Below are 43,669 nucleotides of genomic sequence, written 5' to 3'. Positions count from 1 at the left end.
TGTGGGCAATGCATGGCTAATGTGGGAGCTGGCTTGCCTGCGAAAGCGGTGGTTCAGTTGAAAACTCAGTGACTGACACGCCGCCTTCGCGGGCAAGCCCGCTCCCACAGGGGATCTGTGCCAGGCGCTGATCCTGTGGGCAATGCATGGCTAATGTGGGAGCTGGCTTGCCTGCGAAAGCGGTGGTTCAGTTGAAAACTCAGTGACTGACACGCCGCCTTCGCGGGCAAGCCCGCTCCCACAGGGGATCTGTGCCAGGCGTTGATTTTGTGGGCAATACATTGCCAATGTGGGAGCTGGCTTGCCTGCGAAAGCGGTGGTTCAGTTGAAAGCTCAGTGACTGACACGCCGCCTTCGCGGGCAAGCCCGCTCCCACAGGGGATCTGTGCCAGGCGTTGATTTTGTGGGCAATACATTGCCAATGTGGGAGCTGGCTTGCCTGCGAAGGCGGGAGTGCAGTCACAGATGCATCAACTGACCCACCGCCTGCGGGCAAACCAATCAGAAGTAATACGGGAATTTCAGGCTGAACGTAAAGTCCGGTGCATCATCGGTCATGCCAATCGCAAGGTTCGGCACGATGGTCAGGTTATCCGAAGCGGCAATCGTCATACCCACGTTAAAGTAGCCCGCGTTGGCATCGCTGGACACCACCGATTGCCAGTCGCCGCCATCCGGCTTGAGTTTGCTCTTGCGCTGCACCAGGTCGGAAACCGAGAACGACATGCTCATCTTCTCGTTCAGGGCAAAGGCGACGCCGACCCCGAACTGGAAGCTGTCGCCCAGGCGCACCTTGCCTCCCACCTTCTGATTGACTTGACTGCTGATGTCATCGAACGAGTCTTCAAAGTTATGGGTGTACGACAACGAACCGAACAACACGGCCGGGTCGAAGGTCTTGACCAGGGAAATGCCCGGTGTGACCGACCAGACCCCGTTGCCCGTGGGCAGGCTTTCGGGCACGTAGAGGTTGTCGTTGTTCGGTTGCTGGACCAGTTTGATGCCAAAAGGCTCCTTGCCCGTCGGTGCCTTGACGCGCACGGATACCACCGCGTCCGGCAAGGTCGAGGTTTCGTCGAGGAACTTGTACGCCACGCCAAAGTTGACATCGCCGATGGTCGGGTCACGAGTCACGGAACCTTCGGAGGTGGCGGTGGCGTCGTTGCCGGCGCCGCCCGACTGGTAGGTGGACTCGCGGTACACCACCGGCACGTTCAGGTCGAACTGCCAGCGGTTGTCGACGTTGTAGCGCCCGGTAAGGTCCAGGGTCCAACTGTCGGACTTGATCCGGTCCAGGTTGATGTTGCCGAGGAAAATCGAGTCCAGCGCCAGGAAACCATTGAGCGTCAACTGGCGCGCGTCATAACGGGCATAGGTGATGCCGGTTTCCACGCTGAACTTGCCATTGCCGAAAAAGCCGCTGGCTTCGTTGTACAGGTTGCTCACACTTTGCGCAGGGGCCGAGTCGTCCTTGAGGGCCTGGCCGTAGGAGCTGCCACCCCCGCCAGCGCCACCGGATGCCGCGGCTGCGCCCGTACCGCTAGCCGCGACAGTGTTAGCGCCGTTCTTGAAGTCTGCCGGTGATTTGGCCAGACGCCTGGGGGCGGGCGTTGCCGGTTGGTCCTCGACCTGGCGCACACGCTGCTCCAGCACGGCCAAGGCTTTTTGCTGCACGTCGTAGCGTTGCTTGAGTTCCAGGAGTTCCTTCTTCAGGGTTTCGATGTCAGCGTCTGGCGCGGCATACAGCACGGATGCGGGCAAGAGCGTACTCAAACAAACCACCGCACGTAGCGATAACGATCGATGCATGAAATAAGCCGTCCTTTTCTAATGCGTGAGTGTCGAGGGTCAGCGTAGTTCAATAACCGAGCGTGCGTAGGCCTTTGAGTTGATCCAGGTTGCAGTTCAACGCGGCGTTATTCAGCCCGCTATTGTTCATCACGACATTGATCTGGGTGATGTTTCTGACAAGGTTGCTATCGCCGGTCAATACCGTGCCCTGAAGCACATTCCCCGCGCCGATCTGTTGCAGGCTGTTGCCCTGGTTGTGATTGGCCTGGATGGCCATCTGCACGCCGCCACTGTTGGCCGATACGCTGACACGGCCCGCGGCGCTGTCCCCGGTCACTGTGCCGCCCGCCACCAGCACCTGGCCGGACTGCAGGTTATTGGCGGGGGTAACCCCATTTTCGACGTTGATGCCCACATTGTTGTAGGCGGCGTTGCCATCGCCGGCGGCGCGTACACTTTGGGTCACGCCCTGGCCGCTGCCGAGGCCGGCACCACCGACCACATTTCCGGTGCCGGTGTTGGGGCGCGTGCCGGTACCGGTCGAGCCGGTGGTTTGCACGTAGAACTGTGGAGTAATGGTGGTCTTGTCGATGTGCATGTTGGCCGTGCCGGTGATGTTGTCACCGACGGCATTGGTCCAGGTGCTGCTCATGACAATGCCAAAGCTGATGATGCGCCCCGGCATCACGTAACGGCCACGCAGCTCGGCCATTTCGGCGTCCTTGAGTTCGATGGGCTTGAACCCCGAGGACGCATAAGCAGGCATTGAGGCGGCCAGACACAAGACCGTCAGCCAACGGGAAGTGTTCATTTGCTGCTCCTGGGGCGTCCTGCCCCTTATTGCGCTTCTAGAAGAAGTCGCTCTGGATAAAACCGAAATCCATCAGCTCGGCATCGCCCACAGGCCGGAACTCATTCATCTGGCTCTTGGCGGTCAGCGGCAGGGGCGGGTCGAGCAAGACGTTGGCCTTGTCGTAACCCTCGCCCAGTACGGCGAAGACAATGCCATTCCAGCCTTTGACGAAATCGTCATGGGAATAGCGCTTGTGGCCCAATACGGGGTCACCGATGTACACCCAGTCCTTGTCGGCCCGTTGCAACACCACGAAGTGCTTGTAGCCGCGGATTTCCAGCAGCACCACCACGGGGATTTTCACGGTCAGCAGGGTCTCGGGCGCGATCTTGTAGCCCCGGGCGCGCATGCCGATGCTTTCGAGGTAGCGCTTCATATCCAGCATGGAAAAGCCCTGGGTTCGTACCAGGTCCTGGTCGGCAGTGACCAGCATGCCTTTGATGATGTGTGCTTCGTCGACGTCCAGCCAATAGGCCTGGCGCAGGATGGTGGCGAGTGCCGCGGCACCGCAGCTGAAATCGGTTTTCTGTTCCACCAGGTTGGCGAACCGGCGCTCGCGAATGCTCTCCACCTTCTTGAAAATCACCGCACCGCCGGGCATGGCGGAGATTGCCATGGTGCCTGCCCAGGTCGTGCCGGTGAGTAACATCAGGAGGGTGAGGGTCGCGATACGCATGATCGAATGACCTGTTGGACACTGGAATAAAAAAGGGCCTTGTCGCCAAGGCCCCGTTGGATCAGAAGCGCACGCCGCTGGCGCAGACGCTGCAACCTTGGCCGATCGACAGGCTGTTGCTGCCTTGGTTGCCCGCACCGGATTGCAGGTTCACGCCTACGTTGCCGGAGTTGCGGTTAACCGAGTTTTCGAGGCTTGCGTTGTTGGACACGTACTGAGGCTTGCCATAACCATGGCTGCTGGCGGCCGTGTTCAGGTAGCTGTTGTTGAGCGAGTTCTGCTCGGTGTTGGAAGCCGCTGCGATGTTCTTGCCGTCAGCGGTGGTGATGGCCAGGTTGTTTTTACCCTGGTTGCCCTGGCCGGCCTGGCCGTTGTAACCCACGTTGCCGGAGTTGCCGGTGATGGAGTCGTCAAGAGAGGCGTTGTTTTGCGTGCCTTTGTTGACGAAGTTGTTATGCGAGCTGCCTTGGTCGACATCAATCACGGCAAACACGGTGGCGAAGTCGCCTTTGGCACTGGAGATGGCGCCGGCGTTGTCAGCCTGGTTGCCGGAACCTGATTGTACGTTGGCCCCGACATTACCGCTGTTGCTATTTACCGAATTTTCAGCTGATGCATTGTTATCGGTGTTGGTGTCGTCGAATTTGTTGTGTTCGCTTTTTTGTACGTCAGTGACCACAGCGGCCACGGTACCGGTGGGTTGTGGGGTTGGATGCCAGCCACCCGCTTGAGCAGCAGCAGCCATGAGTGCGGCGAGAGCGAAAACCATTGGTTTCAGAGCCATTTGAGGTTTCATGGTGTTTCTCCTTGCTTCTAATTAGTTGGTTAAGTGTTGGTACGGTCTAACGCACGTCTACCAAGCGGTTACTTGATAGTGATGCCCAGGGTGTTAGCCACTCGGTTCCCCACCCCGGCACTCTGGTTCACCTGTGTCACTCCTCGGCTGCCGGTGAAGGCCTGGTCGCTGGTCACGACCTGGCGGCTGCCAGTGGTGGGGGTGAGCCCTGAGTCGGTTGCCAGCGTCGTCGTGTTCTGTTGCAACAGGACGCTGTCATCGATGCTCTGCGGGCCAGGGTTGAGGCTGATCCGCACAGCGTTGATGGATTGGTTATTGGCCCCGGCAGACTGGTTGATGCCCAGCACACCGTTGCCACTGCTGAATGAGTTGCCCTGGATCGCGGCCTTGGCGTTCAGGGACGGGTCGACCTTGCCGTTGACGCGCTGGATGTCGACGTTGGTGGCCTGGCCGCCGAGCGCGATGGCGCGGCTGTTGGACATTTGCTGCCCCGTGCCGGCGGCCTGGTTGATCGACAGCACACCGTCATACTGCTGGCCGCTGTGGTTGATCACGGCGCTGTTGTCGGCCATTGCCGAGGCGCTGCTCAGCAGGGCGAATATCAACAGGGCGCGCTTCATCACTTGCCCCCCATCATGCTGCCGAGATTGTTGAGCGGCGCCATGCCACGCTGGACCGAGTCGCTGATCTGCCCGCCCATGCTGCCGCCGCTGCCCGCACCGTGGCCGGCCGCTGCGCCAGCGCCAAGTGTCGACATGCTGTTTTGGGTGGCACCCAGGCCCGACAAGCTGCCATTGGGCTGAAGGGTGCGGGCGAGGCTGGAACCACTGCTGATGCCGCCGATGTCCCTGTCACTGAGTTCGCCGGTCAGGGCGCTGTTGATCTCTTTGCTGGGGTTGGCGTTGGCGGTATTGGGGTAGGGGTCGGGCAGGGAGGTGCGCCCGTACATGTGGCCCTGCACCGTACGCCCGGTCACGATCACACCGTCACCCGCCTGGCTCGTCAGGCTGACACCTGCACTGAGCACGCAACTGATCAGCAGTACGTTTATCGACGAGGCGTGTGTGAGTGTGTTCACGGCGGCAGTCCTTATTCTTAACGCTGACCCTAAACAGCGTTGTCAGGGAAAGAGCAGAAGGCGTGCCGCTTTTTATTAAATGTTGATATTCAAGGGGTTGGGCTAAAGTCGAGGCAAAGTGATGGCACCCCCGTTTCAGGTTTGAAACAGTCCTGAGCGCTTGAGGCATACCTGTGCTCGCCTCACGCTGTCTCAGCCATGTAACACTGCCTGTGACAGAACTATGAATCCGCACACGGCGGGCGATGCAGGTGAGGGAGGTGTTTCAAAAACGGACACCCGCGGCCCAAACGTACCGCTTCGTGCGAGCGGGCTCAGCCCTTGGGGGTTTTACGCGGAATGGAATTGAGCACGGGGTTGCCGTCCTGGTTTTGGGTCAGGTAGACCGGCAACACCTTGGGCAGGGAGGGCACGAGGTTGTTGACCTCGTTGATGTTATAGATACCGCCGACGCGAATCGCACCGGTACTGGCGTCTGCAAGCATCACCGGCTTTTTCAGGTAGCGGTTGATCAGGGGCAAGGCGTCCGTGAGGGTCAGGTTGTCGAGCACCAGCTTGCCCTGGCGCCATGCCAGCGCGGTGTCATCGGGATTGATAGCGGCGACCTGCGGGGTGGCGTCACCCTGGCGGAAACTGGCTTGCATGCCTGGGCTAAGCGGCACACTGGCATGCTCGCCGTCGCTGGAGATCTGCACCGAGCCCTCCAGTAACATCACCCGCACCTGATCTTCATATTCCCAGACATTGAATTGCGTGCCGGTCACTCGCACCTGGCCTTCGCCGGCCCGCACGATAAACGGGTGGTTGCTGTCGTGCGTGACGTTGAAGAACGCTTCGCCCTTTTTCAGGGTGACACGGCGCTGATCCTTGTAATGGCTGTAGACCAACTCGGTACCCAGGTTCAACTCCACTTGGCTGCCATCGCCCAGGGTGACTTTTTTCAAGCCATTGGCTGCTTCGAACCGTTCATATGAGCTGGGCAACCAGCCCGCTTCCCAGCCGGTGAAGGCGGCAAGCGGCAATGCCGCCAGGCACACCGCTGCGGCCACCGCGTAGGTGCGCAAGCGGCGGGGCGGCTTCTTGATTGTGACCACCACCGCCTCAGGCTTGTCGCGGGGCAGATGGTCGGCCACGTCCCAGATTTCGAGCATGGCTGCATATTCGAAGGCGTGCAGCGGATGGCCATCGTGCCACTGGGTAAAAGCCTGACGTTCGTCCGCCGTGCAATCTGCAGCATGCAGGCGCATGCACCAATGCGCGGCGGCGTCGGTGATGGCGTCATATTCGGTTTCTGAAAGGGGCTTTTCGCTCATTAACTCATCCTGATTTCCCACATTCTAACCTCCCAAGGTAGACGGCGAGAACCGCATCATGGCGATTGCACATCAATTGGAACTTATTCTTGTTTGTGTGCGCCTAAAAAATCAGGAATTAACCTGTCGTCCACTATGGAGTACGAAAATGTTGAAGAAAACCTTGATCGCCCTGTGTGCTACTTCCGCGCTGTTGAGCGCTGGCGCCGCCATGGCCGACAAGCCGGGTGCAGGCTGGATCACCATTGAGAAAGCCATCGAGGTGGCGAAAACCAAGGCCGGTTACATTGAGGTCTACGCCGCTGAAGCGGATGACAATGGCTATTGGGAAGTCAAAGGTCGCAAGTCCGATGGCATCGTGTATGAGGCGCGCATCGACGGCGCTTCCGGTAACGTGCTGCGTGACCAGAAAGACTGATGCACTCGCCGGGGGCCGTTCAGGCCCCCGGCTCCAACTGGCGGCCAAGATGGGTGATCAGGTACGTCACCGAGTCGGCGTTGGCCAGGATGGTGTCAATACGCTTATCAGGGACTGACATGAAAATGATCCTCGCGTCCTGCAGGGTCTTGGCGCCAGTGGCCTTGAAAATTTTCTTTTCAATTGCAGAACCAGGCTTAAAGTCTTCCCACAATTCGGTGAGGCTGTCTTGAGTCTTGAACAGCATCGTTGCAGGCGTCATCGTCGATAACGCGGTGCTGCGCAAATCTTCCAGGGTGGTTTTAAGCACTTCGGCGCCGGGCCTTGCGATATTGATCAAGTCTGGGAAGGGTCGCATGCTGTCCAGGTAGGCAATGTCCACGGTGTCGAGCTTCAAGTGCGATAATTCGTGAATCAGCGTGCTGGCCCTGGCGTGCGTCGATATGTTGAACGCCACATTCTCCAGCAGACGGTTCTGGTAGACGTCCAGATTGGGGTCGAAGAATCGGCTCAGCAGATACAGCTTGCGTTCTCTGTCGGCGGGAATCATGAATGCATAATCCGACGCCGGATCCTGTCGGCTGGTGCCCGCGACAAAGCGCATGGAGTTCGGACCGGTCAAGCTGGGGTCGGTGAGTTCATCGATGATCTCGTCGATTATTTTTGTGACTCTCAAGACCTGGTCCGGGGTCAGTGTGACGACACCAAACATTTCCCCTAAAAATCGCCCAACCCGGCTGTCAGGGTCGCGTTGTACAGCAAAACGCGCAACGTTGCGGCGGCAGTTCAGCGCGTAATAAGTCGCAAAGTTCAACGCTTCAGTGATGGCTTGGGCTTTCCAATAGGTCAACGCGCCAATATCGCGGATGCCGACCGCTTCAATGTTGATATCCCGTACTTCATTGCGCCACGTCTTGAGGTACGACTGGGCCCTGCCGAAGCGCGGCTCCTGGCCGCCCAGCTCCAGTACCCATATGCCCTGCGCATTACGGCCGATGTACGGCCCCACCTGCTCGTCGTTGGCGAGGCGCCAGTGTTGTGCGGCTTTCTTGACGCTATACACCTTGCCGGCCAGCGGCACGTAGTATTTCGAGTTTTCCTGGTCTTCATACACCTGGCTGAGCGTGCTCTTTTTCAGGTCTTGCAACGCCACGTCCTGTGCCTCGAACGGCTGCAGCCGGGTGCGCGAAGGGCAGGTGATATGCCAGGTGGCGAGGGTGGTGGCTGCGGGCAGTGACTCATCTGTCAGCTCGGCCAGCGAGCGCTCCTTTTCAGTGGGTGGGGCAATGGCGGTGCCGTCCAGCGCACTGCGCAGGGCGGCCATTTGCGCCACGCCCCTGACGAAATCCTTGAATGCAGCCTTCCACTGGTGTAGCTGCAAGGCTTCGGCCGAGCGCTTGAACAAGGTGTAGCTGCGCCATACCACCAGCGGGTAGGCGAGTTTGCCGGCCATGAACTGCACCGCCGTCGGGATTTGCGTGCCGAACAAGCGGGTCGCATGGTCCCACAAGGTCTTGGCGCCTTCTTCGAATTGGCTGCCCAGCACCTTGAGCAACATCAATGTGTTTTCGCTGAACAGGTAATGCAGCACATTGCCCGTCACTGCCGAAGCGGCCAGGCGGATATCGGACGGGCTATGCCGGTTGTTTTTCAGCAAGTGGCGGTAAGTGGCCTGGTGCGGATCTTCCAGGTGCATAAGCACCCAGTCCTGCAGGGCGCCTGGCCCTTGTATCTCATCCAGCAAGGCCGTTTCATCCGCGTATTCCTTGAACACATGCTGTTCGCTGTAGGGCGCGTAGAGCACCCATGGACCCTCGCCGGGAAACTGCGGGCCGATCAGGTACACACCCAGCACCTTGGCGGTACTGGCGCCTTCGGTGGCGATCAGCTCCAGCGGTCGAATCGTCGCCGTGGCCCCGCTGAGTGAAGCTCGGGCCACGGCGTCCGGCATATCGAAAATCTGCTGGACCAGGCTCAAGGCTCGGGTGGAAAGCCGCTCCTGCAGACTTTGCTCGTGGGCGTGTTGCAGCGCTTGCCACGGCAACTGACGGCAAAACAGACGCCTGCGTTGGCGTGCATCATCGGTTTGCGCCTCAAGGTGGCTTCGCACCTGTTGCTGATAAGCGCTTTTGAGATCCAGCTGTCGCACCATTTGTATCACGGCACTTGCGTCCAGGGCTTGTGGTAATGGCTTTGCGGTGCGTGAACGCGGGCGGATGTGTTGAACGGTCAGATTTGGCCAGTGCCGCAACGCAAAGTCGGTCAGGTTGTCGACATTCACATCGAGCACTGCATCGGTGGGGATCAGGATGTGATCGGGGTTGAGCGCCTGGCCGGGAAAGCGCGCCTCAAGCAGCGCCATCAGCGTGGTGAAGGCATAAGCACGCAGGGGTTGGATGTCATGCAGGTAGTCATGTTCATCGTCGGCGTTGTTGCAATATTGCTCCAGAAGCTCGGCCTGGTGGATTTGGTCCTGGGGCGGCGCCATCCCCAGCCACAGTGGCAGTGCCTGCTGGTTGACCATGGCATCGGCCAGTGTGATTGCCCTGCCAAGGTTGGTGGGCGGAGGCTGTTCGATGACGGCGTCCAACCGGTCCTGCAATGCGCGGGCGCGCAGGCCCATGGATTGCAGGTGATCCACGCCTTCCATGACCGCGTCGTTGTAGCTGTCTACTCGGTCATTCAACAGGTCCTGATCAATACGTTGCAGCGGGCCCTGGCGAAATGCCTGATGGGGCTCGCGCAAGCAGAACGGCAGATTCTCCAGCAGGCTCAAGCTGTTGAGTGGGTGCGCCAGGCGCTGGGTGATTTCATCGCGCAGGGCGTTGATCGAGGCAAAGACTTCGTAGCCCAGGCGCGGGGTCCAGAGCAGCGCCTGGCCCGAGCGCTGCGGGTCGATACCGCCGCGCTCAGTGATCACGAACGTATTGGCCAGCGGTTGTGGCGTATCCACGGCGTTCAAGTCCAACGTCAAGCCATAGGCATCCGGCAAAAATTCGTTAAGGCCATGGCGTGTCAAGCGCGAAAGACTGTCGGGCTGAAGTAGCGTGTCGAGAATGGCCTGGCTTGTGGGCGCCAGGGTTTTATCCAGCGACCTCAGCTCGGCTTCGCTGCGTAACCCCACCAGCATCGAGTGGGCGTGTTTGGCGTGAGTCTTGACGAGAAATTCATGGGGTTGCTGGCGCATGGCGTGCTTGGAAAACAGCAGCAGGACGCGCTCGATGACGGTGTTGAACGTCTTGAGCGTCATGCTTGGCACTTGCATGAAGACATTGCCTTCGCCCCGTGTATAGAACTTCGTCCTGGACGAGAAGGGCACCGCAGGCGCCTCTTGGGCCAGGCGTTCAATGAAGTGCTCAAGCATGCTCAATGACCGCACTGCCGGACGCTCTTCACGCTCCTGGGCACGCGTAGCGTAGGTATTGATATACACGTCGTCGGCTTTGACTGGCTGTTGCTGCAGTTGCAGTTCAGCGTTGAGCGTGTCAGCGACGATGCTACGTAAGGTCGGGTGTTGCGCGCGCTCCATCGCCAGCGCACGCTCAATCGCCCGCAGGTTTTGAAGCTGCAGCCGGGCGCGCTCGGCCTTGACGGTCGAAGGGCGGCCATTACCATGGGTGACCGGATGCAAGGTCCAGCGCCCGTTGGTCTCCAGTGTGGCCAGTTGATTGTCGAGCAAGGCACGTACGTCCAGGGCACTGTCGAGCAGGGCCGCGAGGTCCACTTGGCCATCGCTGCGCCGGTAGATTTCCAGGGCGTGGTTAAGGTTGCCCGTTTGCTTGCGCGCAATGTCTTGTACCAAGGTCACGAACACATTGCCGGGTATAGGGTTTGCCGCGATGGCGATCGGGTCCAGGCCGAGCAGCGTGTCGCGCTCATCCAATGAGAGGAAGTTGAGCCATTCGTCCTCGTAGCCTTCGGCCTTGAGCATGCTCAGTAACCGGTCTTTGAGGTCGTCGAGGTTTTCCAGCACCTGTAACCCGCGCGATTGGGTGTAGAGGTACGCGTGGTGCTCGGTGATCATCAAGGTGCTCGCCGGTTCAACGTAATGTTGATGGGGGGCATAAAGGCGCACCTTTTCCACGCTGAGGTTTTCGGCATGGGCGCTGCGGGCGCTTTGGTTGCTGAGGAGCAGGGCCTGAAATGCGTGGCTTTCCTCTGCGGTAATAATCTCACCCTGGCGCTTGAGCAATACATCGAGGCGAAACTTCTGCGCCACGACCTGGGCAAAAAAATCCACGCGCGAGGTGCCGCTGTCGATATCTTCATTCCAGTAGGTCTGCAGCAGGCTTTCCAACAGCTTCGAGAAAGTACTGGAGCTTTGTTCGATCAAGGCTTCCCAACGCTGGTGATCTTCTTCCCGTTCGGAGGCAGTGAAGCCAGTGGTGTCATGTTTTGGGTTCGAGTATTCGCGTGTCTGCCCTTTGTGCCACCCATGGCGCACATAAAATTGCAGCAGCGCTTCGCTCAAGGTCAGCGAGTTGACCCAACGTGGCGTTGCTTGCTCAGCTTCGCGGGTGAAGACATTGACCCGTGTGTCCCGTTGATCCAGGTGTTTGAAATGGGGGCGGGCCATGACGCTCAGCAGCGTGTCGAGCATGTCAGGCAAGGTCGGGGTTTTTTGCAGGTGGTCGAGCATGGCCTTGACGTTATCCAGCTGGCAGGCCTGGAGCATGCGTGCTTGCTCCGGCATGACTTCACCCTCGATGAGTTGAGTGGTCAACACCATGGGCGAGTCAGCGCCCAGCGCATTGCGTTGGTCCATCGACAGGTAGCTCAGCAAAGGGGCGCTCTGCAGTGGGTCTTCCAATTGCTCGATCAACTCGCTCAGCAGGGCGGCGTGGCTGTCATAGACCTGTATGCCGTTATCCGGGGTGTAGAGCAACGCCTTGGCGGCGTCGGGTGTGGGGCTGATCGCGAACGCGCCGGCAAGGGGGATGGGGGGCTTGCCGGAAATGTTGATCAGGACCTTTTCAACGCGCATGGGGTGATCATGCCGGCTTGTGTCCTGCCGAGACTCGTCGGTAGCCAGGTAAAGGTTGTACAGCCAATCAAGGTCTTTGGCGGTGAGGCCCAGCGTGCGTTCACGAGCGGTGGGCGAGGCTTTGCCTTGGGGTTTGAGAAACTCAGGGAAGAAATACGGGGGGGTTAAGCGAACCACAGCCTGTCTCCGGCGTGCCAGGAAAAGCACAGGGTAGGCAGGCGCCCGTGGTGCAAGGCGTTAAATATTCAGCGCTGCACACGTTGACAACGCAGAGAGTGCGTGGTGTTTAATCGAGGGTCTGGATGTCCCATTCGTCGCCCCTTCCAATCATAAAAACGGAGCTTCAAATGTCTGCGCAGTCGACAGTTGCCACCGCTTGTGCCTCGATCCGCTTCGCTGAACTGGTGGAGTTACTTCAACAGGTCTTCGTCCGGCACGGCACATCGCCGCAGGTTGCTGCGATTCTTGCGCACAACTGCGCAAGTGCCGAGCGTGACGGTGCCCACAGTCACGGTATTTTTCGCATCCCCGGTTACCTTTCGACGCTGGCCAGTGGATGGGTCAACGGCACCGCCGTCCCCAGCGTGACCGATGTGGCCTCAGGCTTTTTGCGCGTCGACGCGGGCAATGGTTTTGCCCAGCCGGCCCTGGCAGCGGCGCGCCCGTTGCTGGTGGAGAAGGCACGCAGCGCCGGCATCGCGTTGCTGGCGATCCATAACTCCCATCACTTTGCTGCGCTGTGGCCGGACGTCGAGCCGTTTGCCGAGGAGGGGCTGGTGGCACTCAGCGTGGTCAACAGCATGACCTGTGTGGTGCCCCACGGCGCGGATCGCCCGTTGTTCGGCACCAACCCTATCGCGTTTGCGGCACCACGGGCCGACGGTGCGCCGATTGTGTTTGACCTGGCCACCAGCGCCATGGCCCATGGCGACGTGCAAATCGCCGCACGCAAAGGCGAGCGGTTGCCACCGGGCATGGGCGTCGATAGCCTCGGTCAGCCGACCCAGGACCCTAAAGCCATTTTGGAAGGCGGCGCACTGTTGCCATTTGGCGGGCACAAGGGGTCGGCACTGTCGATGATGGTCGAGTTGCTGGCGGCAGCGTTGACGGGCGGCAACTTCTCTTTTGAATTCGATTGGACGGACCACCCAGGCGCGCGTACGCCGTGGACAGGCCAGCTTCTTATCGTGATCGACCCGAGTAAAACCGCAGGGCAAAGCTTCGCCCAACGCAGCCAGGAGCTGGTGCGGCAGATGCATGCGGCGGGGCTGCGTCGATTGCCGGGGGACCGACGCCATCGTACGCGGGCGAAGTCGCAGGAAACCGGAATCGAACTGGACGCGCAGGCGTTGCGCGAGTTGAGGGCCTTGGCGGCGGGATGAAACAGGCTGCGCGATGCGCAGCCTGAATGGATCAGTTACGGCGACCCAGCAACAGGCCGACCACCAGGCCAAAGCCAGCGGAAATGGCCACGGTCTGCCATGGGTGCCCACCGATGTAAGTCTCGGTGGCATCCACAACCGGCTTGCTGCGTTCACGCACGTTGGACACCGATTCCAGGGCTTGCTTGAGTTTGATGGCAACCTGCTCGCGCAGGGTTTCACCTTCCTCGCCCACCAGGGATGCGCTGCTTTTGAGCAGTTTGTCCGACTCTTCGATCAATGTGCTCAGTTCGCTGAACGCTTGGTCCTTGATTTGATCTTCGACAGCTTGGGCGGCGGTTTTGCGGGCCATTGAGTGACTCCTTGCAGGTGGATGTGGCAGTGAACAATGGAGTATCGGGCGGTGGCAAAAGTTGCAGTTTTTTTGCCAGCGCGCTCATCCGAGGCAAAATCCGGATCGGGAACTTTGGGCCTACAGTGTAAGATGTCACCTATTTGTGCAGCAGGTAATTCAACATGAGCTTCAATCTCGCCAACAAGACCCTCGCCGAACGCGCCGAGCTGGAAGATGAAAAGTCGCGCCTCTACGACCTGTGGCAAACCAACCTGGGCAAGGCCAAAGGCGAAGCCGCGCGCTTGTTCGGTGAGCGCGCCAAACGCAAGGGCAAGTGGGCCGAATGGGTACGTGCCGAACTCGATGGCATGTCGCCGCCGGAGTTTTCCAACATGGTGCGCAGTGAAGTCAACAAGCTGATGGCGGCGGCAAAGTAAAGCACGCCACAATCGCTTCGCGCACCTTGAGCAACAGCGGGTCCAACTGAGCCTGGGTGCGCCAGCCCAACTCCACCGGGTAATGCGGTAGCGCCAGCGGGCAGGGCAGCACGCGCAGGCCGGTCATTTGCGCAATGGCGTGGGCCGCATGCCCGGGAATGGTTGCTACTGCGGTGCTGCCTTTGAGCAGATACGGCAGCGCGGCAAAGTGGCTGGTGGACGCGCACACGTGGCGGCGCAGCCCGTGCGCCGCCAAGCCTTCATCGGTAATGCCGATAAACCCGCCTGACGACACCAATACATGTTCCCGTGTGACAAACCCTTGCAGGTCGATAGTCTCCTCGCCCGGCGCCAGGCTATGGGGGTCTACCAGGCAACGATAGTCACCTTCCCCCAGCACCTGTCGGCTCAGCCTGCGCTCGGTAAAACCGCCGGCGGTAATGGCCAGGTCCAGCGTGCGGTCGAGCAGAGCGGCGGCGACGATCTGGCTGTAGGTCTGGCGAAAGATCACCCGTAGCTTGGGCAGGCGCAGTGCGATGGCCTCCATCAGGCTTCGGGCATAGGCAATCTCGAAGTCATCCGACAGCCCCAGCACCACCGAGCGGCCCTCGTAGTGCAGGTTTTGCGGGCTGATCATCGCCAGGCTCTGGCGGCAGCGATCCAATGCCTCACTGATCACCGGTTTCAACTGGTTGGCACGCAATGTGGGCGCCAGGCCGCGTCCGGTGCGCACGAACAAAGGGTCACCATACAGCTCGCGCAAACGCCGCAAGCCCGCGCTGATCGCCGACTGCGTCACGCCCAAACGCAGCGCCGCACGGCTGGCACTGGACTCGTCGTGCAGGGCTTCGAAGGTTTTGAGCAGGTTCAGGTCAACCTGGGCGATATTCATTTGGGTCATATCATTTAGCACTGAGGTGGGCTTTATTCATGATCGAGTCTGGCCGGAGAATGGGCAACCCCTATCTATCGGAGTGAGCCTGATGCCCGTATCGACTGTCGCAGCCCTGCAAATCGGCGCCTTGCCTGGCGGCAAGGCTGAAACCCTGGCGCAGATCCTGGCCTATGAGGATCAAATCCAGCGCAGTGGCGCGCACTTGGTGGTCATGCCCGAGGCGTTGCTGGGCGGCTATCCCAAGGGCGAAAGCTTTGGCACGCAATTGGGTTATCGCCTGCCCGAGGGCCGGGAAGCCTTTGCACGGTATTTTGCCAATGCCATCGACGTACCGGGGCCAGAAACCGAGGCGCTGGCCGGGATGTCGGCGCGTACCGGTGCCAGCCTGGTGCTGGGCGTGATCGAACGCAGTGGCAGCACGCTGTACTGCACGGTGTTGTATTTCGAACCGTCGGGCGGCCTGGTGGCCAAGCACCGCAAGCTGATGCCGACCGGCACCGAGCGGCTTATCTGGGGCAAGGGCGACGGCTCGACCCTGCCGGTGATCGACACCGCGGTGGGGCGAATCGGCGGCGCGGTGTGCTGGGAAAACATGATGCCGTTGCTGCGCACCGCGATGTACGCCAAGGGCGTTCAGGTGTGGTGTGCACCCACCGTGGACGAGCGCGACATGTGGCAGGTGAGCATGCGCCATATTGCCCATGAAGGGCGTTGCTTTGTGGTCAGCGCCTGCCAGGTGCAGGCATCGCCCGAAGCCTTGGGTGTGGAGGTTGCCAATTGGCCGGATGACCGTCCGTTGATTGCCGGCGGCAGCGTGATCGTTGGGCCCATGGGCGACATTTTGGCGGGGCCGTTGGTGGGCGAGGCGGGGTTGTTGACGGCGCAGATCGATACTGATCAGTTGGTGCGGGCCCGCTACGACTACGACGTAGTGGGGCATTACGCCCGGCCGGATATTTTTGAATTGGTGGTGGACGAGCGCGCCAAGCCAGGCGTTCGCTATATCACTGACTGAACGCAATCAACCTGTGGGAGCTGGCTTGCCTGCGATGGCGGCGCGTCAGTAACAGATGAATTGAATGACACGCCGCTATCGCAGGCAAGCCAGCTCCCACATTTGGTTTTCAGCCACTTACCAGGTGGCGGTGCTCGGCAAGTCCAGGGTGCCACGCTCTACAAAGCGCATGGTGCCAAACAGGCCTCCCGCCAGTTTGCCGCGCAGCACGTAGGGCAGGTTGTTCAGGCTTTGGGTCTGGCTCAGGCCCAGGGTCTGGCGCAACACCGAAAATGCAGAAACGCTGACCGGCACCATCAGTACGGTTTCAGAAAAGCGTGGGATGCTGCCCGCCTGATCGCTGACGCCAGAAGCGAGTGGCCGGCCATTGACCTCCAGGTCCAGGGCCACGCCGTTGTAGTCGATTGCCGCTTCATTGGGGTTTTGCACCCGCAGCTTCACGGCAAAGCGCACTTCCAGGTCCTGGCTTTGCAGCGGCTCGATACCCACCACATTGATGTTCACCGGGTCGCGGTTGGGGAACAGTGCGCAGGCGCTCAAGGTCAGCAGCAACAGCGATAGAACCATGAGCTTGCGCATAAATAAATGCTCCTACTTTTGGGTGACGTCCGGGTCCTGCATGACCTTGAGGGTAGAGGACTCCGGCTCGAATTCATCTTCTTCCAGCTCTATGAACTCTTCGGGCAGGAAAATGTTCAGCAGGATTGCACAGAATGCACCCACGGTGATCGGTGATTCGAAGATGTTGTGCAGCGCCTTGGGCAGCTCGCGCAGCACTTCCGGCACCGCGGCGACGCCCAGGCCCATGCCTAGGGAAATTGCCACGATTAGCACATTACGCCGATGCAGGCCCGCTTCGGCGAGGATCTTGATCCCGGCCACGGCCACGGTGCCGAACATGATCAGGGTCGCGCCGCCCAATACGGGCTTGGGCATCAGTTGCAGCACCGCGCCGATCATCGGAAACAACCCCAGCAGCACCAGCAGGCCAGCAATGAAGTACGCCACGTAGCGGCTGGCCACGCCGGTCAATTGGATCACGCCGTTGTTCTGGGCAAAGGTCACCATCGGCAGGCTGTTGAAGGTGGCGGCCATCGCGGAGTTGAGGCCGTCGGCCAGCAGGCCGGACTTGATGCGCTTGATATACAGCGGGCCCTTGACCGGTTGCTGGGAAATCATCGAGTTGGCGGTCAGGTCACCGGCGGCTTCCAGGGGCGAAATCAGGAAGATCACCGCCACCGGGATAAACGCCACCCAGTCGAACGAGAAACCGTACTTGAACGGTACCGGCACGCTGATCAGCGGCACCTGGGGTAGGGCGGCCATGTCGACGCGGCCCAGCAGCCACGCCACTACGAAGCCCAGGGTCAGGCCGATCACGATCGAACCCAGGCGCAGGAACGGGTTGTTGAAGCGGTTGAGTACCACTATGGTCAGCAGCACCAAGGCCGCCAGGCCCATGTTGCCTGCGGCGCCCAGGTCGCTGGCGCCATAGCCGCCAGCCATGTCGGTGACTGCCACCTTGATCAGTGACAAGCCCATCAAGGTGATGATGGTGCCGGTCACCACCGGGGTGATCAGTTTGCGCAGTTTGCCGATGAACTGGCTGAGCACCACTTCGATAAACGCCGCGAAAAAGCAGATGCCAAAGATCGTCGAGAGGATTTCATCGGTGCCGCCGCCCCGGGCCTTGACCATGAACCCGGCGCTCAAAATCACGCTGATAAAGGAAAAACTGGTGCCTTGCAGGCACAACAGCCCCGAACCCACCGGCCCGAAAGTGCGCGCCTGCACAAAGGTGCCAAGCCCCGAGACAAACAGCGCCATGCTCACCAGGTACGGCACTTCGCTTTCCAGCCCCAGTACGCCGCCGACGATCAGGGTGGGCGTGATGATGCCGACAAAACTCGCCAACACATGCTGCAACGCGGCAAAAATCGCGGCGGTGAAGTGCGGGCGGTCTTCGAGGCCGTACATGAGGTCGGATTTATAGCGCGGGCCGGGGGCTTGAGCGTCAGACAAAATGATGGCTCGGGTCAGAAAATGGAGGCGCAGGATGCCAGAAAGTGCCAGGCGCCTGAAGTGTAAAAAAATATTTATGAAAACCCTGCGCTAAAGCCGTGGCCCAGCCGATATCAAGCATAGGCCCACACTACAACGACAACAGTGGTGACCAAGGTCTGGGCAGCGCGTTGACGCTGACGGATCGTTTCGCGGCAAGGACGCTCGCAAACACTACTTCTGAGAGCAGCCCTATGTCCCTCCGTCACCTGAATATTGCCCCTCGCGCGTTTATCGGTTTTGCCTTCATTGCGGTTCTAGTGGTGCTGTTGGGCGTGTTTGCAGTCAACCGCATGACGCAGATGCGCCAATCCTCCCAGGACATGAGCGCGAACCAGCTGCCCAGCATGACTCACCTGGGTACCATCACCGAAAACGTGCTGCGCATGCGCATCCTGTCGTTTCGCGTGCTGGTCAACCGCGAACCTGCCGCCCTGCAGGAAGCCGAGACCCGCATCGGCGTGTTGGCTGACAAGGTCAAGACCGCCCAGACCAAATACGCCACGCTGCCTGCCGGCCCGGAGGAGGCTGCGCTGTACAAGGCCTTTGGCGTCACCCTGGAGAACTACCTCAAAGCCCAGGCCGAGATGGTGGCATTGTCCAAGCAAGGCAAGGTCGATGAGATGCGCGCCCTGATCAACAGCCGTATCAAGGACGGCACTGACCAGATGGGCGAGCAACTGAACAAGCTGATCGCCATCAATGCGGCCGACGCCAAGCAGGCCGACGAGGATGCCGGGCAAAGCTACGAAGGAGCGATCACCGGTGTGGTGGCGGTCTCCGTGGTGGCGGCATTGCTCACCGTGCTGCTGGCCTGGTTGCTGACCCGCAGCATCGTGACCCCGCTGCGCAAGGCCGTGGAAGTGGCCGAGACCATCGCCGCCGGCAACCTGAGCAAAACCATCGAGGACGATGGCAAGGACGAACCGGCACGGTTGCTCAGTGCGCTGTCGACCATGCAAGCCAGCCTGCGCCAGACTATCCAGCACATCGCGGGTTCGGCCACGCAGCTCGCGTCGGCGGCGGAAGAGTTGAGCGCGGTCACCGAGGAAGCGTCCCGTGGCCTGCAACAGCAGAATAATGAAATCGACCAGGCCGCCACGGCCGTCAATGAGATGACGGCGGCAGTGGAGGAGGTGGCGCGTAACGCGGTTTCCACCTCTGAGGCGTCCGGGCAGTCCAACCAGGCGGCGCGGGAAGGCCGTGATCGGGTGATGGAAACCGTCGGTGCGATCCAGACCATGACCCAGGAGGTACAGAATACCTCCGCGATGATTGAAGGCCTGGCCGCACAGGGCCGGGATATCGGCAAGGTGCTGGATGTGATCCGCGCGATTGCCGAGCAAACCAACCTGCTGGCGCTCAACGCAGCGATTGAAGCCGCCCGTGCCGGCGAGGCCGGACGTGGCTTTGCGGTGGTCGCCGATGAAGTGCGCGCCCTGGCCCATCGCACCGCGCAGTCGACCCAGGAAATCGAGAAGATGGTCGCCGGCATCCAGAACGGAACCGGGGAGGCCGTGCAGTCCATGCAACAGAGCAACCAGCGCAGCCAGAGCACCCTGGAAATGGCACGCGCAGCCGGCGCCTCATTGGAGCAGATCACTGCGTCCATCAGCCTGATCAACGAACGCAACCTGGTGATTGCCAGCGCGTCGGAAGAACAGGCCCAGGTCTCCCGCGAGGTGGACCGTAACCTGGTCAACATCCGCGACCTGGCCACCCAGTCGGCGGCGGGCGCCAACCAGACCAGCGCGGCCAGCCATGAACTGTCGAGGCTGGCGGTGGATTTGAATGGGATGGTGGCCAGGTTCGTCGTCTAACTGCTGCCACAACACCCTGTGGGGTGTCAGGTAGAGAAGCGTCGGCTGTCAGTCCGTCACGGGAGCAAGCTCCCTCGCCACAGGTCCAGCGTCACACCAAAGTTGTGTAGATACCTATGGCTATCGCAGGCAAGCCAGCTCCTACCTTTGCTCTTGTGTTGTGTCAGTGTCGCCATGCCCCTGGATTCACCAGGTTTACCGGCTTTTCGCCAGCCAATGCCGCCAAAAGATTCTCCACCGCACACTTGGCCATCGCCTCCCGCGTCTCATGGGTGGCCGAGCCGATATGCGGCGTGGCTACCACATTGTTCAACCGCAACAACGGCGACGCGTGATCCAGCGGCTCCTTCTCAAACACATCCAACCCCGCCGCGCGGATAGTGCGTTGCTGCAACGCCTGCACCAGCGCCGCCTCGTCCACCACCTTGCCTCGGGAGATATTGATAAAAATCGTCTCCGGCCCCATCAGCGCGAATTCCTCGGCGCCAATCAACTTCTCGGTCTCAGCGGTCAACGGCAGGGTCAGGCAGACAAAATCAGCCTCTTTGAGCAAGTCCTGCAAGCTGCGGTACTGCGCGCCAAAGCGTGCTTCAACCGCCGGCTTGGGCGAGTGGCTGTGGTAGATCACCGGCATGCCGAAGCCAAAATGCCCGCGCTGGGCCAGGGCTTCGCCGATGCGGCCCATGCCGATGATGCCGAGGGTCTTGCCATGTACATCGCTGCCAAAATGCGCCGGGCCGATGTTTTTGTTCCATTGGCCGGCGCGCACCATGTCGGCCAGTTCGACCACGCGCCGGGCGGTGGCCAGGATCAGCGCAAAGCCGGTGTCGGCGGTGGTTTCGGTGAGTACGTCCGGGGTGTTGCTGAGCAGGATGCCGCGTTGGGTCAGGTAATCGATATCGTAGTTGTCGACGCCCACCGAGACGCTGGCCACTGCTTCCAGCTTGGGTGCCAGATCGAGCAACTGGGCATCCAGGCGCAGGCTTGCACCCAGCAGGCCTTGGGCGGTGGGGAGGGCATCGCGCAGCTTGGCCAGGCCGGTTTCATCCAGAGCGTCAATCAGCGTGACGTCGACCTGCTCGTGCAGGCGTGTCATGAGCGGCGCGGACAGTTTTTTGTACAGCACGACAGACTTTTTCATGAGGTTTTTACCTTCAATTCCAGGGTTGGCGTCGGCGAGCGGTCACTGGCGCCGGGCTTGAGGAAAATCGTCAGCACCACGGAAAGCAGCAGCGCGCCGCTCATCAGCAGGTACGAAGCGCCGGGCGAGCCGGTGCTGCTGTTGAGGTAGCCCACCAGGTACGAGCCACCGAACGAGCCCAGGGCGCCCATGCTATTGATCAGCGCCATGGCGCCACCGGCGACGTTGGCTGGGAGGATTTCCGGGACGATGGCGAAAAACGGGCCGTAGGGTGCATACATGCAGGCCCCGGCGATCACCAGCAGGGTGTAGGACCACCAGAAGTGTTCGGCGCCCAGCACGTAGGACGCGTAGAAGGCAATCGACGCAATCAATAGCGGCGGCCAGACAAAACGCTTACGTTTCTGCAGCTTGTCCGAACCCCAGGACACCACGAGCATGCCAATCACCGCCGCCAGGTAGGGCAGGGCCGAGAGCCAGCCGGCTTCGACCATGTCCATCTGCAAACCGGCCTTGAGGATCGATGGCAACCACAGCACGAAGCCGTACACGCCAATGCTCCAGCAGAAAAACTGCAACGCGAGAATGATCACCTTGGGCGAACGGAATGCCTCGGCGTAGTTTTTCACGGCCTTGATCCCCACCTGCTCGGCGGCGAGGGCGGTTTCCAGGCTGTGCTTTTCGGCGTCGCTCAGCCACTTGGCATCCTTGGGGCGCTCATCGGCCAGCTTCCACCAGATAAACGCCCACAACACCGCCGGCAGGCCCTCGATGATGAACATCCAGCGCCAGCTGAAATGCTGCACCAGGTAGCCCGACACCACCGACATCCACAGCATGGTGACCGGGTTGCCGAGGATCAGGAAAGTGTTGGCCCGTGAGCGTTCGGCACGGGTGAACCAGTGGCACAGGTACACCAGCATGGCCGGCATCACGGCGGCCTCGACCACCCCGAGCATGAAGCGGATGACGATCAGCATGTAGGCGTTGGACACCACGCCAGTCAGCGTCGCCAAGCCGCCCCAGAGGATCAGGCTGACGAAGATCAGTTTCTTGACGCTGCGCTTTTGCGCGTAGATCGCCCCCGGCACCTGGAAGAAAAAGTAGCCAAGGAAAAACAGCGCACCGAGCAGCGAAGACATGCCTGGCGTGATCATCAGGTCTTCGGCCATGCCGGACGCGGCGGCGAAGCCGTAGTTGGCGCGGTCGAGGTAGGCCAGGCTGTAGGTGATAAACACGATAGGCATGATGTACCACCAGCGACGGGTGGCGAGTTTCACGGTTTCCATGGGGTTGCTCCTGAGCTTGTTGTAGTTGTGGCAACAGGTAATGGGTCACGCAACGGATCGGGTGGGTAATTCAGCGCGGGTCGGCAAACCCTCCATATCGCCACGGCTCTGCACGGCGCGGCTGCCGATCCAGTTACCGCGCTGTACGGCCTCGGGGAAGCTCAAGTTTTCCAGCAGGGCGCTGATCATGCCCACGGCAAAGCCATCGCCGGCGCCCACGGTATCCACGACCTTGACCACCGGTACGGCGGCGACAAAACCCTGGTCCATATGGGTGCGGTAATAGGCGCCCTCGGCGCCGAGCTTGATCGCCACGGCTTCGGCGCCCTTGTCGAGATAGAACGCGGCGATGTCTTGCGGGTCGTCAAAACCGGTCAGCAGGCGACCTTCGCCCAGGCCCGGCAGGACCCAGTCGGCCAAAGCGGCCAGCGCATTGATTTCGCGGATCATCTGCGCCTGGCTGGCCCACAGGGACGGGCGCAGGTTCGGGTCGAACGACACACTGCGCCCGGCCTTGCGCATTTGGGTCATCAGCTCGAACGACAGTGCGCGAGTGGCATCGGACAGCGCTGGCGGAATGCCGGTGGCGTGCAGATGGCGAGCTTGCAGCAGCGTCGGGTGGATGGCATCGATGGACAGGTGGCTGGCCGCCGAGCCTTTGCGAAAATACTCCACTTGAGGGTCGGCGCCGGCCTCTTCCCGAGACTTGAGTTGAAAGCCGGTGGGGTGCAGTGGGTCGACGGCCACATGGCTGCAATCGAGCCCCTCTTTGCTAAGGGTATCGACCACAAAACGCCCGAGGGAGTCGTTACCCACGCGGCTCAGCCAGGCCACGTTGAACCCCAGGCGCGACAGGCCGATGGCGACGTTGCTGTCGGCGCCGGCAATGCGTTTGTGAAACTGCCCGACCTGCGCCAGGTCGCCGGTCTGTTCGGCGACAAACATCGCCATGGTTTCGCCAAACGAGAGGATATCGATCTCAGACATGGGCGTTCTCCACATGGGGTTGGCCAAGGCGGGCCAGGGTCGCGACCTGTTGTGCGGTGACCTCGATCAGGTCATCGCCCTGCAACGGAAATTCCACCGCGCGCGTAATACCTTGAGTCATGTGTTTAAGCAGTTGTTCCCACAGATGCAGGTCGGTGGCGCCCGGTGGCAAGGCGACGAGCTTGCTATCGGCGCGACGGGCCACAGCCTTGCAGTGCAGGTAGTCCACATGCCGGCCCAGCAACCGCGCAGCAGTGAGCGCGGACTGGTCTTGCCACTGCCAGTTACCGATATCGAAGGTCATTTTCACCGGCAGGCCCCGGCGTTCGACTTCGGTAAAAAACCGTTGCATCGGTTCAATGCGCCCGCCGTGCAGGGTCTGGTCGTTTTCCACCAGTAGCTTGACCGGGTGGCGATTGAGCAGGGCGTGCAGGCTTTCCATGTCGTTTGTGTCGGTGAAGTAACCGAGGGACACCTTCAGCCAGCCCGAGCCAAAGGCCTGGGCACGGTCCAGGGTAGCGGCCAGGTCGGCATTGGGCTGGGCACGGCCGGCGACCCAGAGTTCCAGGGGCGAGGAAAACACGCTGTCCAGGCCTTGCGCGGCAGCGGCCTGGGCCAGGGTGGCGGGGTGTTCGTCGGTCAGCAGCTCCTCACGCCATTCAATGCGCTGGGCACCGGCAGCGCAGAGCAGCGCGACAAAACTCAATTGGCCCTGCTGGCGAACCAGGTCGGCGCCGTAGCTGGAAAGGCTGATGGAGACGGGGTATTTATGCATTGTTGTTTACCTCTGAAACCGGTTTCATTTTTATCAATAAGAAAACACTGACTGCTTGTGGCGAGGGAGCTTGCTCCCGTTTGACTGCGCAGCAGTCACCGGCTCTTGGCGGCGCTTCGCACCGCAGTGGGAGCAAGCTCCCTCGCCACAGTAAAGCCAGGGTCATAAGGGGGCGTCGAGCCGCGGATAATCAGCTCGGGTAAAAAATCCAGGGCGCGGGTGGGGGCGGTATCGCCGCGCAGGCGCTTGAGCAAACAGTCGAAGGCGCTGGCGCCAATCGCTTGCGTCGGTTGGGCGAGGGCGGTGATGCCGTTGCCCACCAACGGGTACCAGTCCAGATCATCCAGGGCGATCAAGCCCACCTCGCCGAACAGGTCGCAGCCCAGCGCCTTGAGCACCCGGGTGCAGGCCAGTGCGGCCACGCCGTTGGCGCAAAACACTGCCTTGGGGCCGGGTTTCGCGAGAAAGGCTTGCAGACGCTTTTCCAGATTGCCATCCAGTTCAACCACGGCGCCTGTCAACGCCGGGCGCTTGGCAATTTCGTGGTTGAAACTCTCCAGGCGTTCCAGGCGTGAGCTGGTGCCGTCGGTGGTCTCGCTTACGAGCAGCACGTCGCGGTAACCCTGCAGCTCCAGGTGTTCCACCGCCATGCGCACCGCCGCCGGGTTATCCAGGCCCACCAGGTCGCTGTGCAGCGGCGCGACCTTGCGGTCCACCAGCACAAGGGGCATTTCCCGCTGCAGTTCCAGCAGTTGGTCGAGGTGATGGCCCAGGGTGTTCACGATCAAGCCTTCGATGTTGTACGAGCGCAGCGCCGCCAGGTGTTGGCGCTCTTGCTCGTCATCACGGTCGGTGTTGCACACCACCAGGCTGTAGCCGTGCTGACGGCAGGCGGTTTCGACGCCGTGCATCACGGCGATGGAATAGGGGTTGCGGATATCGGCCACCAGCATGCCGATCAGGCGCGTGCGGCCACGTTTCAAACCACGGGCCATCTGGTTGGGGCGGTAGCCAAGCTGTTCGATGGCTTGCTCGATGCGCAGCGCGATCGCGTCGGAGAGCAGGGCGCGGTCATCGCCGATAAAACGCGACACGCTGGCTTTGGAAACGCCGGCGCGTTGGGCGACGTCGAGCATGGTGACACGGGTGCGCTGGGCGGCGGAAAAAGGAGTCACGGTCGCGGGCCTTTCTTATTCTGAAGTTGGTTATGGCTGCTTTGAAACCGGTTTCAGGAAACACCAACTCAATCAATGCGTCAAGCGTTGCTCTTCGGCGCGCTCGGGGGCTGTCCGACGAGTGGAGCGATCTACCTGTTAGTTCTGACAGTATCCACCGCGATGAAACAAGCGCCTAATTTGAGCCAGCGAAGCGGATTGATTCAGCCACGTGGAAATCAAGGAGCGCCTAATGATGGGATCAAAAAAAACAGCCAACACATCTGTCAGCGCTACAGGCGCAGGGCAGATGTCCGAACTCAAGGCTGCCGTCGTGGTGGATGCGTTTTCCGATGATCCCAACGGCCTGATCCCTACTGAGTTCCTGTACCACCCGATTAAAATTGAACTCCAGCAAATCTGGCGGTTTCCGGCACAATACGGCGAAACGGACAATGTCCATTTCTCAATCAAACCTCATACGCCGGAACCCGCCTACCCCTTGCCGCCGATTCCCTTGTTAGGCCCCGTTACCGAGGATGATTTCCCGGTAGAACTGTCCATAGGCGGTAATTGGCTGAAGATCAGCGGCTCTTATGACCTCAGTTATTACGTTGACGGGCCGGGCGGTATAGAGCACAGCCCGCATGTCACTACGTTCACCCTGGATTGGATGCCGCCGGGTGGGATGGCTCCTCTGATGCCGCCTATGTTCATCGATCCGGAGGTCGCCAATAACGGCATCACTGAGGCCTATATCAGTGAGCATGAGTTCGTTGAGCTGCGAATTCCGACCTATCTGGATCGCCAGGCGTTTGACGACGGGTTGATTTTTTTGTTGGAGACTGAGGAGTCAAACCCTTTTCTGGCGGCCTATACGCATACCTTTGTCAGCACCACTGAGGCGCTGATAGTCCCTGTGCCTTCCGGGCTGTTTCGCCAACTGCCAAATGGGCCGCGTTTTTTGCGCTACGGTCTTCGCGATCGGGCAGGAAACCAGCAGTCCAATTACTCGGGGGCAACACCGGTCTATATCAACCTGCAAGCGCTCCCCAGTGGACTGCAACCGCCCGAGGTGCTTGCCTATGACTATGACGGCCTGATTGATCGCGCGGATGCCCGCAGTGGCGTAAACGTGAGATTTGGTGCCTATTTCGACTGGAATCCGACCGACGAGGTGGCCGTCAGTTGGAATGGAATCCTTCTGGCCAGGGAGCCGGTTGACGGTTTTCCAAAAGTGGTCCCGGTGAGCTGGTCTGTATTGATCCAGAATGGCTACCTACAGACCCAGGTTCCGGTTCGGTACTTTATTTACCGTGCCGGTGTTGCGACGGCTGTTCCATCGCCGGTACGACGTGTCGACGCTGACTTCCGGGTATTTGGGGTGGACCATGACCAAGCACCGGCTGAATACAATCGGCACTTGGCTAAAGTTGAAATTCGAGGCGCTGTTTCCGATACCGCTAACCACTTGGACTTCAGTGATTCGGACCAGTGTGTCACGGCGACAGTGGCCTTGCCGGAGGGACCTGCTGTCGGTAAGTGGTTGGACTTGTACTGGGGCGACCGAGAAGACCCAGTTGCCTCCTACACTGTTAAGTCCGACGATAAACCAGGGCAATTAGTGACATTTACCGGGGTGCCTTGGGAGATAGTTGCCGAAACACCTAATAATCCAGCTTTTCCGGTTAGTTATCGCACGAGTAATGGCGTGAATGAACAATTGGCGCCAAACCAGTTCGTGAATATTAATATAGTGCCGCCGGTCAGGTTTCCTCGCCCTGAGTTTGCGCATGCCAGCACAACGGGGTGGTTGAATTGCCAGACCGATCCTCCTATCTGGGAGGGGGTTCATGTGCATGTGAATAAACATGCAGCTATTGCAGTCGGCGATGAGCTCCGATTGAAATGGCAAGGCACTTGGGGGTTTGCGGGTGACCGCCCGATCGCTGAAACCTCTGAAGTGTTCAAAGAAGATTGGTTGGATGTTGACGAGAGTCAGGGCTATCACGTTTTTGTGGTGCCTTATATTCCTTATGTTCAGCCCATGAAGAACGAGGCGGGTGCGTATGCCGAGTTCACGGTATGGCGCAACGGAACACGGATTGGCAGTTCGTCTATTCGCTACGTAAAAATCGATCGCCGGTATTCAACCTCGGATCCCGTATTCTGCGGGCCGAACGGCAATGGGCCGGATTAGAAAATCTCCAGCAGTTGGCTGAACTTTTTCTGTGCCTTTGTTGATTGTTTTACAGTGTGCTCAATCTGAACTTGGTTGTAGGTGGCTTGCCGGTGATTTTATGTGAGGCTGGTGTGGTTATCAGTCCGGGAACTTCTTGAGCGCTTTATTACACGCAAGGAGAACTAAGATGGCAATTAACAGTGCAAAAAAAATAACGACACTTGGTTGGGATGATCCCAAATTAGACGCGCCGATATTTTCTCAGGCGCTCAACGGCGTAAGTGGTTTGATCTGGCGGCCTTACCTGGACGAACATGCTGGTTTGCGGGTTGATTGTCCCCTGGGGGGCTTTCCGGAGATTGGCGACGAGATACAGATTGAATACAGCCCAGTTGGGGTTGCTGTATGGACACCACTGGAGCCGATGATTCTCGAAACTGACCCTACTCAGCCGCTCGTCCGGTTGACCATTGATTATAATATTCTGGGGCATGGGGAGTTTGAAGTCAGGTTTAAGGTAAAGCCCGCTTCGGACACTGACTATAAGGACTTCTCCGTTGCAGAGCGCGTCAGGATTGATCTATACGGGCCTTACAAGTCATCGGGTCGTACTGAGGCCCCCGCAAGGATTGTTTTCCCCACCGCGCTTCCTCTGGGGGTCGACATTACCCAAGCTACTCTGGACCTTAATCCGGGAGGTTTTGACTTCGAGATTTCCAGCTACGCGGGTTTTGAAGACGGCGATGGCGTTGCGCAGGTCTGGTTCACTTCTCTGCAGCCACCCGATGATGCTCCGTCCTTGGGCAGCGTCCCCATGGAAAGTGGCGGTGTGGAGTTCAACCTGCCCATTTCGGCGTTTGAAGATTTTGAAGATGGTAATTATTTTGGCTATTACCGATTGATAGATGCTGCTGGGAATCTCAGTGAAATTTCCAGGATCACTACGGGCCGCAGGCTTAAACGCAGTGCCAACCTGGTGTTGGATCCTATTGACCTCGTAGTGCCTCCAGAGAATGAGTTGGTGGATATCGAGGTTTGGAAAGCGGGTGTAAGGTTGGCGATACCCAGCTATGCATGGGAGTCTGGTGATCAATACAGGTTGATTTGGGGGGCGCAATCCTCCGGGTTGTTGCCACTCAATGGCGTATTTCCCTTTGAGTTCACGGCCTCAAGTCAACTGATTCTGGATGAATATGCTACTCAGACAGGCGCGGTGTCGACGCCGATCACTTATGAAATCGTCAGGACAGGGACAGTCAATAAGCCTGATGCTGAGGTATTGGTTGACGTTGATCTGAGTGTTGAAGGGCCGGGCGCACCTACGCCGGGAGACCCGAGTCCAGACCTGGACGCTGTCACTATCGTGGGCCCCGCGTCTACTCCCACGCCAAACTACCTGAATTCCGCCGACATTGATCATGCCAGCCCCATCGAGGCGAATTTTAATCTGTGGGCTGCCGACCCTCAGCCGACAGACGGAATGGTCATTACGCTGTATTGGGGAAGCAAGCTGAACCCGGCAGGTTCGCGTACGGTTGCGCCGGGCGAGGGGGCTGGTGATTCCTTTATGATTGAGGTAGACAAGGACGCGATCGCCGCCGCGGGCAATGGCGATGACATTCCCGTTTTCTACGGTGTCAGTCGTCCTGGCGCGGCCAATAGCAACTTTTCGCCAAGCACGTCCGTTGAAGTGGACGATGCGATTATCCACTCGCTCGATCCCGCAGTGTTTCGCAACACGCTTGCCTGGGCCGTTGACCCCCGTGGCAGGATTACGTGTTCATCCTTGCGGCCTCAAGGCACAGGCACGCCTGAGGGGGAAAAACACATTGAAGTCTGGATTCCACCCAGCGCTGAGTTTTTCGCTGATGGTGTAGAAGTTACATTTGAGTTCGTGGCCTCGACGGGCCTTAATGGGGATGCTCCGATAGGGTCTACTCGAGGCACTCGGTCACTCACATTGGATAAAAACATGGCGGACAATGGGTTTATCTTCGAGCTTGAACCTTTCGATCCGCACCTTAAGGTCCCGGGGGTTACGCCGAGCTATAACTCGATTTGGTTCCAGTACTCTCTGGATGTCGCAGGGACGCCGGCCAAATCAGTACCCGCAGTCATTCCCGTCCGAATGTTGACGTCCAACAACTTCTGCGATGGCGATCCTTATACGCCATAGCAGCAGAGCTGCAAGCACCAAGGCGCCCGGCGCCTTGGTGTTTTGTTAATACCAATACGCTACTCAATTACTCCGCAATCTTCGGATATATCCTACTTACCACTTCCTCTTGGATCTATAACCTCGCGGCCTCTACAGGTCTGGCTCCACTCCATCGGAACGAGCCATGCCATTGGGTTTAGGCATATTTAGTCAGAGCGAGTGTTACAGCATGTCCATCAAGTATCTTTTTAAACTCTCACCGTTAAGTGCGGCCGTCAAAGTGTCGTCGCTGGGCCTGCTGCTGGGGGTTGCGGTACAGGCCCAGGCAAGCCAGCAGGTTGTGGCGCCTGGCGAGTCCAAAGTGATTGAAGCTGGCGAACCGGTAACAAACTGGGCGCTGCAAGCCGGCTCCAGCCTGACGGTCAATGGTGCCACTGCCGGCTCAATCCTCGGACTCGGTGCTCAGTTGACCGTGAACAGCGGTAGCAATATTGAACGCATTGTTGCCCAAGAAGGGTCCAAGGTGGCCATCAACAACGCAACCGTTAAAACCGAGAGGGCAGGCGTTGCGGCAATGGAGCTGACCAATGGCACTGCGACGATCTCCGATAGCCACCTGGAAAGCACCCGATCGACCGGCCTGCTGCTCAACCGCTACGTCTCGACACCGGGTGGCTCGCGTGCCGATGTCAGCAACAGCACCATAAAAGGTGCGCAATCGGGTGTGACTGCTTCCCAACACAGCGAGCTGTTTCTGGATAACTCACTGGTGCAAGGGACTGTCGCCAACAGTACCGGTGTTCTTTTGCAAGGGGGTTCGGCTTTTGCCCAGAACAACAGCATGCTGGTTGGTGAACTCAATGGCGTTCGCTTTAACCGTGGATCAAGCACTACCCAGGATGGCTCGCTGGTGCTGGATCGCTCGACGGTCGAAGGCAAGACAGGCGCTGCGATCCTGGTCGCTGGTGCACCTGGGCGGGTGCCGACGGCCAATATAGAGGTAAACAACGGTTCGCAACTGATTGGTGGCAACGGCAACTTGCTCGAAGTCACCGGCACGGCCACGGCCAATATGCGTGTCAATAACAGCCACTTGACCGGCAATGTGATCGTCGAGGCCGGCAGCACCGCCAACTTGAATTTGCAGAACCATGCATCGCTGACGGGCGCCCTGATGAACGTCAGCAGCTTGAGCATAGGCGATGGCTCGTTGTGGAATTTGACTGGCAATAGCCTGGTGGGCGACCTGGACCTCGCCGGTGGTACCGTCAAGTTTGGTGAAACCAATGAGTTCTACCAGTTGAACCTGGACACGCTCAGCGGCAACGGTACTTTTGTGATGGGGGCCGATTTCGCCGCAGGCTTGAACGACTTTCTGAATATCGCGGGGGACGCCACTGGCCAACATAGCCTGTTGGTGGCCAGCACGGGGCTCGAACCCGTGTCGCCAGGCGACGTACAGATCGTGCACACCGGCGGCGGCGACGCGCAGTTCTCCCTGGTGGGAGGGGCTGTGGATGTCGGTGCCTGGTCTTACGGGCTCAAACAGGAGGGGAATGACTGGTTCCTTGACCCCAATGCCCGCACCATCAGCCCGGGCACGCGCTCGGTACTGGCGCTGTTCAACACTGCGCCGACCGTATGGTACGGCGAGATGAGCTCGTTGCGCAGTCGCATGGGCGAGCTGCGTCACAACGACGCAATGGCCGGTGGCTGGATCCGCAGTTATGGCAACAAATATTCGGTAGCGGATGCCAATGGCGTGGGTGTCAAACAGACTCAGCGTGGGTTCTCCCTGGGTGTGGATACGCCGCTCAGTGAAGACAGCCAATGGTTAATCGGTGTAATGGCAGGGCACAGTGACTCGGACCTGGATTTGGCCCGGGGTACTTCAGGCGCCGTAAAAAGCTACTACGCTGGCCTGTATGCGACGTGGATGAACGCCGACAGCGGTTACTACTTTGACGGCGTCGTCAAAGCCAACCGCTTCGAAAACGATGCCAAGGTTGCCATGAGCGATGGTGTTCAGGCCAAGGGCAAGTACGGAACCAATGGTCTGGGAGCATCGGCGGAGGTGGGCCGTAATATAAAACTGGACAATGAGTTCTTTGTCGAACCGTTTGCACAGGCGTCGACAGTGGTGGTCAAAGGTAAGAAATACGGCTTGGACAACGGGCTGCAGGCCAAAGGTGAAAACACCCATTCGGTGCTGGGCAAACTCGGCGTGACGGTGGGGCGCGATTTCATCATGAACGATGGCAGCATCGTCCAGCCCTACCTGCGCACGGCCGTGGCCCATGAGTTTGCCAAGAACAACAAGGCGTCGGTCAACGGACATGTGTTCAATAACGACTTGTCGGGTTCGCGTGCCGAGTTCGGCGCGGGTGTGTCGGTCGCGGTATCGCAGAACTTGCAGTTGCACGCTGATTTCGAACACAGCAAAGGCAAGCACGTTGACCAGCCATGGGGGGCAAACGTAGGTCTGCGTTACAGCTGGTAAGTAGTAGTGGGAACCCCAAAAAAGGAAGCTTCGGCTTCCTTTTTTGGGTTTATAGCAAACGCTGGGTCATGAGTGCCTGAGTTTCAACTCAGGTCGAACAAGGCCGTGATGGTGGACACCGGGTTGCCGTCGTCACGGGTGAGGATGTGTTGCAATGCGCCAGCAACATGGGTGTTCGCGGGATCTACAGTGGTCAAATCAATGAGGCCGCTGGCACCATATCTCAGGATGGGGTCCAACAAACTGTTCGTCGAATACGTCAGTCTGATGTCGTCCAGATGCTCCTCCAACTTGTAGATGCGTTTTTCAAAAGAGGCAGGAAACACGAGTTGGATTTGATGTTTGACTAAATCGTCGTCTACCTTGCTGGCGGTTAGGGTCCATCGGTCTTCGTTCTTTTTGATGTCAAACACCTTGGCAGTGAAGTCTGCCCCATCAATTTCGCCTTTGAAATACCGGTTGGCAATCCTTGGTTTTTGTTTGCGAATCAACTGAACGACTGACATAGGTGCATCTCCTCTGCGTAGTTTCGCGACTCCGCGTCAAGGTAGGAGGCGCTTGGGTGTACTGGAAGGATCAGGCTTTGCGTTTCAACGAAACATCATCAAAAAAAACTGCGCCATCTATACCGATCAGGACGATCGTGACGGCCGTAGTGGCGGGCGGCATTGCCAGGTCTGCCGTGTAGGTTGTCCAGGCAGCCGCGCCTACACGGATTTCCGGGAATGTCCCCGTAGGGGTCACCTGGAATCGGGCAAAACCGTGCCCGCCGAATTCACTTCGGGAACGAAACGAAAATTCGTAAGTGATTCCCCCGGTCACGGCGATGGTCTGGCCGGCCTGGCCTTGTAAAGTTGCCTGAAACGTATCCCCGTCAAAGTGCCTGCCTGAACCGATCGGTGAGCCTGACGTATCCCAATGGTCGCTGTTTGCAGAAAAATCTCCATTGAGTACCAGCTCGGGCCGAGGTGGAGTGCTCGTATCCTGAGTCAGGTTCAGTTCGTCGACACACACTTCGCCAGCTATCCCCGTGATTGCCACGGTCATGAGGGTTGTTGCAGGCGGGGTGGTGATGCGGATCTCTTGTTTTCTCCACAGATGAAAGTCGTTGAGTGCGATTCGCACGTCGGCACCGGGAATATCGGGCTGGATCAGAAGCTCTCCCTTGCCCTGGTACAAGACCTGGCTCCAGAATTTCAACAGGTAGGTGGTTTCCGCCGTGGCATTGATGGCTTGAGAGGCCTGCCCGTTGAGTACCCGGCAATATTGGCGCGAGTAGTCCACGGTGTCTTGGGTGGTCCATTCGGCGCCATATTTGCTAAAGCTGCCGTTGCCCAACAGATTGTTGATCAATGTGCCTTGCCCACCCATGTTCTTGCTCCGCTAGCCTTCTGAGTGTGCCTATTGCGCGCTACAACTAGGCGCTTGGCAACTGTCAGAACTAACAGGTATTGACCTCCATTCGTCGGATCTTATCGGTAGGCTCAACCAAACAACCCGGCCGCAATATTGATCGAGAACCCCAGGATCGCGGTATTGAACAGAAACCCGATCAACGATTGCCCCAGCACCACTTTACGCAAGCTACGGGTGGCGACACCCACGTCCGATGTCTGCACGGCCACGCCGATGGTGAAGGAGAAATACAGGAAGTCCCAATAATTGGGGGTGAGCAAGCCCTCGGCAAAGCGCAGCGCCGGCTCCTTGCCTTGCCAGGTGTAATAGAGCCTGGCGTAGTGCACGCTGAAAATCACCCCGATCAGCAGCCAGGAGCCGATCACTGTCAGCCCGGTAAAAGCGTAATGCAGCAGACGCTCGGAAGTGGCCAGGTCCTTGCTGCCCACCAGTTCGAAGGTGATGGTGGCCAGGCTGGCGATGGCGGCGATGCACACCATGAACAGCACCAGGCCGGCGTTCTCGTCTTCGACTTCGGCGATGCGCTTGACGTCTTCGGCCTTGGCGCGAATGGTCAACCAGAGCATCAGTATCAGGTAGGTCCAGACCCCGGCGTTCCAGCCGATCAGGATCTTGCTGGCAAGGGTGTCGGCCGGCACCAGGAGGCCGACCGCAAGGCCCAGTACGGCGGCGGATGAGAGGCGAGGGTGGGTGCGGGCGAGGAAGGGCATGGTGGCTCACAGATAACTATTTGTGAGCACCATAGCTTATTCGGGTGTACCTGATCATGAATGCAATCAATAACCCTATGGGAGCAGGCAAGCCAGCTCCCACTGATCAGTTTGGTTTATGGCGCTTGCGCACCAGCTTCATCACCACCACGAAGAATACCGGCACAAACACCACCGCCAATGTCGCCGTGATCATTCCGCCAATCACACCGGTGCCAATCGCCTGCTGGCTGGCCGAGCTGGCCCCCGTAGCAATCGCCAATGGCACCACGCCGAGGATGAATGCCAGGGACGTCATGATGATCGGCCGCAGTCGCAACCGCGCAGCCTTCAAGGTGGCGTCGATCAAGTCTTCGCCCTGGTCATACAGGTCCTTGGCGAACTCGATAATCAGGATCGCGTTCTTCGCCGACAGGCCAATGATGGTGATCAAGCCGACCTTGAAGAACACGTCGTTGGGCATCCCGCGTAGCGACACGGCCAACACCGCACCCAGTACCCCCAGCGGCACCACCAGCAACACTGAGGTGGGAATCGACCAGCTTTCATACAGCGCGGCCAGACACAGGAACACGATCAGCAGCGACAGGCCCAACAGCAGCGGTGCCTGGGAACCGGACAAGCGCTCCTGCAACGACAAGCCCGTCCATTCCTGGCCCAGCCCGGCGGGTAGTTGGCTGACCAAGCGCTGGATTTCGTTCATGGCCTCGCCGGTGCTGTGCCCCGGCGCCGCTTCGCCGCTGATGGCGATGGCCGGGTAGCCGTTGTAACGGGTCAACTGCGTGGGGCCCTGGGTCCACTTGGCTTCGACGAAGGCTGACAGCGGCACCATCTTCCCGGCGTTGTTGCGCACGTGGATTTTCATCAGGTCGGCCACCTGGCTGCGCTGGTCGCCTTCGGCTTGCACCACCACGCGCTGCATACGGCCCTGGTTGGGGAAGTCGTTGATATACGCCGAGCCTATCGCCGACGACAGCACGTTGCCTACGTCGGCAAACGACACACCCAGGGCGTTGGCCTGCTTGCGGTCCACTTCCAGCTGCACTTGTGGTGCTTCAGCCAAGGCGCTTTCACGCACGTTGGCCAGGATCGGGCTTTTCGCTGCAGCGTCCAGCAATTCGGTACGTGCGGCCATCAACCCGGCGTGGCCGACGCCACCGCGGTCCTGCAAACGGAACTCGAAACCACTGGAAGTGCCCAGGCCGTCTACCGGTGGCGGCAGGACTGCATAGGCAATCGCGTCCTTGAGTTCGCTGAAGGCCATGTTGGCGCGATCGGCAATCGAGGAAGCGGAGTCATCACTGCCACGCTCTGACCAATCCTTGAGCGTGGTAAACGCCAGCGCGGCGTTTTGCCCGGAACCGGAGAAGCTGAAGCCCATGATCATGGTGGTATCACCCACCCCAGGCTCGCCTGCGTTATGCGCCTCGATCTGTTCGGCCACTTGCACCGTACGGTTCTTGCTGGCGCCCGGCGGCAACTGGATATCAGTGATGGTGTAGCCCTGGTCTTCCACCGGCAGGAACGAGGAGGGCAGGCGGCTGAACAACAGGCCCATGCCCACCAGTAATACCAGATAGATCAGCAGGTAGCGGCCGCTGCGCTTGAGGGCATAGGCCACCCAACCTTCGTAACGGTTGGTGAGTTGGTCAAAGCGCTGGTTGAACCAGCCGAAGAAACCACCCTTGGCATGGTGCTCGCCCTTGGCAATCGGCTTGAGCAGCGTGGCGCACAGTGCCGGGGTCAAGGTCAGGGCCAGGAAAGCGGAGAACAGGATCGAGGTGGCCATCGACAGTGAGAACTGCTGGTAGATCACGCCCACCGAACCCGGCATGAAGGCCATCGGCAGGAACACTGCCACCAGCACCAGGGTGATACCGATGATGGCCCCGGTGATCTGGCCCATGGCTTTCTTCGTCGCCTCTTTGGGCGACAGGCCTTCGGTGGCCATGATGCGCTCGACGTTTTCCACCACCACGATGGCATCGTCCACCAGGATGCCGATAGCCAATACCATGCCGAACATGGTCAGCACGTTGATCGAGAAGCCCAGCAGCAACATGGTGGCGAAGGTGCCCATCAGCGCGATCGGCACCACCAGCGTGGGAATCAAGGTATAGCGCACGTTCTGCAGGAACAGGAACATCACCGCGAACACCAGCGCCATCGCCTCCAGCAAGGTGTAGACCACCTTGGTGATCGAGACTTTGACAAAGGGCGAAGTGTCGTAGGGAATCTTGTATTCCACATTGGCAGGGAAGTAGCGCGACAACTCGTCCATTTTCGCCCGCACCAGCGTTGCGGTGCTCAATGCATTAGCGCCGGGCGACAGTTGCACGCTGACGGCGGTAGACGGCTTGCCGTTCAGGCGGGTGGAGAACTGGTATTCCTGGCTACCGACTTCCACCCGTGCCACATCGCCGATGCGCACGGTGGAGCCATCGGGGTTAGCCTTGAGCACGATGTCGGCAAACTCCGCCGGGGTGGACAGTTGCCCCTTGACCAGCACCGCCGCGGTGATCTCCTGGGTGTGGGTGCCCGGCAAGTCACCGATGCTGCCCGCTGAAACCTGGGCGTTCTGGGCACTGATCGCGGCGTTGACGTCGGCCGGCGTGAGGTTGAAACCGATCAGCTTCTGCGGGTCGATCCAGATACGCATGGCGCGTTCGGCGCCATACAACTGGGCCTTGCCGACCCCGTCCAGGCGCTTGAGCTCGTTCATCACGTTGCGCGCCAGGTAATCACTGAGCGCCACGTCGTCAAGCTTGCCGTCGTTGGACGTCAATGTGACCAACAGCAGGAAACCGGCGGAGACTTTTTCCACCTGCAAGCCTTGCTGAGTCACGGCCTGGGGCAGGCGCGGCTCGACGACCTTGAGGCGGTTCTGCACATCCACCTGGGCCATTTCCGGGTCGGTGCCCGGCTGGAACGTGGCGGTGATCGTCGCCGAACCCAGGCTGCTCTGGGATTCGAAATACAGCAGGTGATCGGCGCCGTTGAGCTCTTGCTCGATCAGGCTGACCACGCTCTCATCCAGGGTCTGGGCCGAGGCACCGGGGTACACCGCGTAGATTTCCACCTTGGGTGGCGCGACGTTGGGGTACTGCGCCACCGGCAATTGCGGGATCGCCAGGAAGCCCGCCAGCAGGATAAACAGGGCCACCACCCAGGCGAAGATCGGGCGGTCAATAAAGAACTGCGGCATGACGGGTTATTCCTTTACGAGCGGGCTGTCGTCCACTTCAACTTTTTCACCGGGGCGTGCGTGTTGCACGCCCTCGACGATGATGCGGTCGCCGGGCTTGAGGCCGCTGGTGACGATCCAGCGGTTGTCGATCACCGCACCCAACTCCACCGGTTGCTGGCTGACGGTCTGCTCGGCATCCAGCAACAACACCATCGGGATACCAGCGCTGTCGCGGGTGATGGCGCGTTGCGGCACGCTGATACCTTGTTTGTCCACGGCCTGTTCCACGCGCACCCGAACAAAGCTGCCGGGTAACAGGTCGAGGTCCGGGTTGGGGAACTCGCTACGCAGGATGATCTGCCCGGTGCCCGGGTCGACGCTGATGTCAGCGAAGAGCAATTTACCCGGCAACGGGTACAGACTGCCGTCGTCCTGGATCAAGGTGGCCTTGGCCTGGTCCTGGCCGACCTGCTTCAAGCTGCCGGCACGAAAGGCGCGGCGCAGGTCGTTCAGCTCACGGGTGGACTGGGTGAGGTCGGCGTGGATCGGGTCCAGTTGCTGGATAATCGCCAGCGGCGTGGCTTCGTTCTGGCCGACCAGCGCGCCTTCGGTCACCAGGGCGCGGCCGATGCGCCCGGAAATCGGTGCGGTTACTGTGGCATAGCCCAGGTTCAGCTTGGCACGCTCGACGGCGGCCTTGTTGGCGGCCACTTCGGCGTTGGTCTGGCGCAGGGCGGCGCGGGCGTTGTCGTACTCCTGGCCGCTGATGGCGTTGCCTTCGACCAGTTGGCTGTAGCGCTGCTCTTGCAGGCGTGCCTGGAACGCATTGGCCTCGGCCTTGCTCAGGTTGGCCTGGGCACTGTCCAGGTCGGCCTTGAACGGCGCCGGGTCAATACGGAACAACACGTCGCCTTGCTTGACGTCGTGGCCTTCGTTGAACACCCGCTGCATGACCACCCCGGCGACCCGGGCGCGTACTTCGGCGATACGCGGTGCGGCGATGCGCCCGCTCAGTTCGCTGGTAATTGAGAGTGGCTTGGCCTGCAGGGTTTCGATCCGTACTTTGGTCAGGGGCATTTGTGGCGCCTCGTCTGCCGACTGACCACACGCGCTCAGCGCCAGTGTGAGGGCCAACAGGCAAAACGGCGCAAACAGATTTTTCGACATGCTCTTATCCCAATATTGACTGGCGCATCCTAAGGTCACCTGCGCCGTGGTGCTGTGAAGCTGTGTAGCGGGTCTGTGAAGAAGTGTAAGGTACGGCGCGCAGGGCGTCGGGGGCGTATATCCTTGCACAATCCTGCAACACACCAACAAACAGCATTATTTGGAAACACCATGCCCAACATCCTACTGGTGGAAGACGACGCCGCACTCTCCGAGCTGATTGCCAGCTACCTGGAACGCAATGGCTACCACGTCAGCGTGCTCAGCCGCGGCGACCATGTCCGTGAGCGCGCACGCCTGAACCCGCCGGACCTGGTGATCCTCGACCTGATGCTGCCGGGCCTCGACGGCCTGCAGGTGTGCCGTTTGCTGCGCGCCGATTCGGCGGGGCTGCCGATCCTGATGCTGACCGCCCGCGATGACAGCCACGATCAGGTTCTGGGCCTTGAGATGGGCGCCGACGACTACGTGACCAAACCCTGCGAGCCGCGCGTATTGCTGGCTCGGGTGCGCACATTGCTGCGTCGCAGCAGCCTGTCCGAACCCCAGGTGGCCAGCGACCAGATCGTCATGGGCAACCTCTGCATTGATCTGTCCGAACGCACCGTGACCTGGCGCGAACAGGCGGTCGAGCTGTCCAGTGGTGAATACAACCTGCTGGTGGTGCTGGCCCGGCATGCCGGCGAAGTGCTCAGCCGCGATCAGATCCTGCAACGCCTGCGCGGTATCGAGTTCAACGGCACCGACCGTTCGGTGGACGTGGCCATCTCCAAGCTGCGGCGCAAGTTCGACGATCATGCGGGCGAGGCGCGCAAGATCAAGACGGTGTGGGGCAAGGGGTATCTGTTCAGCCGTTCCGAGTGGGAATGCTGAACCATGTTTCGCGTACTGCTGCGCCTCTACCTGATCACCATCGTCACCTACAGTGCGGCGATTTACCTGATTCCCAAGCTGGTGATCCAGCTGTTCGAACACCGCTACATGGACTACAACATCGAACAGTCCCGTGGCCTGCAAAAGCTGATGGTCAAGCAGTACCAGCGCGCACCGGTAGAGCGTTGGTCCCAGGTCACCGACCAGTTGAGCCGCGATTTTGCACCGTTGAGGGTGCAACTGTTACTGCGTCAAGACGCCCGCTATACCCCTGAGGAAGAACAGTTACTGGAGCAAGGCAAGCCAGTGATCCGCCTGGGCGAGTGGGGCTGGATGGAAGAAATCAGTTCGCCGATCAACCAGCAGTTCGCGGTCAAGCTGACCGTACCGCCAGACCCGTTGGACATGAACCTGCTGTACTGGTCGATGAACGTGCTGGTCGGCGCCGCCTTGCTGGCGTGCCTGCTGGTGTGGCTGCGTCCGCACTGGCGTGACCTGGAGCGTTTGAAAAGTACCGCCGCGTTATTGGGCAAGGGCCATCTGGAGGCGCGTACGGGGCTCGCACCCAGCTCCAGCATCGGCGGCCTGGCGGCGGTATTCGACACCATGGCCGACGATATCGAGCGCCTCTTGAACCAGCAGCGCGATTTGCTCAATGCGGTCTCCCATGAACTGCGCACACCGCTCACCCGTCTGGATTTCGGGCTGGCCCTGGCGCTTTCCGAAGACTTGCCCCCGGCCAGCCGCGAGCGCCTGCAAAGCCTGGTGGCGCATATTCGGGAGCTGGACGAGCTGGTGCTGGAATTGCTGTCTTACAGCCGCCTGCAAAACCCGGCGCAACTGCCCGAGCGAGTAGAGGTGGCGCTCGACGAGTTTATCGACAGCGTGTTGGGCAGCGTCGACGATGAGTTGGAAAACCCCGATATCGTCATCGATGTGGTCCTCGATTGTGCCGTGGAGCGCTTCAGCCTCGACCCGCGCCTGACTGCCAGGGCCTTGCAGAACCTGCTGCGCAATGCGACGCGCTACTGCGACAAGCGCATCCAGGTGGGCGTGCGGGTATGCCCCAAAGGCTGTGAAATCTGGGTGGACGACGATGGCATCGGCATACCGGCGGACCAGCGCGAGCGCATCTTCGAGCCGTTCTACCGCCTGGACCGTAGCCGCGACCGCGCAACCGGTGGCTTTGGCCTGGGCCTGGCGATCAGCCGGCGCGCCCTGGAGGCCCAGGGCGGCACTTTGACGGCTTTGGCGTCTCCCTTGGGCGGGGCGCGGTTTCGTGTGTGGCTACCTAACCTCTCGTGATCAGAGCACTTTGACTGCGCGGCCGATCCCGTGAATCGGCCCGGTGGGTTTGCCGGTGGGCGAGCCATTGGGCCCTTCCAGCGTCAGTTCAAACAACTGGTTCGGTGCCAGCGGCGGCAGCTTGTCCAGCGGCACCGACAAGGTCTGCCCCGGCTTTACCAGCCCCAGGGATACGGGCCCCTGCCAGCCATCGGCCTTGGTCCAGAACTCCAGGGCTTTGTCGGCAGGAATCTCCATCACCCCCAGTGGAATCAATTGGATCTGCTGATTATCACTGGCCTGCACCACCCAGCCCGGTGCCTGGCTTTGCGGCGCCATCAGCACCACCACGAAGCTGGGTGTGGTGATGGGCGGGCGCGTCAGTAATAAAACCGCCAGCACCACGCTTGCCATCAGGCCCGCGGCAGAAAGCCCGCGCCAGAACGCCAGCAGGTTCCACCACGCCACGCTCGTTTCGGGGGCTTTGATGCGGCGTTCAATGCGCCGCCACAGCTGTGCCGAAGGCGGCACCGGTTGTGCCAGCGCCACCAGAGGCAACAGACGCTGCTCCCAGGCATCCACCGCTGCACGCAGTGCCGCATCATGGGCCAGGCGTTGTTGCACCTCAGCGCGCTGTTCGGCGGGCAGGGTCCCCAGCACGTATTCACTGGCCAGTTCATCCAGGCTGTCGTTCATGCCATGCACTCCCGCAAGGCGGCGAGGCTGCGTTTGATCCAGGCTTTGACGGTACCCAGCGGGGTACTGAGTTTTTGCGCAATTTCGCTGTGGGAGTAACCGTCCACATAGGCGTGCAGGATGCAGGTACGGCGTGTCGGGTCGAGCCGCTCCAGGCACTGGTGGATCTGCCCGGAGCGTGCAGCAAACTCAACGGTCTGGGCAGGCTCTGCCAGCGGCTCGTACTGATCGTCCAGCGGCACGTCACGCGCGGTGCTGCGTACAACGTCCAGGGCCAGGTGGCGAGTCACGCTGAACACCCATCCCCGTGCGGAGCCTCGCAGGGGGTCGAAACTGCGTGCGCCGTGCCAGATCTTGATAAAGGCGTCATGCACGATGTCCTCGGCCAGTGCCTTGTTGCGGGTAATGCGCAGCGCCACACCGAGCAAGCGGCTGCTGTCCTGCTCATAGAGCTGGTGCAGGGCGCGATGATCGCCGCGGGCGCAGGCTAACAGGCACACTTCATAATCAAAGATGAGTTCAGCCAAACCAGAATTCCTGCCACTGAGGAGACGTCTACGCCTTGTAGGCGCGAGGTTGCTCGCGCCTACAAGGCCAGCGTAGCTGAGTTTGCTCAGTTGGCGGCCCAGAAGATGTAGTCCGCCTGGTATTTCACCACTTCCTTGGCGCCTTTGTTCGCGGTGGTGCACGGCGTAGCGGGAGCGACCCCGCCTTTGAGGGCCACCCGCTGGATATACGCCACGCCACTCATTGCACCTTTGCCCTCGGCCGGGTTGGCCTTGACCAGTTGATAGGGCAGGTTACCGGGGCTAGACGGCGCCACGGCCAATTGCGTGCCGGTGATGGTCGAGCCGTCCTTGGCCTGCCACGTGGCAGGTGGGCCGAAGTAGGTGCCGACCTGCTGGCCATTACGGTCGTTCAACACGGCTTTGGGGCCGACGAAGGTCCACTCGGTCTGGCCGGCAGCGTTGGCCTTGTCGCGGCATTCATAGGTGATTTCGCCGACCCCGGTGGTTTGCATCGCCACCTTGTGGCCATCTGGCACCTTGATGCTGTCCGGCAGGCCCGCCTGGGCAAACGCCGACGGTGCGGCGAGGAGCAAGCTGGACAGGCACAGCAGTGTTTTAGCGTTCATGGTGTTTCTCCATTGGGTAGAACAGCAGGGTTACGTTGATGACTACGGCCCAGGCCCGCCCATTGGATGCAGGGCTTTGCGAAAAAAAGTGAAGATTTCCAAAAAAGCATAAACTCAGATCGCATCGGTATAAGTGGTTATAAGAAAAATCGCTATCCTGCGGCCAGAAATTTATAAGGCCTCGGGTAGCTGGAATGGATGTAGGTAATATTGGTTTCGTGGTTGCCGGCCTGATCGTGGGTTTTATCGTGGGCATGACGGGAGTGGGCGGCGGTTCGCTGATGACCCCGATCCTGCTGTGGTTTGGCATCAACCCAGCCACTGCGGTGGGCACCGACCTGCTGTACGCCGCGATCACCAAGTCTGGTGGTGTGCTGGTGCACAGCAAGAACAAGAACATCGACTGGACCATCACCGGCTGGCTCACCCTGGGCAGCGTGCCGGCGGTGTTGCTGACGCTATGGTTCCTGGCCAGCCTGCACACCGACCCCAGCGCGATGAACGCGGTGATCAAGCAGGCCCTTGGCGTGGTATTGCTGCTGACGGCCCTGGCGATCCTGTTCAAGAAAAGCCTGTTGGCCTTTGCCCAGCGTCATGCTGGCGATTCCTACCATCTGCGCCCGCGCAATCTGAATGCGCTCACTGTTGTGACAGGTGCGATCCTTGGCACCATGGTGGCCCTGACCTCGATCGGCGCTGGCGCCCTTGGCACGGTGGCGCTGTTTATCCTGTACCCGTTCCTGGCCACGCGGCGGCTGGTTGGCACCGAGATCGCCCATGCCGTGCCCCTGACATTAGTGGCGGGCCTGGGCCATGCCAGCATGGGTAACATGGACTGGCATCTGCTGGGCTTTTTGCTGATGGGGTCGCTGCCGGGGATCTACGTTGGCAGCCATATGACCGGCAGGATTCCCGACGGGGTACTGCGGCCGTGCCTGGCGGTGATGTTGATGGCGGTGGGTTATAAGTTGGCGTTCTGAGCACATGGCCTGACACCCCACGCTCCAACTGTGGGAGCTGGCTTGCCTGCGATGACGGCCTCACAGCCGACGCCTGCTAACCTGACACCCCACGCTCCAACTGTGGGAGCTGGCTTGCCTGCGAAGGCGGCCTCACAGCCGACGCCTGCTAACCTGACACCCCACGCTCCAACTGTGGGAGC

The 43,669-nt window shown here is 60.0% G+C and carries 36 protein-coding genes; 11 read left to right on the top strand and 25 right to left on the bottom strand.

Going from position 1 to position 43,669, the window contains the following annotated elements; all coding sequences use genetic code 11:
* Window positions 1–501: 501 nt before the first annotated feature.
* From JJD66_RS22290 to JJD66_RS22260, 7 genes are all read right to left on the bottom strand, one after another.
* The gene (locus tag JJD66_RS22290) at window positions 502–1,809 is read right to left on the bottom strand and encodes a hypothetical protein (protein ID WP_032892089.1); all 1,308 of its coding nucleotides are present in this window, start codon (window positions 1,807–1,809) and stop codon (window positions 502–504) included.
* Window positions 1,810–1,858: 49 nt separating this feature from the next.
* Window positions 1,859–2,602, bottom strand: coding sequence for a hypothetical protein (locus JJD66_RS22285; protein WP_105226688.1), 744 nt, complete (start codon window positions 2,600–2,602; stop codon window positions 1,859–1,861).
* A 37-nt stretch (window positions 2,603–2,639) separates the two neighbouring features.
* On the bottom strand, window positions 2,640–3,320 hold the full coding sequence (locus JJD66_RS22280; protein ID WP_019817800.1) for a C39 family peptidase: 681 nt from the start codon (window positions 3,318–3,320) through the stop codon (window positions 2,640–2,642).
* A gap of 61 nt (window positions 3,321–3,381) precedes the next feature.
* Window positions 3,382–4,116: a hypothetical protein gene (locus tag JJD66_RS22275; RefSeq protein ID WP_200649050.1), complete on the bottom strand. Its 735-nt coding sequence runs from the start codon at window positions 4,114–4,116 to the stop codon at window positions 3,382–3,384.
* A gap of 68 nt (window positions 4,117–4,184) precedes the next feature.
* Complete coding sequence (locus JJD66_RS22270; protein ID WP_200649049.1) at window positions 4,185–4,736, bottom strand: adhesin; 552 nt, start codon at window positions 4,734–4,736, stop codon at window positions 4,185–4,187.
* The gene (locus JJD66_RS22265; RefSeq protein ID WP_105226690.1) at window positions 4,736–5,194 is read right to left on the bottom strand and encodes a hypothetical protein; all 459 of its coding nucleotides are present in this window, start codon (window positions 5,192–5,194) and stop codon (window positions 4,736–4,738) included. The genes JJD66_RS22270 and JJD66_RS22265 overlap by 1 nt, the downstream gene beginning before the upstream one ends.
* A 314-nt stretch (window positions 5,195–5,508) precedes the next feature.
* Window positions 5,509–6,507, bottom strand: a complete 999-nt coding sequence (locus tag JJD66_RS22260; protein WP_200649048.1) for a FecR family protein — start codon at window positions 6,505–6,507, stop codon at window positions 5,509–5,511.
* Between the two features lie 148 nt (window positions 6,508–6,655).
* On the opposite strand from JJD66_RS22260, the gene JJD66_RS22255 reads away from it, so the two are divergent.
* Entirely contained in the window at window positions 6,656–6,925 is a 270-nt protein-coding gene (locus JJD66_RS22255) for a PepSY domain-containing protein (RefSeq protein WP_014718736.1), read from the top strand.
* 19 nt (window positions 6,926–6,944) lie between these two features.
* Here the strand turns inward: JJD66_RS22255 and JJD66_RS22250 are convergent, their stop codons facing one another.
* Entirely contained in the window at window positions 6,945–12,086 is a 5,142-nt protein-coding gene (locus tag JJD66_RS22250) for a dermonecrotic toxin domain-containing protein (RefSeq protein ID WP_200649047.1), read from the bottom strand.
* Window positions 12,087–12,256: 170 nt separating this feature from the next.
* Between JJD66_RS22250 and JJD66_RS22245 the strand changes: the two genes are divergently transcribed.
* Window positions 12,257–13,291: an Ldh family oxidoreductase gene (locus tag JJD66_RS22245; RefSeq protein ID WP_072447818.1), complete on the top strand. Its 1,035-nt coding sequence runs from the start codon at window positions 12,257–12,259 to the stop codon at window positions 13,289–13,291.
* 31 nt (window positions 13,292–13,322) lie between these two features.
* On the opposite strand, the gene JJD66_RS22240 is transcribed toward JJD66_RS22245, so the two are convergent.
* Window positions 13,323–13,643, bottom strand: coding sequence for a DUF883 family protein (locus JJD66_RS22240; protein WP_200649046.1), 321 nt, complete (start codon window positions 13,641–13,643; stop codon window positions 13,323–13,325).
* A gap of 164 nt (window positions 13,644–13,807) precedes the next feature.
* Here JJD66_RS22240 and JJD66_RS22235 point away from each other — a divergent pair, with 164 nt between their 5' ends.
* Window positions 13,808–14,062: a hypothetical protein gene (locus JJD66_RS22235; protein ID WP_003190904.1), complete on the top strand. Its 255-nt coding sequence runs from the start codon at window positions 13,808–13,810 to the stop codon at window positions 14,060–14,062.
* On the opposite strand, the gene JJD66_RS22230 is transcribed toward JJD66_RS22235, so the two are convergent.
* Window positions 14,034–14,954 (bottom strand): LysR family transcriptional regulator, encoded by a 921-nt coding sequence (locus JJD66_RS22230; protein ID WP_060764663.1) that lies wholly within the window; start codon window positions 14,952–14,954, stop codon window positions 14,034–14,036. The genes JJD66_RS22235 and JJD66_RS22230 overlap by 29 nt on opposite strands.
* Before the next feature lie 91 nt (window positions 14,955–15,045).
* Here JJD66_RS22230 and JJD66_RS22225 point away from each other — a divergent pair, with 91 nt between their 5' ends.
* On the top strand, window positions 15,046–15,972 hold the full coding sequence (locus JJD66_RS22225) for a carbon-nitrogen hydrolase family protein (RefSeq protein ID WP_200649045.1): 927 nt from the start codon (window positions 15,046–15,048) through the stop codon (window positions 15,970–15,972).
* Window positions 15,973–16,089: 117 nt separating this feature from the next.
* Here JJD66_RS22225 and JJD66_RS22220 read toward each other — a convergent pair whose 3' ends face one another.
* Window positions 16,090–16,551, bottom strand: a complete 462-nt coding sequence (locus tag JJD66_RS22220; protein ID WP_198716538.1) for an LEA type 2 family protein — start codon at window positions 16,549–16,551, stop codon at window positions 16,090–16,092.
* 12 nt (window positions 16,552–16,563) lie between these two features.
* Window positions 16,564–17,994 carry a nucleobase:cation symporter-2 family protein gene (locus JJD66_RS22215; RefSeq protein WP_200649044.1) on the bottom strand — a complete coding sequence of 477 codons (1,431 nt, stop codon included), beginning with the start codon at window positions 17,992–17,994 and terminating at the stop codon, window positions 16,564–16,566.
* Between the two features lie 233 nt (window positions 17,995–18,227).
* On the opposite strand from JJD66_RS22215, the gene JJD66_RS22210 reads away from it, so the two are divergent.
* On the top strand, window positions 18,228–19,853 hold the full coding sequence (locus tag JJD66_RS22210; RefSeq protein WP_200649043.1) for a methyl-accepting chemotaxis protein: 1,626 nt from the start codon (window positions 18,228–18,230) through the stop codon (window positions 19,851–19,853).
* A gap of 163 nt (window positions 19,854–20,016) precedes the next feature.
* On the opposite strand, the gene JJD66_RS22205 is transcribed toward JJD66_RS22210, so the two are convergent.
* The 5 genes from JJD66_RS22205 to JJD66_RS22185 all read right to left on the bottom strand — a co-directional run bounded on the left by JJD66_RS22205 (window position 20,017) and on the right by JJD66_RS22185 (window position 25,220).
* Window positions 20,017–20,994 carry a 2-hydroxyacid dehydrogenase gene (locus JJD66_RS22205; RefSeq protein ID WP_200649042.1) on the bottom strand — a complete coding sequence of 326 codons (978 nt, stop codon included), beginning with the start codon at window positions 20,992–20,994 and terminating at the stop codon, window positions 20,017–20,019.
* Window positions 20,991–22,283, bottom strand: a complete 1,293-nt coding sequence (locus tag JJD66_RS22200; protein ID WP_034127684.1) for an MFS transporter — start codon at window positions 22,281–22,283, stop codon at window positions 20,991–20,993. The genes JJD66_RS22205 and JJD66_RS22200 overlap by 4 nt, the downstream gene beginning before the upstream one ends.
* 45 nt (window positions 22,284–22,328) lie before the next feature.
* On the bottom strand, window positions 22,329–23,270 hold the full coding sequence (locus JJD66_RS22195; RefSeq protein WP_105226696.1) for a sugar kinase: 942 nt from the start codon (window positions 23,268–23,270) through the stop codon (window positions 22,329–22,331).
* Window positions 23,263–24,045, bottom strand: a complete 783-nt coding sequence (locus JJD66_RS22190) for a sugar phosphate isomerase/epimerase family protein (RefSeq protein WP_105226697.1) — start codon at window positions 24,043–24,045, stop codon at window positions 23,263–23,265. The genes JJD66_RS22195 and JJD66_RS22190 overlap by 8 nt, the downstream gene beginning before the upstream one ends.
* Before the next feature lie 95 nt (window positions 24,046–24,140).
* The gene (locus tag JJD66_RS22185; RefSeq protein WP_325167112.1) at window positions 24,141–25,220 is read right to left on the bottom strand and encodes a LacI family DNA-binding transcriptional regulator; all 1,080 of its coding nucleotides are present in this window, start codon (window positions 25,218–25,220) and stop codon (window positions 24,141–24,143) included.
* Between the two features lie 232 nt (window positions 25,221–25,452).
* Between JJD66_RS22185 and JJD66_RS22180 the strand changes: the two genes are divergently transcribed.
* The 3 genes from JJD66_RS22180 to JJD66_RS22170 all read left to right on the top strand — a co-directional run bounded on the left by JJD66_RS22180 (window position 25,453) and on the right by JJD66_RS22170 (window position 32,039).
* Window positions 25,453–27,399 (top strand): hypothetical protein, encoded by a 1,947-nt coding sequence (locus JJD66_RS22180; RefSeq protein WP_198719264.1) that lies wholly within the window; start codon window positions 25,453–25,455, stop codon window positions 27,397–27,399.
* A gap of 169 nt (window positions 27,400–27,568) precedes the next feature.
* Window positions 27,569–29,557 carry a hypothetical protein gene (locus tag JJD66_RS22175; RefSeq protein ID WP_198716544.1) on the top strand — a complete coding sequence of 663 codons (1,989 nt, stop codon included), beginning with the start codon at window positions 27,569–27,571 and terminating at the stop codon, window positions 29,555–29,557.
* Between the two features lie 211 nt (window positions 29,558–29,768).
* Entirely contained in the window at window positions 29,769–32,039 is a 2,271-nt protein-coding gene (locus JJD66_RS22170; protein ID WP_200649041.1) for an autotransporter outer membrane beta-barrel domain-containing protein, read from the top strand.
* A gap of 83 nt (window positions 32,040–32,122) precedes the next feature.
* Here JJD66_RS22170 and JJD66_RS22165 read toward each other — a convergent pair whose 3' ends face one another.
* The 5 genes from JJD66_RS22165 to JJD66_RS22145 form a co-directional block, all read right to left on the bottom strand.
* Window positions 32,123–32,545 carry a hypothetical protein gene (locus JJD66_RS22165; protein ID WP_105226701.1) on the bottom strand — a complete coding sequence of 141 codons (423 nt, stop codon included), beginning with the start codon at window positions 32,543–32,545 and terminating at the stop codon, window positions 32,123–32,125.
* Between the two features lie 70 nt (window positions 32,546–32,615).
* Window positions 32,616–33,410, bottom strand: coding sequence for a hypothetical protein (locus JJD66_RS22160; RefSeq protein ID WP_105226702.1), 795 nt, complete (start codon window positions 33,408–33,410; stop codon window positions 32,616–32,618).
* Window positions 33,411–33,523: 113 nt separating this feature from the next.
* A complete protein-coding gene (locus JJD66_RS22155) occupies window positions 33,524–34,165 on the bottom strand; it encodes a DUF1345 domain-containing protein (RefSeq protein ID WP_054897468.1) in 642 nt (213 codons plus the stop codon).
* Window positions 34,166–34,271: 106 nt separating this feature from the next.
* Complete coding sequence (locus tag JJD66_RS22150) at window positions 34,272–37,370, bottom strand: efflux RND transporter permease subunit (protein WP_198716545.1); 3,099 nt, start codon at window positions 37,368–37,370, stop codon at window positions 34,272–34,274.
* 6 nt (window positions 37,371–37,376) lie between these two features.
* Window positions 37,377–38,519 carry an efflux RND transporter periplasmic adaptor subunit gene (locus tag JJD66_RS22145; protein WP_200649040.1) on the bottom strand — a complete coding sequence of 381 codons (1,143 nt, stop codon included), beginning with the start codon at window positions 38,517–38,519 and terminating at the stop codon, window positions 37,377–37,379.
* A 171-nt stretch (window positions 38,520–38,690) separates the two neighbouring features.
* Here JJD66_RS22145 and JJD66_RS22140 point away from each other — a divergent pair, with 171 nt between their 5' ends.
* Window positions 38,691–39,392: a response regulator transcription factor gene (locus JJD66_RS22140; protein ID WP_003190934.1), complete on the top strand. Its 702-nt coding sequence runs from the start codon at window positions 38,691–38,693 to the stop codon at window positions 39,390–39,392.
* Window positions 39,393–39,395: 3 nt separating this feature from the next.
* Window positions 39,396–40,697 (top strand): ATP-binding protein, encoded by a 1,302-nt coding sequence (locus JJD66_RS22135; RefSeq protein ID WP_200649039.1) that lies wholly within the window; start codon window positions 39,396–39,398, stop codon window positions 40,695–40,697.
* On the opposite strand, the gene JJD66_RS22130 is transcribed toward JJD66_RS22135, so the two are convergent.
* From JJD66_RS22130 to JJD66_RS22120, 3 genes are all read right to left on the bottom strand, one after another.
* Complete coding sequence (locus tag JJD66_RS22130) at window positions 40,698–41,372, bottom strand: anti-sigma factor (protein ID WP_200649038.1); 675 nt, start codon at window positions 41,370–41,372, stop codon at window positions 40,698–40,700.
* Window positions 41,369–41,899 (bottom strand): sigma-70 family RNA polymerase sigma factor, encoded by a 531-nt coding sequence (locus JJD66_RS22125; protein WP_198716547.1) that lies wholly within the window; start codon window positions 41,897–41,899, stop codon window positions 41,369–41,371. The genes JJD66_RS22130 and JJD66_RS22125 overlap by 4 nt, the downstream gene beginning before the upstream one ends.
* Window positions 41,900–41,985: 86 nt before the next feature.
* Entirely contained in the window at window positions 41,986–42,507 is a 522-nt protein-coding gene (locus tag JJD66_RS22120; RefSeq protein ID WP_034127670.1) for a DUF3455 domain-containing protein, read from the bottom strand.
* Window positions 42,508–42,701: 194 nt separating this feature from the next.
* Here JJD66_RS22120 and JJD66_RS22115 point away from each other — a divergent pair, with 194 nt between their 5' ends.
* Window positions 42,702–43,487 carry a sulfite exporter TauE/SafE family protein gene (locus JJD66_RS22115; protein WP_054921460.1) on the top strand — a complete coding sequence of 262 codons (786 nt, stop codon included), beginning with the start codon at window positions 42,702–42,704 and terminating at the stop codon, window positions 43,485–43,487.
* Window positions 43,488–43,669: the final 182 nt, after the last annotated feature.

Origin of the sequence: Pseudomonas sp. MF6751, assembly GCF_016613265.1 — a bacterium.
Taxonomy (GTDB): domain Bacteria; phylum Pseudomonadota; class Gammaproteobacteria; order Pseudomonadales; family Pseudomonadaceae; genus Aquipseudomonas; species Aquipseudomonas fluorescens_BV.
The sequence above is the reverse complement of the archived record's forward strand: the minus strand, read 5'-3'. Positions and strand labels throughout refer to the sequence as shown.

Coding starts and splice junctions, on each gene's coding strand:
- JJD66_RS22290 (WP_032892089.1), bottom strand. CDS start 1,809: ATGCATCGATCGTTATCGCTACGTGCGGTGGTTTGTTTGAGTACGCTC.
- JJD66_RS22285 (WP_105226688.1), bottom strand. CDS start 2,602: ATGAACACTTCCCGTTGGCTGACGGTCTTGTGTCTGGCCGCCTCAATG.
- JJD66_RS22280 (WP_019817800.1), bottom strand. CDS start 3,320: ATGCGTATCGCGACCCTCACCCTCCTGATGTTACTCACCGGCACGACC.
- JJD66_RS22275 (WP_200649050.1), bottom strand. CDS start 4,116: ATGAAACCTCAAATGGCTCTGAAACCAATGGTTTTCGCTCTCGCCGCA.
- JJD66_RS22270 (WP_200649049.1), bottom strand. CDS start 4,736: ATGAAGCGCGCCCTGTTGATATTCGCCCTGCTGAGCAGCGCCTCGGCA.
- JJD66_RS22260 (WP_200649048.1), bottom strand. CDS start 6,507: ATGAGCGAAAAGCCCCTTTCAGAAACCGAATATGACGCCATCACCGAC.
- JJD66_RS22255 (WP_014718736.1), top strand. CDS start 6,656: ATGTTGAAGAAAACCTTGATCGCCCTGTGTGCTACTTCCGCGCTGTTG.
- JJD66_RS22245 (WP_072447818.1), top strand. CDS start 12,257: ATGTCTGCGCAGTCGACAGTTGCCACCGCTTGTGCCTCGATCCGCTTC.
- JJD66_RS22240 (WP_200649046.1), bottom strand. CDS start 13,643: ATGGCCCGCAAAACCGCCGCCCAAGCTGTCGAAGATCAAATCAAGGAC.
- JJD66_RS22235 (WP_003190904.1), top strand. CDS start 13,808: ATGAGCTTCAATCTCGCCAACAAGACCCTCGCCGAACGCGCCGAGCTG.
- JJD66_RS22230 (WP_060764663.1), bottom strand. CDS start 14,954: ATGAATATCGCCCAGGTTGACCTGAACCTGCTCAAAACCTTCGAAGCC.
- JJD66_RS22225 (WP_200649045.1), top strand. CDS start 15,046: ATGCCCGTATCGACTGTCGCAGCCCTGCAAATCGGCGCCTTGCCTGGC.
- JJD66_RS22220 (WP_198716538.1), bottom strand. CDS start 16,551: ATGCGCAAGCTCATGGTTCTATCGCTGTTGCTGCTGACCTTGAGCGCC.
- JJD66_RS22210 (WP_200649043.1), top strand. CDS start 18,228: ATGTCCCTCCGTCACCTGAATATTGCCCCTCGCGCGTTTATCGGTTTT.
- JJD66_RS22205 (WP_200649042.1), bottom strand. CDS start 20,994: ATGAAAAAGTCTGTCGTGCTGTACAAAAAACTGTCCGCGCCGCTCATG.
- JJD66_RS22200 (WP_034127684.1), bottom strand. CDS start 22,283: ATGGAAACCGTGAAACTCGCCACCCGTCGCTGGTGGTACATCATGCCT.
- JJD66_RS22195 (WP_105226696.1), bottom strand. CDS start 23,270: ATGTCTGAGATCGATATCCTCTCGTTTGGCGAAACCATGGCGATGTTT.
- JJD66_RS22190 (WP_105226697.1), bottom strand. CDS start 24,045: ATGCATAAATACCCCGTCTCCATCAGCCTTTCCAGCTACGGCGCCGAC.
- JJD66_RS22180 (WP_198719264.1), top strand. CDS start 25,453: ATGATGGGATCAAAAAAAACAGCCAACACATCTGTCAGCGCTACAGGC.
- JJD66_RS22175 (WP_198716544.1), top strand. CDS start 27,569: ATGGCAATTAACAGTGCAAAAAAAATAACGACACTTGGTTGGGATGAT.
- JJD66_RS22170 (WP_200649041.1), top strand. CDS start 29,769: ATGTCCATCAAGTATCTTTTTAAACTCTCACCGTTAAGTGCGGCCGTC.
- JJD66_RS22165 (WP_105226701.1), bottom strand. CDS start 32,545: ATGTCAGTCGTTCAGTTGATTCGCAAACAAAAACCAAGGATTGCCAAC.
- JJD66_RS22160 (WP_105226702.1), bottom strand. CDS start 33,410: ATGGGTGGGCAAGGCACATTGATCAACAATCTGTTGGGCAACGGCAGC.
- JJD66_RS22155 (WP_054897468.1), bottom strand. CDS start 34,165: ATGCCCTTCCTCGCCCGCACCCACCCTCGCCTCTCATCCGCCGCCGTA.
- JJD66_RS22150 (WP_198716545.1), bottom strand. CDS start 37,370: ATGCCGCAGTTCTTTATTGACCGCCCGATCTTCGCCTGGGTGGTGGCC.
- JJD66_RS22145 (WP_200649040.1), bottom strand. CDS start 38,519: ATGTCGAAAAATCTGTTTGCGCCGTTTTGCCTGTTGGCCCTCACACTG.
- JJD66_RS22140 (WP_003190934.1), top strand. CDS start 38,691: ATGCCCAACATCCTACTGGTGGAAGACGACGCCGCACTCTCCGAGCTG.
- JJD66_RS22135 (WP_200649039.1), top strand. CDS start 39,396: ATGTTTCGCGTACTGCTGCGCCTCTACCTGATCACCATCGTCACCTAC.
- JJD66_RS22130 (WP_200649038.1), bottom strand. CDS start 41,372: ATGAACGACAGCCTGGATGAACTGGCCAGTGAATACGTGCTGGGGACC.
- JJD66_RS22120 (WP_034127670.1), bottom strand. CDS start 42,507: ATGAACGCTAAAACACTGCTGTGCCTGTCCAGCTTGCTCCTCGCCGCA.
- JJD66_RS22115 (WP_054921460.1), top strand. CDS start 42,702: ATGGATGTAGGTAATATTGGTTTCGTGGTTGCCGGCCTGATCGTGGGT.